Annotated in this window: 60 protein-coding genes (1 of these 60 running past the window's edge); 28 read left to right on the top strand and 32 right to left on the bottom strand. The window is 61.4% G+C overall.

What is annotated here, in order from left to right:
- Positions 1–348 precede the first annotated feature (348 nt).
- The gene (locus tag C5J24_RS15565; RefSeq protein ID WP_046627116.1) at positions 349–789 is read right to left on the bottom strand and encodes a hypothetical protein; all 441 of its coding nucleotides are present in this window, start codon (positions 787–789) and stop codon (positions 349–351) included.
- Between the two features lie 175 nt (positions 790–964).
- Here C5J24_RS15565 and C5J24_RS15560 point away from each other — a divergent pair, with 175 nt between their 5' ends.
- Positions 965–1,156: a hypothetical protein gene (locus C5J24_RS15560; protein ID WP_172723987.1), complete on the top strand. Its 192-nt coding sequence runs from the start codon at positions 965–967 to the stop codon at positions 1,154–1,156.
- A 692-nt stretch (positions 1,157–1,848) separates the two neighbouring features.
- Here the strand turns inward: C5J24_RS15560 and C5J24_RS15550 are convergent.
- Positions 1,849–2,082 (bottom strand): hypothetical protein, encoded by a 234-nt coding sequence (locus C5J24_RS15550; RefSeq protein ID WP_105419045.1) that lies wholly within the window; start codon positions 2,080–2,082, stop codon positions 1,849–1,851.
- 717 nt (positions 2,083–2,799) lie between these two features.
- Here C5J24_RS15550 and msrB point away from each other — a divergent pair.
- Positions 2,800–3,210 carry a peptide-methionine (R)-S-oxide reductase MsrB gene (gene msrB / locus C5J24_RS15540; protein WP_105419041.1) on the top strand — a complete coding sequence of 137 codons (411 nt, stop codon included), beginning with the start codon at positions 2,800–2,802 and terminating at the stop codon, positions 3,208–3,210.
- A 105-nt stretch (positions 3,211–3,315) separates the two neighbouring features.
- On the opposite strand, the gene C5J24_RS15535 is transcribed toward msrB, so the two are convergent.
- From C5J24_RS15535 to C5J24_RS15515, 5 genes are all read right to left on the bottom strand, one after another.
- Positions 3,316–3,870, bottom strand: coding sequence for an ankyrin repeat domain-containing protein (locus C5J24_RS15535; protein ID WP_105419039.1), 555 nt, complete (start codon positions 3,868–3,870; stop codon positions 3,316–3,318).
- Between the two features lie 74 nt (positions 3,871–3,944).
- On the bottom strand, positions 3,945–4,331 hold the full coding sequence (locus C5J24_RS15530; RefSeq protein WP_105419037.1) for a VOC family protein: 387 nt from the start codon (positions 4,329–4,331) through the stop codon (positions 3,945–3,947).
- 38 nt (positions 4,332–4,369) lie between these two features.
- The gene (locus C5J24_RS15525; RefSeq protein ID WP_105419035.1) at positions 4,370–4,777 is read right to left on the bottom strand and encodes a GFA family protein; all 408 of its coding nucleotides are present in this window, start codon (positions 4,775–4,777) and stop codon (positions 4,370–4,372) included.
- Positions 4,778–4,794: 17 nt separating this feature from the next.
- On the bottom strand, positions 4,795–5,664 hold the full coding sequence (locus C5J24_RS15520; RefSeq protein ID WP_105419034.1) for an aldose 1-epimerase family protein: 870 nt from the start codon (positions 5,662–5,664) through the stop codon (positions 4,795–4,797).
- A gap of 91 nt (positions 5,665–5,755) precedes the next feature.
- On the bottom strand, positions 5,756–6,124 hold the full coding sequence (locus tag C5J24_RS15515) for a helix-turn-helix domain-containing protein (RefSeq protein WP_105419033.1): 369 nt from the start codon (positions 6,122–6,124) through the stop codon (positions 5,756–5,758).
- Positions 6,125–6,234: 110 nt separating this feature from the next.
- Between C5J24_RS15515 and C5J24_RS15510 the strand changes: the two genes are divergently transcribed.
- Complete coding sequence (locus C5J24_RS15510) at positions 6,235–7,113, top strand: NAD(P)-dependent oxidoreductase (RefSeq protein WP_105419120.1); 879 nt, start codon at positions 6,235–6,237, stop codon at positions 7,111–7,113.
- Positions 7,110–7,535 carry a GFA family protein gene (locus C5J24_RS15505; protein ID WP_105419032.1) on the top strand — a complete coding sequence of 142 codons (426 nt, stop codon included), beginning with the start codon at positions 7,110–7,112 and terminating at the stop codon, positions 7,533–7,535. The genes C5J24_RS15510 and C5J24_RS15505 overlap by 4 nt, the downstream gene beginning before the upstream one ends.
- A gap of 2 nt (positions 7,536–7,537) precedes the next feature.
- Here C5J24_RS15505 and C5J24_RS15500 read toward each other — a convergent pair whose 3' ends face one another.
- Positions 7,538–7,945, bottom strand: a complete 408-nt coding sequence (locus C5J24_RS15500) for a cupin domain-containing protein (RefSeq protein ID WP_046627329.1) — start codon at positions 7,943–7,945, stop codon at positions 7,538–7,540.
- A 431-nt stretch (positions 7,946–8,376) separates the two neighbouring features.
- On the opposite strand from C5J24_RS15500, the gene C5J24_RS15495 reads away from it, so the two are divergent.
- A complete protein-coding gene (locus C5J24_RS15495) occupies positions 8,377–9,003 on the top strand; it encodes a DUF1062 domain-containing protein (RefSeq protein WP_105419031.1) in 627 nt (208 codons plus the stop codon).
- On the opposite strand, the gene C5J24_RS15490 is transcribed toward C5J24_RS15495, so the two are convergent.
- Positions 9,004–9,930: an SDR family oxidoreductase gene (locus tag C5J24_RS15490; protein ID WP_105419030.1), complete on the bottom strand. Its 927-nt coding sequence runs from the start codon at positions 9,928–9,930 to the stop codon at positions 9,004–9,006.
- A gap of 96 nt (positions 9,931–10,026) precedes the next feature.
- On the opposite strand from C5J24_RS15490, the gene C5J24_RS15485 reads away from it, so the two are divergent.
- Positions 10,027–10,593, top strand: coding sequence for a TetR/AcrR family transcriptional regulator (locus tag C5J24_RS15485; RefSeq protein WP_105419029.1), 567 nt, complete (start codon positions 10,027–10,029; stop codon positions 10,591–10,593).
- Positions 10,594–10,635: 42 nt separating this feature from the next.
- On the opposite strand, the gene C5J24_RS15480 is transcribed toward C5J24_RS15485, so the two are convergent.
- The gene (locus tag C5J24_RS15480; RefSeq protein WP_105419028.1) at positions 10,636–11,598 is read right to left on the bottom strand and encodes a DMT family transporter; all 963 of its coding nucleotides are present in this window, start codon (positions 11,596–11,598) and stop codon (positions 10,636–10,638) included.
- Between the two features lie 92 nt (positions 11,599–11,690).
- Between C5J24_RS15480 and C5J24_RS15475 the strand changes: the two genes are divergently transcribed.
- The gene (locus C5J24_RS15475; protein ID WP_105419025.1) at positions 11,691–12,236 is read left to right on the top strand and encodes a MarR family winged helix-turn-helix transcriptional regulator; all 546 of its coding nucleotides are present in this window, start codon (positions 11,691–11,693) and stop codon (positions 12,234–12,236) included.
- An 11-nt stretch (positions 12,237–12,247) separates the two neighbouring features.
- Here the strand turns inward: C5J24_RS15475 and C5J24_RS15470 are convergent, their stop codons facing one another.
- Positions 12,248–13,150, bottom strand: coding sequence for a DMT family transporter (locus tag C5J24_RS15470; protein ID WP_105419023.1), 903 nt, complete (start codon positions 13,148–13,150; stop codon positions 12,248–12,250).
- Between the two features lie 177 nt (positions 13,151–13,327).
- On the opposite strand from C5J24_RS15470, the gene C5J24_RS15465 reads away from it, so the two are divergent.
- Positions 13,328–13,960 (top strand): LysE family translocator, encoded by a 633-nt coding sequence (locus C5J24_RS15465; RefSeq protein ID WP_105419021.1) that lies wholly within the window; start codon positions 13,328–13,330, stop codon positions 13,958–13,960.
- Positions 13,961–13,991: 31 nt separating this feature from the next.
- On the opposite strand, the gene C5J24_RS15460 is transcribed toward C5J24_RS15465, so the two are convergent.
- The 4 genes from C5J24_RS15460 to C5J24_RS15445 form a co-directional block, all read right to left on the bottom strand.
- Positions 13,992–14,495, bottom strand: a complete 504-nt coding sequence (locus tag C5J24_RS15460) for a GNAT family N-acetyltransferase (protein WP_105419019.1) — start codon at positions 14,493–14,495, stop codon at positions 13,992–13,994.
- Positions 14,496–14,706: 211 nt separating this feature from the next.
- The gene (locus C5J24_RS15455; RefSeq protein WP_105419017.1) at positions 14,707–15,372 is read right to left on the bottom strand and encodes a hemolysin III family protein; all 666 of its coding nucleotides are present in this window, start codon (positions 15,370–15,372) and stop codon (positions 14,707–14,709) included.
- Between the two features lie 85 nt (positions 15,373–15,457).
- Positions 15,458–15,790 (bottom strand): TraR/DksA family transcriptional regulator, encoded by a 333-nt coding sequence (locus C5J24_RS15450; RefSeq protein WP_105419016.1) that lies wholly within the window; start codon positions 15,788–15,790, stop codon positions 15,458–15,460.
- Positions 15,791–15,804: 14 nt separating this feature from the next.
- Positions 15,805–16,215, bottom strand: a complete 411-nt coding sequence (locus tag C5J24_RS15445) for a universal stress protein (RefSeq protein WP_105419014.1) — start codon at positions 16,213–16,215, stop codon at positions 15,805–15,807.
- Positions 16,216–16,413: 198 nt separating this feature from the next.
- On the opposite strand from C5J24_RS15445, the gene C5J24_RS15440 reads away from it, so the two are divergent.
- Positions 16,414–17,277 (top strand): VOC family protein, encoded by an 864-nt coding sequence (locus tag C5J24_RS15440; RefSeq protein WP_105419012.1) that lies wholly within the window; start codon positions 16,414–16,416, stop codon positions 17,275–17,277.
- A 141-nt stretch (positions 17,278–17,418) separates the two neighbouring features.
- Positions 17,419–18,525, top strand: a complete 1,107-nt coding sequence (locus C5J24_RS15435; RefSeq protein ID WP_371674398.1) for an AI-2E family transporter — start codon at positions 17,419–17,421, stop codon at positions 18,523–18,525.
- A 2-nt stretch (positions 18,526–18,527) separates the two neighbouring features.
- On the opposite strand, the gene C5J24_RS15430 is transcribed toward C5J24_RS15435, so the two are convergent.
- Positions 18,528–18,920, bottom strand: coding sequence for a DUF930 domain-containing protein (locus C5J24_RS15430; RefSeq protein ID WP_105419008.1), 393 nt, complete (start codon positions 18,918–18,920; stop codon positions 18,528–18,530).
- 116 nt (positions 18,921–19,036) lie between these two features.
- On the opposite strand from C5J24_RS15430, the gene C5J24_RS15425 reads away from it, so the two are divergent.
- The 5 genes from C5J24_RS15425 to C5J24_RS15405 all read left to right on the top strand — a co-directional run bounded on the left by C5J24_RS15425 (position 19,037) and on the right by C5J24_RS15405 (position 23,756).
- Positions 19,037–19,282 (top strand): hypothetical protein, encoded by a 246-nt coding sequence (locus C5J24_RS15425; RefSeq protein WP_105419006.1) that lies wholly within the window; start codon positions 19,037–19,039, stop codon positions 19,280–19,282.
- Between the two features lie 193 nt (positions 19,283–19,475).
- Positions 19,476–21,584, top strand: a complete 2,109-nt coding sequence (locus tag C5J24_RS15420) for a S9 family peptidase (RefSeq protein WP_105419004.1) — start codon at positions 19,476–19,478, stop codon at positions 21,582–21,584.
- A gap of 74 nt (positions 21,585–21,658) precedes the next feature.
- Positions 21,659–22,666, top strand: a complete 1,008-nt coding sequence (locus tag C5J24_RS15415) for a hypothetical protein (RefSeq protein ID WP_172723986.1) — start codon at positions 21,659–21,661, stop codon at positions 22,664–22,666.
- A 3-nt stretch (positions 22,667–22,669) separates the two neighbouring features.
- On the top strand, positions 22,670–23,185 hold the full coding sequence (locus C5J24_RS15410; protein ID WP_105419000.1) for a DUF1697 domain-containing protein: 516 nt from the start codon (positions 22,670–22,672) through the stop codon (positions 23,183–23,185).
- A gap of 295 nt (positions 23,186–23,480) precedes the next feature.
- Positions 23,481–23,756 (top strand): hypothetical protein, encoded by a 276-nt coding sequence (locus C5J24_RS15405; RefSeq protein WP_046631390.1) that lies wholly within the window; start codon positions 23,481–23,483, stop codon positions 23,754–23,756.
- A 9-nt stretch (positions 23,757–23,765) separates the two neighbouring features.
- On the opposite strand, the gene dmeF is transcribed toward C5J24_RS15405, so the two are convergent.
- Both dmeF and dmeR read right to left on the bottom strand, forming a co-directional pair.
- Positions 23,766–24,752: a CDF family Co(II)/Ni(II) efflux transporter DmeF gene (dmeF, locus tag C5J24_RS15400; protein WP_105418998.1), complete on the bottom strand. Its 987-nt coding sequence runs from the start codon at positions 24,750–24,752 to the stop codon at positions 23,766–23,768.
- A gap of 20 nt (positions 24,753–24,772) precedes the next feature.
- Positions 24,773–25,057 (bottom strand): Ni(II)/Co(II)-sensing transcriptional repressor DmeR, encoded by a 285-nt coding sequence (gene dmeR, locus C5J24_RS15395; protein ID WP_371674379.1) that lies wholly within the window; start codon positions 25,055–25,057, stop codon positions 24,773–24,775.
- 116 nt (positions 25,058–25,173) lie between these two features.
- Here dmeR and C5J24_RS15390 point away from each other — a divergent pair, with 116 nt between their 5' ends.
- Complete coding sequence (locus tag C5J24_RS15390) at positions 25,174–25,725, top strand: hypothetical protein (RefSeq protein ID WP_105418996.1); 552 nt, start codon at positions 25,174–25,176, stop codon at positions 25,723–25,725.
- A gap of 52 nt (positions 25,726–25,777) precedes the next feature.
- Here the strand turns inward: C5J24_RS15390 and C5J24_RS15385 are convergent, their stop codons facing one another.
- Positions 25,778–25,999: a hypothetical protein gene (locus C5J24_RS15385; protein WP_105418994.1), complete on the bottom strand. Its 222-nt coding sequence runs from the start codon at positions 25,997–25,999 to the stop codon at positions 25,778–25,780.
- 110 nt (positions 26,000–26,109) lie between these two features.
- On the opposite strand from C5J24_RS15385, the gene C5J24_RS15380 reads away from it, so the two are divergent.
- A complete protein-coding gene (locus C5J24_RS15380; protein WP_046607205.1) occupies positions 26,110–26,523 on the top strand; it encodes a helix-turn-helix domain-containing protein in 414 nt (137 codons plus the stop codon).
- Between the two features lie 19 nt (positions 26,524–26,542).
- Here C5J24_RS15380 and C5J24_RS15375 read toward each other — a convergent pair whose 3' ends face one another.
- On the bottom strand, positions 26,543–26,905 hold the full coding sequence (locus tag C5J24_RS15375; RefSeq protein WP_105418992.1) for a transcriptional regulator: 363 nt from the start codon (positions 26,903–26,905) through the stop codon (positions 26,543–26,545).
- Complete coding sequence (locus C5J24_RS15370; RefSeq protein ID WP_105418989.1) at positions 26,892–27,185, bottom strand: DUF6516 family protein; 294 nt, start codon at positions 27,183–27,185, stop codon at positions 26,892–26,894. Before C5J24_RS15370 ends, C5J24_RS15375 begins: the two co-directional genes overlap by 14 nt.
- A 121-nt stretch (positions 27,186–27,306) precedes the next feature.
- Here C5J24_RS15370 and C5J24_RS15365 point away from each other — a divergent pair, with 121 nt between their 5' ends.
- Both C5J24_RS15365 and C5J24_RS15360 read left to right on the top strand, forming a co-directional pair.
- The gene (locus tag C5J24_RS15365) at positions 27,307–27,459 is read left to right on the top strand and encodes a hypothetical protein (protein ID WP_205836944.1); all 153 of its coding nucleotides are present in this window, start codon (positions 27,307–27,309) and stop codon (positions 27,457–27,459) included.
- A gap of 176 nt (positions 27,460–27,635) precedes the next feature.
- Positions 27,636–28,124, top strand: a complete 489-nt coding sequence (locus C5J24_RS15360) for an N-acetyltransferase family protein (protein WP_371674375.1) — start codon at positions 27,636–27,638, stop codon at positions 28,122–28,124.
- A gap of 16 nt (positions 28,125–28,140) precedes the next feature.
- Here C5J24_RS15360 and C5J24_RS15355 read toward each other — a convergent pair whose 3' ends face one another.
- The 5 genes from C5J24_RS15355 to C5J24_RS15335 form a co-directional block, all read right to left on the bottom strand.
- Entirely contained in the window at positions 28,141–28,470 is a 330-nt protein-coding gene (locus C5J24_RS15355; RefSeq protein WP_105418984.1) for a type II toxin-antitoxin system HicB family antitoxin, read from the bottom strand.
- Positions 28,467–28,721: a type II toxin-antitoxin system HicA family toxin gene (locus tag C5J24_RS15350; protein WP_105418982.1), complete on the bottom strand. Its 255-nt coding sequence runs from the start codon at positions 28,719–28,721 to the stop codon at positions 28,467–28,469. Before C5J24_RS15350 ends, C5J24_RS15355 begins: the two co-directional genes overlap by 4 nt.
- A gap of 44 nt (positions 28,722–28,765) precedes the next feature.
- Positions 28,766–29,680 carry a cytochrome c gene (locus tag C5J24_RS15345; protein ID WP_105418980.1) on the bottom strand — a complete coding sequence of 305 codons (915 nt, stop codon included), beginning with the start codon at positions 29,678–29,680 and terminating at the stop codon, positions 28,766–28,768.
- An 81-nt stretch (positions 29,681–29,761) separates the two neighbouring features.
- On the bottom strand, positions 29,762–30,202 hold the full coding sequence (locus tag C5J24_RS15340) for a cytochrome c (RefSeq protein ID WP_105418979.1): 441 nt from the start codon (positions 30,200–30,202) through the stop codon (positions 29,762–29,764).
- A gap of 178 nt (positions 30,203–30,380) precedes the next feature.
- The gene (locus tag C5J24_RS15335; protein WP_105418977.1) at positions 30,381–31,013 is read right to left on the bottom strand and encodes a LysE family translocator; all 633 of its coding nucleotides are present in this window, start codon (positions 31,011–31,013) and stop codon (positions 30,381–30,383) included.
- Between the two features lie 135 nt (positions 31,014–31,148).
- On the opposite strand from C5J24_RS15335, the gene C5J24_RS15330 reads away from it, so the two are divergent.
- Together C5J24_RS15330 and C5J24_RS15325 are read left to right on the top strand one after the other, a co-directional pair.
- Positions 31,149–31,838 carry a YafY family protein gene (locus C5J24_RS15330; protein WP_105418975.1) on the top strand — a complete coding sequence of 230 codons (690 nt, stop codon included), beginning with the start codon at positions 31,149–31,151 and terminating at the stop codon, positions 31,836–31,838.
- 103 nt (positions 31,839–31,941) lie between these two features.
- Positions 31,942–32,586, top strand: coding sequence for a ThuA domain-containing protein (locus C5J24_RS15325; protein ID WP_105418973.1), 645 nt, complete (start codon positions 31,942–31,944; stop codon positions 32,584–32,586).
- A 2-nt stretch (positions 32,587–32,588) separates the two neighbouring features.
- Here C5J24_RS15325 and C5J24_RS15320 read toward each other — a convergent pair whose 3' ends face one another.
- The 3 genes from C5J24_RS15320 to C5J24_RS15310 form a co-directional block, all read right to left on the bottom strand.
- The gene (locus tag C5J24_RS15320; RefSeq protein ID WP_105418971.1) at positions 32,589–33,431 is read right to left on the bottom strand and encodes a metallophosphoesterase; all 843 of its coding nucleotides are present in this window, start codon (positions 33,429–33,431) and stop codon (positions 32,589–32,591) included.
- 114 nt (positions 33,432–33,545) lie between these two features.
- The gene (locus C5J24_RS15315) at positions 33,546–33,917 is read right to left on the bottom strand and encodes a DUF4440 domain-containing protein (protein ID WP_205836943.1); all 372 of its coding nucleotides are present in this window, start codon (positions 33,915–33,917) and stop codon (positions 33,546–33,548) included.
- 122 nt (positions 33,918–34,039) lie between these two features.
- Positions 34,040–34,642, bottom strand: a complete 603-nt coding sequence (locus tag C5J24_RS15310) for a superoxide dismutase (protein ID WP_046607192.1) — start codon at positions 34,640–34,642, stop codon at positions 34,040–34,042.
- A gap of 189 nt (positions 34,643–34,831) precedes the next feature.
- On the opposite strand from C5J24_RS15310, the gene C5J24_RS15305 reads away from it, so the two are divergent.
- The 4 genes from C5J24_RS15305 (at position 34,832) to C5J24_RS15290 (ending at position 36,850) form a co-directional block, all read left to right on the top strand.
- Positions 34,832–35,155, top strand: a complete 324-nt coding sequence (locus tag C5J24_RS15305) for a hypothetical protein (RefSeq protein ID WP_105418969.1) — start codon at positions 34,832–34,834, stop codon at positions 35,153–35,155.
- 236 nt (positions 35,156–35,391) lie between these two features.
- Positions 35,392–36,123 (top strand): sulfite exporter TauE/SafE family protein, encoded by a 732-nt coding sequence (locus tag C5J24_RS15300; protein ID WP_105419115.1) that lies wholly within the window; start codon positions 35,392–35,394, stop codon positions 36,121–36,123.
- 128 nt (positions 36,124–36,251) lie between these two features.
- Positions 36,252–36,536, top strand: a complete 285-nt coding sequence (locus C5J24_RS15295) for a type II toxin-antitoxin system ParD family antitoxin (RefSeq protein WP_105418967.1) — start codon at positions 36,252–36,254, stop codon at positions 36,534–36,536.
- Positions 36,533–36,850, top strand: coding sequence for a type II toxin-antitoxin system RelE/ParE family toxin (locus tag C5J24_RS15290; RefSeq protein ID WP_105418965.1), 318 nt, complete (start codon positions 36,533–36,535; stop codon positions 36,848–36,850). The genes C5J24_RS15295 and C5J24_RS15290 overlap by 4 nt, the downstream gene beginning before the upstream one ends.
- A gap of 36 nt (positions 36,851–36,886) precedes the next feature.
- Here C5J24_RS15290 and C5J24_RS15285 read toward each other — a convergent pair whose 3' ends face one another.
- Positions 36,887–37,771: a branched-chain amino acid aminotransferase gene (locus C5J24_RS15285; RefSeq protein WP_105405154.1), complete on the bottom strand. Its 885-nt coding sequence runs from the start codon at positions 37,769–37,771 to the stop codon at positions 36,887–36,889.
- A gap of 179 nt (positions 37,772–37,950) precedes the next feature.
- Between C5J24_RS15285 and tam the strand changes: the two genes are divergently transcribed.
- Positions 37,951–38,721, top strand: coding sequence for a trans-aconitate 2-methyltransferase (tam, locus tag C5J24_RS15280; protein ID WP_105418964.1), 771 nt, complete (start codon positions 37,951–37,953; stop codon positions 38,719–38,721).
- Positions 38,722–38,749: 28 nt separating this feature from the next.
- Here the strand turns inward: tam and C5J24_RS31890 are convergent, their stop codons facing one another.
- A complete protein-coding gene (locus C5J24_RS31890) occupies positions 38,750–38,896 on the bottom strand; it encodes a hypothetical protein (RefSeq protein ID WP_172717276.1) in 147 nt (48 codons plus the stop codon).
- Between the two features lie 19 nt (positions 38,897–38,915).
- Positions 38,916–39,803, bottom strand: coding sequence for an alpha/beta fold hydrolase (locus C5J24_RS15275; protein ID WP_105419113.1), 888 nt, complete (start codon positions 39,801–39,803; stop codon positions 38,916–38,918).
- 239 nt (positions 39,804–40,042) lie between these two features.
- Between C5J24_RS15275 and C5J24_RS15270 the strand changes: the two genes are divergently transcribed.
- Together C5J24_RS15270 and C5J24_RS15265 are read left to right on the top strand one after the other, a co-directional pair.
- Positions 40,043–40,768, top strand: coding sequence for a gamma-glutamylcyclotransferase (locus C5J24_RS15270; RefSeq protein WP_105418962.1), 726 nt, complete (start codon positions 40,043–40,045; stop codon positions 40,766–40,768).
- Positions 40,769–41,082: 314 nt separating this feature from the next.
- Positions 41,083–41,248 carry the beginning of a glutathione S-transferase family protein gene (locus C5J24_RS15265; RefSeq protein ID WP_105405137.1) on the top strand. The gene runs 494 nt beyond the window's last position, so only the first 166 of its 660 coding nucleotides appear in the window; its start codon is at positions 41,083–41,085; its stop codon lies beyond the right edge, outside the window.

Here is a 41,248-nt window from a genome sequence, read left to right as displayed (position 1 = left end):
GCTTCATGCTCCGTCACCATCCGAACGGCGCGGGCGCGGACTTCAGGAGAGAATTTGTTCGTCGTCTTGCTTGTCATAGACCCTACTTCTCACGAGTTGGGGTCTCCGGCCAAGCCGGGGCGGTTCACTGCGACGGCAAAGGCCTGCTCCACCCGCCGGAGCCACCGCGACTTCGCTGGCGCCCCGGAAAAAATCCCGCTTAGTAAATTCCCTAGGAAATCTAGAAACTCGCTCATCGTACCCCATCGGGACTATCGCAACGCGCCTATCATTGCGCTGGATCTCTTTTGACTGGCTTTCGATACATGCTCAGGCCAGTACCCTAAGGTGATGCGACCGTGAGTAGTCTCAGCGGTCTGCTCTCAGCCCATCCTGACTGAGCGTCTGGACCGTCTTCTCACTAAACATAGGAAATCTGTTCTGCAACAATTGGACAACCATCGACTCTCTCGTCGTGATTGGAACGTGTTTACCGACTCGATGAGTGATCTCTTCCACGCAGCGACCATAAGCCTGCTCTAAACGGATCGTGAGTTCAAAGCCTTCGACGATTTCACCATCTGTAGCGCCCGGATTTGCGATCTTCATCCAACAGAATAGCGGGCTCTCATGGAAGACGTACGGCCGAGGATCGGTCATGCCTGCCTTCCACTCGTGTCGCCCCAAGACGTTTCGTGATCGGAAGATCTGGTAGATTGAATCATTAAGCGGAAGAGCTGAAGCCCGCTTTAAAATTGCATCTATCTCCGGAATGCCTCGCAGGCCGGCTAGGTCATCAGGTGCAGTCATTCCTAGTCTCCAGGTTTCCCTTAGTGTCTCCTCCTGCTCCTGCCATGTTCGGTGGAGGATGTCGTTGCCAACCTTGGCACATCAGAACGGCTCCGTCGGTTCCCGCCTTGGCCACAGGATAGGGCATTCATTAACATCATCTAGTCACGATGTGGCGGTGCGGATGGGGAGCAACATGACGATCGGCCAGAAGGTAGCATTGCTTGCATTCGTGATGCTCGTTGCATTCGCGGGGATTATCTCGCGACACCTATTGTTCGGTAGCTTCAACATGGGGGACAGGACGGGCACGATCGGACTGATGGCGATAATGCTCGCGCTCATCCTTGGGACGGCAACAGCGGCGATTTTCCCCGAAGCCTTCTAAGCTCGGCCCCTCCGCCCCGGCCGAAATAGCGGGCAAGAGCTCGTTGTTTCGGTGCAGCTTGCCGGCTAGCTTCCGATGAATTGGAGGCAATATGTCCGTTCTAACCAGTGTAGCGATTTCCATCGCACTGATAGCGTCAGCTTCAGGTGCCGGTCTAAATGACTTCAGCATTTACGGCGGTGGGGATCGGACGACTTATCTCGGATGCATGAACTGCCTAAACAAAGAACCCGATTCTGTCGGCAACACGTCGGGGAAGTACGGGAGCGAAACATCGAGTACCTCAATCAACAATATTTATTCCGAGTACGCAGATGAAACGTCGGACACGAGCGTCTGCAATAAGTTTGCACTGAATCCCCCGATAGTGGTCGGTGCAAATGGGAAGGTCTACGGTGTATTCTCGATAAATGAGTTCGCCAAAAATCAGCATCCGACGTTTTTGCACATGGCGCGTAGCCACTGCACGCGCCTCTACGGGAGAAGGATGTTCTAGTTTTTGGACCTAGCTTTGTGATCCCACTGCGTCCGATCATCAAATGGTGGCGGCAACTTTGCACCATGAGCGGACATTGCTGGCGTCGCAAAACTGCTTATTCTGCGACCGGCCGAGCTATGTTGGGTTCGCGCTCCCGGCTGGTGCTTGGCCTATGCTTAAGCAACGGTTCGGCATCATACATCATAAGAAGGCGTCACTCAGCCGAGAATTTCACCGTCACGCCGCGCTGCCGAAAGTAGGCCTGCATCAGCTTCCTGCCAGAACGGTTGTTCTGCACGAGCTTGGCCGGGTCGAATACGGCCTCTTTCAAACCCGCTCGGGCCATGGCCGCCTTGAGAGCCGCGATATGCACGTCGATGTCGGCATTGTTCGCCAGGAGCGATTCATAAATGCGGCCTGTTGCATCTGCTACGGTCGGTTCAGTCACTGCCACTCTCCTGTTGTTATTCGCGGGGCGCTTATATTGTTATTAGGCTGGCGCTTACCACATTTTTTCGGCTTGACCTTATTGTGGTGAAAAATCCCCTCGTCAATGTGCGACGATAGATTGGAACATCGCCTCCGCTTTCGAAGATGTGAACCCGAAGCAGGCCAGCGGAAACCAGCATTGCGGTCCGGATGCTGGGCAACAACGCGCCAACACCGGACATTAACACTTTCCGGGAAGAGTGGGTGCAACTGGCACGACAATGTGCATTTCATCGGGGATGACGAGCGCCATGCCAGAAGGCAATGCAATGCAAAAATTGTCCGAGAAAGCCCCAGCTCTTGTAGTGACAGCCGTACTGCTAGGGATCATTCCGCATGCCCTGATGGTGTTAGGAATCAGAGGATTTGCAATTGGTTTGACCTTTTTCTTGCTCAATTTGGCGCTCTGCGCAGCGGGGCTTATGACACGGAGATTTCGTATATTCTGGTGGTGTTGGGGTGTTGCGTCGGTCGCTTTATTCCTTCTGTTCGGAATGGCGACGCCGGTCGGGATGCTCCTAGCTCTACCTCTGCTCGTGTCCAACTGGCTTTGATCCAACGGAGTGCTTCGTCCGCTAAGGCCCCGAAACAGCCACGCCGACATCCGCTCTCCAATCGCGGACTTTTCCTTCGCCGTCTCGATGCCTATCTATGGGGAAACGAAAGGAACCTTGCGATGTCCGATGTCATCACCCCGAAAATCCAGAAGACCGATGCGGAATGGCGCGAGATCTTGACGCCCGAACAGTACCGCATCCTGCGGCAGGCCGGCACCGAACGCGCCTTTACCGGGCCCTTCTGGAACAGCCATGAAAAGGGCCTCTACAGCTGCGCCGCCTGCCACGAGCCGCTGTTCGTCTCCGACACCAAGTTCGATTCCGGCTGCGGCTGGCCGAGCTATTTCGAGGCGGTGAATCCGGAAGCGATCACCGAAATCCGCGATTTATCGCACGGCATGGTGCGCACCGAAGTTCGCTGCAGTAATTGCGGCGGCCATCTCGGCCACGTCTTCCCCGACGGCCCGCCGCCGACCGGCCTGCGCTACTGCATCAACGGCCACGCGATGGACTTCGAGGCGATGAAGTAACAACGAAGGTACCGGATATCCCTGTCACAGAGGTCGGCCGCACGCTTGCAAATTTTGTGGGCGAACTCTGCAATAGTCGCTGTCCGGTTTCTTTCCCGCCGCCTTTCAGTCCCTCGCTCCACCCTCTTCCATGACTTTTATGAATTCCTCGTCGCGAGTTCCGCGCGCAAAGGAAAGAGCCGTCTCGCCTTTACTACCCTTGGCATTCGGGTTTGCGCCATTGGCCAGCAGTGCGGCGACAACATCGGGTCCATTGTCCTGATTGTTCGCCTGGCAGATAAGCGGGGTCCAACCTCGGACATCCCTCGCTTCAATATCGGCGCCTCGCTGCACGAGGAGGCTGACTGCGTCAGGGTCCGTAATGATGTGAAGAAGGGTGACGCCTTCATCGTTTCTGGCGTTTATATCGGCCCCGTTGGCGAGAAGGAGATCGAGAATTTTCTCGTCAAAGTACATGTCGATAAGATGGATAGGTGAAAATTTGTCTTCATCGACCGAGGTTGCCAATGCAGGGTCTGTAGCGAGCATCGCGTTTACCGTCTTAAGATCACCGACATGGACAGCGTCGTGAAATTTCTCGATCGTTGCCGCGTCCATAGCTGCAGCCGAACCAAGTGAAATACCGAGCATCACCGACAGGCGAAGGAATAAACGGAGCATTTTTCTCGTCTTATCTGACCTACTGTCGGTCAACCTATCATACTCGGAAAGACGCGGAACTCTGCTCTAGCGGCTCAATAATCGTCGCTGATCTCGAGCCAGTAGCCGTCCGGGTCCTGCAGGTAGATCGACCGAACGCCATCGGCACGGGTGTAGATCCTGCCCTCGTTTCTGGCCAGATCGCCGTATTTCGTGCCGGTTGCGGCGATGTGGGCGACCGTGGCGTCGAGGTCGGTCACGGCGATGCAGAGATGGGTCGACATGGTGACGTAGGTTTGGCCGAAATCGCCTTCGATCAGGTGGATCGACTGGCTGTCGCCGATGCCGAACCAGCGGATGTTGGGCTTGCGGGCCTTGCACTCGATTTCCGGCAGGCGCAGGATCCGCTGGTAGAAATCGGCGCTGCGGGTGAGGTCCCGGACCATGATGGACAGGTGGTTTATGCGAAGCGACGCGGCCATGGTCTCCCCCCAATCAGCTCTCGCGGGACCGCCTGACGTCAGGTCGGGTCCTTGTCGTAGACGATGATCCCGGGCGGCAGCTGCACCCAGGAATGCCGGCGGCAATCATAGACCGAATCCTGCGGCGCGGGGAAGCCCGGATCGGCGAAGGCGCCGACCGCGACCGCCACGAAATGCTGCTCGGCGCCCTCTTCCGTATGATAGAGATTGGTGCCGCAGACGGGGCAGAAGCGGAACCTGAAGCGGGCGCCCTGGTCTCCGGTGCGGACATATTCGGTGGCCTTGCCGGAGACCTTGAAATCCGGAGCGAAACCGGCAAGTGCCGCAAAGACACTGCCGGTGCGGCGCTGGCAGGCGAAACAATGACAGACGCCGACGCCGAGCGGCTCCCCTTGCAACTCGATCGACAACTGGCCGCAGGAACAGGTGGCTATGCGCGACGACATGGGAGCACCTCGGTTCGTTACGCCGGCAGTTCCACCGTGAAGGCGAAGCGGGCTTTTTCGCCCGGTGCAAGGACCACGCCGTAGGGACGTTTCGCAAGATCGTCCGAGCCGCCGAGTTCGGCGGCGGTGCCGTGCCAGGGTTCGATGCAGATGAAGGGGGCGCCGGGTTTCTGCCAGAGCGCCAGGTTCGGCAGGTTTTCGAAGGAAAATTTCAGCGCGGGACCGCCCTCGGCGGCATAGGTCAGCCCCTCGCCCGCCCCTTCCGGAAAGATCATCGCATCCGCCTCGAACATCGCGTGGTCGAGGGTCAGGCTGCCGGCCTTGAAGGGTGACGGCAGCTTTTCCGGCTTGACCAGCCCGCCCCCCAGCCGCGTCAAAGCCGGTTCGGCGCCGTTGTCGAGGGTGATTTTGTGGGCCTTGCCCGCCGCGCCGGGGATCGGCCAGACAAAGGCCGGGTGGAACCCAAGGCCGAAGGGCATCGGTTTTTGATCGCGGTTCTCGACTTCGGCCGCGACCGTCAGCGTCCGGCCCTCCAGCGAATGCTCGACCGCCAGCAGGAATTCGAACGGATAGACGGCGCGCGTCGCGTCGGAGGCGGCGAGTTCGTAGCGGCACATGGTCCCGCTCGACGAGGCGAGCGTAAATTCGCTGCGGCGGGCAAAACCGTGCTGGCCCATCTCGTAGGGCTTGCCGTCGACGCTGATCCGGTTTTCCGGCGCCTTGCCGACCATCGGGAAGAGAACCGGCGAGCGGCCGTTCCAGAAGGCGGCATCGCCATTCCAGAGAAACGAGCGGCCATCGGCGGCCGTCAGCGCCTGCATCTCGGAGCCGAGCGAGGAGATGTCGACGGTCAGGTACGGGTTGGAAATGCGGGTGACCTCTGACATGGCGGCTCCTTCAGGTTCCGGTTCGGAATCATGCCCTCATCTTTGCGCGCCGGACGTTTCGGTTCAATGACGCGCGAAACCTTTTCGAGCCTCAGGCCCGCATCGCCAGGACGGGTCGGCGCTCCTGTTCGGCCTTCTCCGCCATGCGGATTTCATAAGCCTTGCCCCACTCCGCCATCACCGTCACGGCATGATTGAGGCTGCGGCCGAAATCGGTGGCGGAATATTCCACCCGCTGCACCTTCTCCGCAAACACTTCGCGGCGAATGAGACCGTCCGCCTCCATCTCGCGAAGCTGCTGGGCGAGCACCTTTTCGCTGACGCCTGAGAGTATGCGCTTCAGCTCCCCGAAGCGGCGGGGCTCAATGTTGATCTCCCAAAGGATGTCGGTCTTCCACTTTCCACCGATCACGTTGAGCGCGCTCGCAAAACCGCAATCGTCGTCCGGCAGGCGTTTCATTCCCGTTCTCCCCTTACTGCAGAGTAACCGCTTACCCGAAGGTGCGTAATTTACCGCCTCCGGCCAGAGGCGTTATCAAAATGCCGTCTCACATATTGGAGTTCGATGCGATGACCACAATAGGGTTTCTCGGCGCCGGCCGAATGGGAACGGCACTTGTTCGTACGCTCGCGAAAAACGGCCACGAGGTGCATGTCTGGAACCGCACGGCGGAAAAGGCGCAGGCGCTCGGCGCTTTTGGGGCACGACCGGAACCGGCACCGGAACGGGCGGCGGCCGGAGCGGAGATCGTTTTCGTCAATCTGCTCGACTATCCCGCTTCCGATGCGCAGCTGAGGAAGCCGGATGTCACCGAGGCGCTGAAGGGCAAGCTGCTCGTGCAGCTCACCTCCGGTTCGCCGAAGACGGCGCGCGACACCGGCGCCTGGGCGGCCGAACACGGCATCGCCTATCTCGACGGGGCGATCATGGCCACGCCGAATTTCATCGGCGAACCGGAGACGCTGATCCTCTACAGCGGGTCGGGCGTCCATTATAGGCAGCACGAAAGGGTGTTTGCCGGGCTCGGCGGGAAATCCGCTTTCGTCAGCGAGGATTTCGGGGCGGCCTCCGCGCTCGACAGCGCCCTTCTCGGCCAGATGTGGGGTACGCTGTTCGGTACGCTCCAGGCGCTCGCCATCACCAAAGCCGAAAATATCGATCCCGAAATCTACGCGAACTATCTAAAGCTTTCCCAACCCGTCATCGATGGGGCGGAACGGGATCTGACGCAACGGGTGCTGGACGGGCGCGACCGGGGCGACGAGGAAACCCTCGCGACGATCGCAGTCCACAATGTGGCCTTCCAGCATCTCGTAGAGATTAACACGGAGCGCGGCATCAACCCGGTGATTGCGAACGCCTTCGGCAGCCTTTTCGAGGCGGCCATCCGGGCTGGCCACGCCGAGGACGACTTCGCGGCGCTGGCGCGCTTCATGGAGACCAAATGACCGAGGCGGAAAACCGGCAAGGAGAGGCCGTCCGCACCGCCGCCTGTTCCTGCGGCAACTTCCGGCTCGCCCTCGCGGGCGCGCCGGAGCGGGTCTATGCCTGCGCCTGCCTCGAATGCCAGAAAGCGACAGGATCGGCGTTTTCCTATCGGGCACGTTATCGCAAGCAGGCAATCGTCGCCGACGAAGGCGAGCGGCGGCGCTTCCGGCGGATCACCGACGAGGGCCGGTGGATGGACCAGGTCTTCTGCCCGAATTGCGGCACGCTGGTCTACATGGAGGCGGAGGTGCTGGAGAACGGGATCGTCGTTTCGGTCGGCTGTTTCGGCGAGCCGGATTTCGCGCCGCCGGCTGCGATCTTCTGGTCGCGCCGGCGCCATGGCTGGTACGAACCGGACGCGGAAATCCGGCTCGTCGAATAGGCTCAGTCTTTCGCGACCTCGCCCGCATATTCATCGTCCGTCACCGCGCCCAGCCATTCCGCCGTGCTGCCGTTCAGCGCTTCCTGGATGGCGATGTGGGTCATGGCGGTGGTCGGGGATGCGCCGTGCCAGTGTTTTTCGCCGGGCGGGAACCAGATCACGTCGCCGGGCCGGATGGCCCGGACCGGCTCGCCCCAGACCTGCGCCAGGCCAGCGCCGGCCGTGACGAGCAGCGTCTGGCCGAGCGGGTGGGTGTGCCAGTCGGTGCGGGCACCCGGTTCGAAGGTGACCGAAAGGGCGCGGACCCGGGCCGGCTCCGGCGCCTCGACGATCGGGTCGAGCCGGACGGTGCCGGTGAAATATTGGGGCGGTGCCTTCGAAGGCTGCGATCCGCTGCGCTTGATGTCCATGGTTCGATCCTCGCTGAACGACTGTTTCGCTTCATATAGGTCAGGACGGCATATAGGTCACAACGGGCGCGGCGCGACGTCCAAAAATTCTTGACTTCGATTTTCGCACGTTTATGCCTTTCAGTCGAAGAGCGTCGGCCTTTGAGGTTCAGTTTGCCTAAGTAATCCCCGGTCTCGACAGGTTCACCCTCCCATGTGTGGAAGAGCGATGACGCTTGCCCGCGTGGGAACACTGTTCATCGGGGTGGCGGCTTGAGACCGGTTTGGCATTGATCGTGCCAGTGCGGCCTCATGCTGCCCTGAACCGTCCGACTAAGACCTCCGACGCTTGCTTTCCACAGTCCGGACCTTCGCCACACCGTGCGCGCCCGAAAAGGGCTTCTTGAGTGCCGTTTCCCGCATGAACTTCCTGACCGGAAGATCAAAACGGCATGTGCGACATCCTCCATCTCGAATGGACTGCAACCCCTAAAACTCCACCCCGGCCGATCCTTGCCTGCAGCGGCTGCGGGCTATCGAGACCGTTCCACTCCAGCGGCCGCATCCGCCTCAACGCCAATGGCAAGCGGCTCGATGCCTGGCTCATCTACAGATGCATCGCCTGCGACGGCACCTGGAACCGGCCGATCTTCGAGCGGCAGACCATCCGGGCGATCGATCCCGTCATGCTCGACGCGATGCAGGCGAGCACGCCGGACTTCGTGGCCCGCATCGAATTCGACGCGCAGGCGCTGAAGGCCAAGGCCGGACGCATCGAGGAAAGCGACGACATCGAGATGCGCAAGGCGGTTCTGCGCCACGATGCGGATTGGCGGCGGATCGCGATCACGCTCGCCCTACCCTACCCGACCGGCCTGCGGCTCGACCGGCTGCTGGCGGCGGAACTTCAGCTGTCGCGCAGCCGGCTGCAGGCGCTTTTCGACAGGCAGGAGATTCGGATCGGGCCGGAGCGGAAGGACGCGCTGAAACGCGGTATCCGCGACGGCACCCTGATCACGCTCGACCTGCGCGACGAGGCCGAGCGAATGGCAGCGGGGAGAGCGGCGATGGGCGGCTGATCAGCGATAACCGGTGGCATCGGCCGGCTTGCCGGGCTCCTGAACCTCTTTCAGGTAGCGCCAGCAATCCGGCCGCGAGCCGTCGACATCGTCGAACTCATAGACCTTGGCAAGGCCGCCGCTCGACAGCGACTGGCCGTTCCAGCGGGCCCGGTCCGGATCGGCGGCAAGCGCTGCCACCGCCCGGCCGATGAAGCGCGGGGTTTCGGAAATGCAGAAATGCGGCTGGGCGACGAGCGCATCCCGCCAGTTCTCCTCAGTCACCCTGTAGATATCCAGCATCATCTCGGAGCGCAGCCAGCCCGGCGTGATCGACACGGAGGTGCTGCCGACCTTCTCGAGATCCTTGCCGTGCGCCCAGGCCATACGCGTCACCCCGGTTTTGGCGAGGTCGTAGAAGGGCGAGAGGCGATAATGTTCGGCATTGTATTCCGCCGTGCCATCGGTGACCTCGACCAGCAGGCCACCGGGCTTTTCGATCATCAGCTTCAGCGCATGATGGGCGGTGATCAGGTGGGTGTCGATCGCCAGCCGCAGCATGCGCAGGCCCTTTTCGAGGTCGTGCTCCCAGACCGGCTTATCCCATTCGAACAGATGTTCGCCGCCCCAGATGTCGTTGACGAGGATATCCAGCCGGCCCTGCTCCCGGCGGATGCGCTCGACGAGCGCTGCGACATCCTCAGGGACGAGGTGATCGAGCGGCACCGCAATCCCCGTGCCGCCGGCTTGCGTCACCAGTTCGGCGGTATCCTCGATCGTCTCCGGCCGCCGGTATTCCGACTGCTTCTGCCGCGTCGTCCGGCCGGTGACATAAACGGTGGCGCCGGCCGCTCCGAGCTCGACCGCGATACCCCGCCCGGCACCCCGCGTGGCGCCGGCCACCAGCGCGATTTTTCCCTCGAGCGGCTTTTTGTACACGTGCGACATGACGGCTCCTTCCCTTCCGGTTCCGTATGGTTAGAACTGGCGCTTCACACAAAGGCAATATATAAACATTTATTCGTTTATAATTCGAGAGGCAAGATGGCGCGACCGAAAACCATGCCGGATAGGGACGTACTGGCGGCGGCACTGAAGGTGATGCACGAAAAAGGCCCGGAGGCGCTGACCTTCGCCTCGCTCGCCACCGCGTGCGGCCTTTCCGGCTCGACGCTGGTGCAGCGCTTCAGGAACAAGGAGGAACTTGCCCGCGCCGCGCTGCTGTTTGCCTGGGACGATCTGGATACCAAGACGGAAGCGGCGATCGCCAGCGCGCCGAAGACGCCTCAAGGCGCCGTGGACATTCTCGTCGCGCTTTCCGGAGACTATGGCGGCATCGAAGCCTATGCCGAAGGCCTGCTGATGCTGCGGGAGGATTTTCGCGATCCGCGCCTGCGCGCCCGCGGCAGCGCCTGGGGCGAAGTTATCTCCACCGCGATCACCGCCTGTTTTGCGGCAACGCCGGGCGCGCCGGACAATATCGGCATGCTGATGGCCTCGCAGTGGCAGGGTTGTCTTCTCTGGTGGGGGTTCAATCCCGCGGGGCCGATCGACGCGCATGTGCGCCGGAGCCTGGAAGCGTTTGTCGCAGCGGTGCTGCCCGGACAATAGAAAAGGCCCGGGATCTTCCGGGCCTTTGGTCAACCTTCTGGCTCAGGCAACCTTGCCGATGCGCCGCGGGCGAAGAATGGCAGCCAGCCTGCGGCAGGCGATCAATAGCATTTCCGTCTTCAGCGACACAATCGCGACACCGGCAAGCACGATCGCGGTGGCGATGATCTCTCTCAGGCTGACGGGTTCGCCCAGCAGGACAAAACCGAGGATAATCGTCCAGGGCGGCAGGAAATAACCGTTCATCGAACCGACAGTCGGACCCGCCTTCTTGAGGATGTTCATGTAGAGAACGATCGGCAGGGCCGTTCCGAACACGCCGAGAACGAGAAGCAGCGGCAGGTTGTCGAGTGCCGGAGAGAAGGCCGAAAGACCGCCGAGATAGATCATCACCGCGAAGGTCGGCAGGCCGGAAAACAGCTGCTGTCCCAGCGCCAGCCGGACCGGCTGAGCACCGGGAATGCCGCGCACATAAAGATTGCCGAGCGCGTAGCTGACCGCGACGATGGCCACGGCGCCGACGCCGCGAAGGCTGACATTGTCGGCACCGAGCGCTGCCGGGCCGATCAGCAGGACCATGCCGCCGAAGCCGGTTGCAAGCCCGAGCGCCACTTTCGGCGTCAGCCGCTCGCTCGCAAACAGCGCCTGCGCCAGAACCGCGACGACGAGCGGCGTGGAGGCCTGGATCATCGATGTCAGGCCCGCCGAGATTTCCGTCAGCGCATAGGCCGTCAGGCTGTTCGGCACGACGCCCTGCAGGAAACCAAGGACGACCCAGTCGCGCATTTCCCGTCCACGCGGGAGAATGTTGTGGCCGGAGACGATCATCCAGATGGCGATCAGGCTGCCGCCCATCAGCCCCCTCACCGCCGTCAGGGCGAGCGGAGAGAGCGCGGTGCCGGCCAGCTTCAGGAGAATGAAAGCGCCTCCCCACAGGAAGGAACAGGCAAGCATCTGCACGATCAGCGGAATTTCAAAGGACTTCCTTGCGGCGATCGAAGGCATGGTCGGTTCCTCACCTATTTATCTTCAGGTGAAGATATTTGCTCCCAATTTATCTTCATGTCAAGATAGTTTTATCGAGACGGAGAATCGCAATGGCGCAGACGCAAAAAACGCAGGATCACATCGACCGGGCGCGGGCCCAGTGGGCCAAACAATTGCCGGATCTCGACACGGGTCCGATGGAGATTCTCGGCCGTATCTACCGCCTGTCGCGGCTGATCACGCCGTCGATCGAGGCGACGTTCGCGTCGTTTCAGCTGGACCGCGGGGAATTCGATGTCGTGGGCACGCTGCTGCGCTCCGGGCCGCCCCATCGGCTGACGCCGACGGAACTCTACCGGTCGCTGATGATCGCCTCTGGCAGCCTCACCCACCGGCTGGGCCGGCTGGAAAAGGCCGGCCTGATCAAGCGCGTCCCGTCCGACAGCGACGGCCGCAGCCTTTCCGTACAGTTGACCGACAAGGGCATCGGCAGAGCGGAAGCCGCGTTCCGGCAGGACATGGCGAGTGAGGCGGCGGCGATCGCGGGCTTCGATCCGGAAAAGAAGGCGCAGCTTGCAGACCTGCTGCGGGAGCTGAACCTTGCCGTCGAGGCTCATCTTTCACGACAGGGACCGTCGGAGCCGACGGAGGATTGACGAAGGCGGGCTCACACGGAAACGAGCTTTTGACGTGGCGGCAAGGTCATGGCGGCAACGCCTGCGACGACGCAGACGAGGCCAGCCCATGCGCCCGGATGCAGGCTTTCGCCGAGGAAAACGACGCCGATCGCCACCCCGACGGGCACCCGCAGATAGGCCTGCGACGTCGCGCCGACCGAGCCGAGCGTCTGCATCAGCCTGAAATAGATGACGAAGGCGAGCGCCGTCGAAAACACCGAGAGCGCCACCAGCGCGAGGATCGATTCCATAGAGGGCTCAAGCGTCCAGGGCCGGTCGACGATCAGGCTTGCCGGGACCAGCAGCGCGGCGCCGCAGACGAGCGAGCCCGCCGCCGGCATGATCGGGTCGAGACCCTTGAAGTTCTTGCCGAAGATCGCCGCGCCGGCATAACACACCGTCGCCAGCACGATCGCCAGCTGCGGCACCAGCCTCTCCCCGAGCCCCGACAGCACTTCGACGCCGATCACCATGCAGATGCCGACCAGCCCCGCGCCGACGCCGAACAGTTTTCGCACCGTCACCGGCTCGTGGCGGGTGATCAATGCCGTGATCAGGAAGGCGAAGATCGGCGTGGTGGAATTGAGGATCGCCGCAAGCCCGGCATCGGTCGACTGTTCCGCCCAGGCGATCAGCGTGAAGGGAATGGCGCTGTTCAGGCAGGCCTGGAACAGGAAGCGCGCCCAAGTGGCCCTGTCGCGCGGCAGCTTCAGGCCGCGCCAGCGGATGACGGCAAGCAGCACCGCTCCGGCGATCAGGGTCCGCAGCGCGATCAGCGTGACCGGCGGGATGGTTTCGACGCCGATCTTGATGAACGTATAGGAAGCGCCCCAGAGCGTGGAGAGCGCCAGAAGCAGCGCCAGTTCCCTGGTCATATTCGGTGTGTTCGGCATGATCTCGCCCGGCTTGTTCGCATTTCGATGCGGATGTTCTAGGTCAGGAAGGAGGGCGGATGCTTCGGTGCGGATCGAAGTGTTCTCAAGTTGCGGTGTTCAAGGGGCGTGCAGTGAGCGCACTTGCGGGCGGGCACCGCCTGTTGCAATGATGCGGGCTCACTCAAGGAACACGATATGCCCTCGACCGAGCTGTTTCTCGCCTTTCTCGCCACCACCGTGGTGTTCGCCTACATACCCGGACCGGCCATGATTTATGCCGCGGCCCAGACGCTGGCGCGCGGGCGGTGGTCGGGCCTGATGGCCTCGCTCGGCATCCATATCGGCGGTTACGCGCATGTGTTCGCCGCAGCCGCGGGGCTTTCTGTGCTATTCCACGCGGTGCCTATGCTCTACCTGGCGGTGAAGCTCGCCGGTGCCGCTTATCTCGTCTGGCTCGGGATCTCGCTGTTTCGCGCCAAGGCGGCCGGCGATCTCGAACTTCCGGAGATTGCCCAGAAATCCGGCCGGCGGGCGTTTTTCGAAAGCATCACGGTGGAAGTGCTGAACCCGAAGACGGCGATCTTCTTCCTCGCCTTCCTGCCGCAGTTCATCGACGCCTCGGCCGCCTTCCCCATCTGGCTGCAGTTCGTGATCCTCGGCACGATCGTCAACCTGATGTTCTCGTCCGCCGATATCGTCTGCGTGCTGCTGGCCGGCGCGGTGATCACCCGGCTGAAGCGATCGAGCGGCGCGCAACGGCTGATGCAGAGAGCCGGTGGGGCGCTGCTTGTCGGGCTCGGCGCACATCTGGCGCTGCAGCGAAGCTAGTCAGCTCATTAAAAAGCAGCCCTGCGCCATCTCACCCCGTGACCTTCAGCTCCATGCAGGTCAGATCCAGCCAGCGGCCGAACTTGGTGCCGACTTCGGAAAACGTGCCGGCGGTGCGGAAGCCGAGTTTTTCGTGCAGGCCGATCGAGGCGGTATTTCCGGCCTCGATGCAGGCGACCATGACGTGGATGCCGTTCTCGGAGGCGCGGGCGATCAGGTCCCGCATCAGCAGCCGGCCGATGCCGGCGCCGCGGAAATCACGGTGGACGTAGACGGAATGCTCGACCGTGTGGCGGAAGCCGTCGAAGGCGCGCCAGTCGCCGTAGGAAGCGTAACCGGCGACCTTGCCGTTCACGTCCGCCACCAGAACCGGGAAGCCTCGGGCCTTACGGGCGGCGAACCATTCCTTGCGGTTCTGGAGATCGACCAGGACTTCGTTCCAGATCGCCGTCGTGTTGGCGACGGCGTCGTTGTAGATTTCCATGACGGTCGGGAGATCGGCTTCGGTGGCGTCGCGTACAAGGGGTTCGGTCATCAGGTTTTGTCCATCATGATACTCGTTTGTCCATTATATCAGACGATCGAATGACGAGTCCAGATTTGCTGGTCTGCTCTTTGGATAACTTCATTGGAATCAATGCGGGAGGGGCAAGCGCGGTATCTGCTGATGGTCCTGGCTTGCCGACGGAATGCGGGAGTAGCGAGCCTGAAGCCGGTCGCCTACCCGCGATAAACCGAACCTCGGATCAGAAACCGCCGGAGAGGCTGAAGCAGGTCATCACCGCGCCGTAGTGGACGGCGGCGGCGGCGACGACGAACCCGTGCCAGATGGCGTTCTGGAACCGCAGCCGTTCCCAGACGTGGAAGATCACGCCAAGCGAATAGATGAAGCCGCCGATGACGATCAGCCAGACGGTGACGGCCGGCAGATATTGCGAGATCGGCCCCGCCACCATCACGCCGCTCCAGCCCATGGCGAGATAGAGCAGGATCGTCAGCTTGTCGAAACGGCCGGGAAACAGGCATTTCAGCGTGATGCCGAAAATGGCCGTCGCCCAGATCGCCAGAAGCATGGCGAATATCCAGGGGTCCTGCGCGCCGCGTTGCAGGAACGGCGTGTAGGTCGCGGCGATCAGGATGAAGATCGCCGAATGGTCGAGCCGCCGCAGCACCCATTTGGTTCGCGAGTGAGGCCAGATATTGTAGGTGAAAGAGATCGACAGGCAGATGATCAGCCCGAGGCCGTAGATCCAGGCGGCGGCGATTTCGCCATGGCTCGACCAGACGGTCGCGTAGAAGATCAGGGCGGTGGCGCCGACAAGCGCAAACACGATGCCGACGCCGTGGATGATGCCATCCGCGACGATCTCGTGAAAATCGTATTTCCGCCCGAAATTGAAAAACTCGTTCATCCGACCTTCCGCCTGCATGGATCTAAGAATGAGCATGACCAGGGAGGAAGGCAAGAGAGGGAGGATTCACATTCCATTTCCCGCGTTAAAGTTCGGCCGGCACCTCGGCGGCGCAGGTCTGGCAAAGGGGCGTGTGCGGCACGGCATCGAGGCGTTTCTCGGCGATCGGCTGGCCGCACCTGGCGCAGATGCCGAACGTGCCGGCGGCGATGCGGTGAAGTGCCGCATCGATGGCCGCAAGCTCCCGTTCGCCGGTTTCGCCGAGTTCTCGCAGCACCTCGTCATTGTTGCGTTCGACCGCGCGGTCGTCGTCGTCCGGGTTGCGGGGCGTGACGAAATCCGCTTCGATGCGGCTCAGGCGGCTTTCCAGCTCCGCCTTTCTCGCCCTCAGAACACTGCCATATCTTGTCGTATCCATGGGTCCGTTCCTTCTCAGCGGTCGACGAGGACCGAGCACGTGGCGTGGCGCACGACGCGGTCGGCGGTGGCACCGATCAGATAGTTCGAGAGGTCCGGGATATGCGAGGCGACGATGATCAGGTCGGCATCCTGATCCACCGAAGCGGCCAGGATTTCCCGCGCCGGCGCGCCCTGGCGGATCTCGATATCAGCTTCGATGCCGACTTTCTCGCGAAGCTCGACGAGCTGCCGTTCGGCATCCTGGCGGGCTGCGACAGTCAGATCGACGGTCAGCTCGGAGACGAGATAAGCGGGCATGTCCTCGACCACGTTGACGATCAGGATCGTGCCGTCCTTGTCGAGAAGGTTCGCCGCGGTAAGCAGGATGCGCTCGCCCTTTTCCAGAGCGGAGACGTCCACTGCGACGATGATCTTCTTGTACATGCGATCTCCTTCAGGTCTTTCGGCCTATCGTATCGTCGCCTGCCCAAAGCCGCCTTGATCAGGGTCAAACGCCTGGTGATCGTCTACAATTTGGAAACGATCAATCGCCGGTTTGCGCTCTTTCGTGAACGATGGGCATGGGCCATATAGGTTGCAACAGGGCGTTTCACCCGCCCGATGTCAGATGAGGATTTCGATATGTCCGATGTCACGCAGCCCTTTGCCCTGACCCGTCCCGCCCATGTCCGCGGCGCGCATCTGGTCGTCAGCGACCTGGCCCTGGTTTCCGGTTTCTACCAGAACATCATCGGTCTGAAGGTCATCGAGAAGAGCCCGAGCGGCGAAGTTCTGGGCGTCGGCGGCCAACCGCTCCTGACGCTTTCGACCGGCAAAAACGTCGCCCGCGCGCCGCGCAATGCCGCCGGCCTGTTCCACACCGCCTTCCTGGTGCCGAACCGGCAGGAGCTTGCCCACTGGCTGGCCCATTCCGCCCACAACAATATCCGGCTGGAGGGCGCTTCCGACCACCTCGTCAGCGAGGCGATCTATCTGTCCGACCCCGAGGGCAACGGTATCGAGATCTACCGGGACCGCACCCCGCAGGAATGGGCCTATCAGCCGGACGGCACGATCGCCATGGCGACGGAACGCCTGAACCTCCAGGAACTCTACAACAGCGCTCCAAAGCATGCCTTTGACGGCATGGCGGATGGCACCGCCGTCGGCCATATCCATCTGCAGGTCGGCGACATCCCGCAGGCAGATGCCTTCTACCGCGACGTGCTGGGCCTGAAGATCATGGCGCGGTATCCGGGCGCCAGCTTCTTTGCGACCGGCGACTACCACCACCATATCGCCGCCAATATCTGGAACAGCCGCGGCGCCCAGGCCCGCGAAGGCAATATGACCGGGCTCTCGGACTACACCGTCCGGTTCAACGACAAGGCGGCGCTCGACAGGGCGCTGACGGCGCTCGATGCCCAAGAGATCGCCGCGACCAAAACCGCCGAAGGCTGGTCGCTGAAGGACCCCTGGGGCATCGGCCTGACGCTCGCCGCCTGAGCGTTGCCACCCCGTTTTGCGCACAAGCGGCGTTCCGGAACCGGAGCGCCGCTTTCGCGTTGAGAGCGATCACGGGGACCTCTGGACATGACAATCATGAGTGCGCGCGGCAATGGCAAGCTGAAGAAACACCTGACGGACATGTCGGCGCAACGCAAGGAGGCGGTCCTACGTCCGGAAGATATCGAGGCCGCCGAGAACCTGCCGCTGGGGCGCGAGGCGCTCGACGTGGCGATGGCATGGGCGGTGATCGGCATTTTCGCGATCGTGTTCTTCTCGCTCGTCCATTACATGTCGCTGATCCTGATCCCCGTCACGCTCGCCATCGTCGTCGGTCTGATCCTCGGGCTGGTCGCAGATCGCCTCGGCAAGGCAGGCGTGCCCCGTTTCGGCATTGCCTTCATCCTATCGACGCTGGTCTTCGCGACCTTGTTCCTGATCATCAATTCGCTCGCCGAACCGGTCGCGACGCTGATCCAGGAGGGCCCCAATTTCATCGAGCGGACCATCAACCGCATCAAGCCGTTCCTCGAAAGCCAGCATTGGCTGAACGTATCGCCCGCGACATTCGAGACCGGACCGATGTCGATGCAGTCGCTGATCGAGAATTCCGGAAACATCCTCGGCATCGTCACCGCCAACCTGACCCCGGCAATCATCCAGGGGATGATCTTCTTTGCAGCCCTGCTACTCTTCCTCTACGGCCGGGTGCGGCTGCGGCGCACCATCATTCTCGCCTTCCCGACACGCCGCCAGCGGCTGATGGCGATCCGGGTGCTCAACTCGATCGACCAGGTGCTCGGTTATTATTTCGCGACCGCCAGCCTTCTCTATCTGGGACTTGGGGTCGTGATGGCGCTGATCGCCTATTTCGGCGGGCTTTCGATGCCGGTCCTGTGGGGCCTGTTCGCCTTCGTCTCGAGCTTCATCCCGTTCCTCGGCATCACCCTGATGACCGTTTCGGTTGCGATCGCCGGCATTCTTACCCACGACGCACTCTTCCTCGGCCTGATCCCGGCGATTATCTTCTTCACCATCCACCTTGCGATGGAGAACCTGCTCTTCCCGGCGATCATGGGCCGGCAATGGGAGATCAATCCCTTCATCGTCTTCATCGCCATCCTGTTCTGGACCTGGATGTGGGGCGCGGTCGGGGCGATGCTCGCCCTGCCGCTTTCCCTGATCATGATGACGGTGCTGAACGAACTTTTCCCCGACCGGAAAACCGTGCCGCACTTGCCGGGATGACCTCACTCGTAGAGGTAATATTTTTCCCACTCTTCGCGCGGGACCTTCGAGCCGATCTTGTAGTCGAAGGACATCACTTCCAGGCCCTTGTCGCCGGTCTCGCATTTGTATTTGAGCCGGTACCAGTCGCCGGCGCTGCGGAAAACGGCGCCCGGCGCACGGATGGCGTTGCCGGCCTCGATCGGATCGCCAAACGTGTAGGCAATCACCTTGTCCGGTTTGAACTCGCCCTTGTTGTCCTTTTTGATGCGATCCATCGCCTCGATATCGCAGCGCTGTTCGCGCCGCTCGTCCGGGGCGAGCGCATCAAGCTGTCGGACGATGCGGGCATCGAGGGCATGCGCCGGCAGGGCCGAAAGAAGGATGAGCGCGGTGAGTGGCCAGATTTTTATCATGTCATTTCCTATCCAATATGACTCGGACGGGCGGAAACTATGAGAGGGCTACGCGATTGACCACCTACCAGAACGGGAAATAGGATGATGTGATTGGGTGGGGGTAATGGGGCTGGATGACGGACGGTGCGCTTTCTGACGCGAAGAAGGAACAGATAAAACTGCGCGCAACATTCCTGAACAACATCGGGATCGGTGCCATTCTGATCGGCGTATTCACGCCGGTTACGCGCGTTACTCTCGAATTGCCGGTGGCCAAGCTCGATGTTCTCTGGATCTCGGTCTGGATGATGATTTGCTTTGCGATCGGGCTCGGCTTACATTCACTGGCGACACGATTGCTGAACGGGCTGGATAGATGACCGCAACTGATATCTTCCTCCTCTTCCTTCCTCTTGCCGGATTGCTGCTGATTGCGGCATTTGTCTGGTGGCAGAACGAGCGCGACGCTTCGCTGCCTCACAGGAAGAAATAACACTCGTTCCTTCCCCGCTTGCCTAGCGCCTAAGCGCCCCCTATCTCTGGCACTCCTCGCCTCACAACCGGAGTGCTTCCTTGGCCACCTCCCGCCTATCGCCTTTCGCCAATCTTCCCGCCGCTCCCGTTGCGCCCAAGAAGCCGGTCTCCGATACCCGCCACGGCATTACCCGCAGTGACGACTATGCCTGGTTCCGGGCCGATAACTGGCAGGCGATGTTCAAGGATCCGTCGCTCCTCGATCCGGAAATCCGCAAACATCTGGAGTCCGAGAACGCCTATATGGAAGCGGCCATGGGCGACACGGCCGAGCTGCAGAAAAAGCTGTTTGCCGAAATGCGCGGCCGCATCAAGGAAGACGACAGCTCCGTGCCGATGAAGGACGGGGCCTTTGCCTACGGAACGCTTTATGTCACCGGCGGCGAGCAGCCGCATTATTTTCGCACGCCGCGCGATGGCGGCGAAAAGCACCTCCTGCTCGACGGCGACAAGGAAGCGGTAGGCAAGGATTATTTCCGGCTTTCCGGCATCGACCACGCGAGCGACCATTCCCGCGGCATCTGGGGTTATGACGACAAGGGTTCGGAATATTTCACCCTGCGCATCCGCGACCTCGCGACGGGAGAGGATCTTGCCGACGTGGTCGAAAATACCGGCGGCGGCGGCATCTGGGCGCCTGACGGCAAGAGCTTCTTCTATACGCTGCAGGACGAGAACCACCGCCCCTCGAAAGTCTTCCACCACATTGTCGGCCAGCCGCAGTCGGAAGACCGCCTGGTCTACGAGGAGGAGGATCCGGGTTTCTTCATGGGCGTCGGCGGCTCGCTGCTCGACGATTTCATCTATATCGACATTCACGACCACGAGACGTCGGAATACCGGCTGCTCTCGACCAAGGACCTGACGGCGGAACCGGCGCTGGTCGCCGAACGCGAGGAAGGCATCGAATATTCGATGACCGAAGGCGGCGACGTCTTCTACATCCTCACCAATGACGGCGATGCCAAGGACTTCAAGATCTGCCAAACGCCCGTGACGGCGCCGGGCAAGCAGAACTGGACCGAGGTCGTGCCGCACGAGCCCGGCCGGCTGATCATCAGCCACATGGCATTCGCCCGTTATCTGCTGTGGCTGCAGCGCAAGGACGGTCTGCCGCAGATCATCATCCGCGACCGGACGACCGGCGAGGAACATGCGATCGCCTTTGCGGAAGAGGCATATTCGCTCGGCCTGCAGGGGGCTGCCGAATACGACAGCGACGTCATCCGCTTTTCCTATTCGTCGATGACGACGCCAAGCCAGCTCTACGACTACGACATGAGGACCCGCGAGCGGGTGCTCCTTAAGACCCAGGAAGTGCCGTCTGGCCACAATCCCGACGACTACGTCACCCGCCGGGTGATGGCGCCGGCGCATGACGGCGAACTGGTGCCGGTCTCGCTGCTCTACCGGAAAGATACGCCGCTCGATGGGTCGGCACCCTGCCTGCTCTATGGCTACGGCGCCTACGGCATTACCATTCCGGCCGGGTTCTCGACCAACAACCTGTCGCTCGCCGATCGCGGCTTCGTCTACGCCATCGCCCATGTCCGCGGCGGCAAGGACAAGGGGTTCGCCTGGTACGAAACCGGCAAGATGGAGTTCAAGGAAAACACGTTCAAGGACTTCATCGCCGCCGCCGACCATCTGGTGAGCCAAGGCTTCACCTCCTACGAAAACATCATCGCCGAGGGCGGATCGGCGGGCGGCATGCTGATGGGCGGCATCGCCAACATGGCGCCGGAAAAATTCGCCGGCATCATCGCCGCCGTACCCTTTGTCGACGTCTTGAACACCATGCTTGACGACACGCTGCCGCTCACCCCGCCGGAATGGCCGGAATGGGGCAACCCGATCGACAGCCTCGAAGAATACCAGTGGATCGCCGCCTACTCGCCCTACGACAATGTCGAGGCGAAACCCTATCCGCCGATCCTCGCCATTTCCGGCCTGACAGACCCGCGCGTCACCTACTGGGAACCGACCAAGTGGGTTGCGAAGGTCCGCGAACTCTCGACCGGTACCGCACCGATCCTCTTGAAGACCAACATGGCAGCCGGCCATGGCGGCAAATCGGGACGCTTCCAGCGGCTGGAAGAGATCGCATTCGAATATGCGTTTGCGATCAAGGTGGCGGGGAAGGTGTAGGAACTCGATTGAACCAAATATTGACTTCCCCTTAAAATTGCGCGCATAATACTATGCGCGCTGGGGATATTGTTGTGCTGAACAGAGTTCACAGATCTGTATTGAGACCCGGATTCGTAGCGATTTCAGCTATTCCTATCCTTATATTTTTTGCCATGGAATTTTTAGTGGGAATTGTTTTCGTTTCCGCCGATACTCGCGGTGTCGTTTACTCAGATAGCCCAACTTGCGCTGCTGAGCTATCATATAGACTTCAAATGATAGCAATGATGGCTATATACTTCATTGCCTCTGTTCTAGTTATAGCGTATTTTATTCGGGATATATATAACAATTTCTCAAGCGGCACAGTTCTGCTTGTATTGCTTTCTTATTCCTTGTGTATTGCATCGGCGGCCGTCATAATTGTCGCTGCATATTCGGGAGTAGTCGTTCCAACTACGCGCGAACTTTTGGGTTCTGCCATCTTCGATGAGGCGTTCAAGCGGCTCGCCACGTGCAGCGCCAATTCAAGATGGTCGCAAGCATCATTCGACAAAATAATATACTTTACAAATGTGTTGGCCATTTTAGGCGTGCCCGCCTTCGTTTCTGGCGGCGTTTCTTGTACAGCAAGAATACTTCGGATAAAGGATTCTGCAAATTGGCAATGGCAAGCACAGAGACTGAAGGCTTATATCTTTCTAAGCGCAGCACTACTCGTTATCGGCGTTCTATACATGCGCGCGTGGGTCATTTATCCAGCATTTGCGTTGGAAGAACTACACCGTAAAATTTACATATCCAACGTAAACGCATATATATCCTATTCGGGACTTGAGTTTGTTCTACTCATTGCCGGGTATGCCTTCCCGGTTTATTATGTCTTGCACCGTCGCTCGCAGTCTATTTCAAGTCGAATCTTGATGGACGAGAAGGGCATGACTCAAAGGCCCGATGAAAGGGAATACCTCAGGGAATTGACCGTGATTGCCGTTCGCGAAAAGATTAACATCAACGCCTCGGAGTTTGGCGCAATGCTTGCAGCCTTATCGTCTCCCTTAATTGCCGGAAGCCTGCCGAGCCTAGTCGGCCTTTTTTGAACCATGACAGTCTACATTGCCCTGCTTCGCGCGGTGAACGTCGCCGGCACGGCACTCCCAATGACCGAACTCAAGGCGATCTGCGAAACCCTCGACTTCACCGACGTGAAAACCTATATCCAGAGCGGCAACGTGCTGTTCCGGTCCGACGAGACGGAGGCCGAGGTCGCCGAGAAGCTTGACGAAGCGTTGGGCGGGAAATTGGGCAAAAAGCCCGGCGTGATGGCGCGCTCGACGCGGGAGATGGCGGCGATTGCCGAGAACGCGCCCTTCCCCGATGCCAAGCCGAACTTTCTGCTCGTGCATTTCCTGCCCGACAAGGCCCCGAACGATGCGCTCGAGAAGATGGTCGCGCCGGATGGCGAGGAGGCGGTCGCCGCCGGGCGCGAGATTTATGTCCACTACCCGGTCGGCTCGGGCAAATCGAAGCTGAAGCTTCCGGCCCTGAAACCGGGCACGTCGCGCAATCTCAACACGGTTCGCAAGCTCGCCGAAATGGCCCGCGCCATGGAAGGCTGACCGGCCGGGGGCGGGCATCGTCGTTCCGATCGTCCGCCATGCCCTTATCTTTCAGGTCCCAGGCGTGGCTCCGACTTCGCCCGCCAGAGCGACTTTACCCTGAGCGGCCGGGACCCCCAGGGCGATATCCGACAGGTTTATCAGCGACTAGAACGGATAAGGAACGCACCGAACAGCCGTTCATTGTCATTTTTTTGTCAAGCCCCTGCCGTCAATCGGCAATCCCGGACGCAAGCCTCGCGCAAGCTTCGTGCGTTAACTATTTGTTAACCATTCTGAACACGGGCGTTGCGCCATGAAGATCGATAGCGGCCTCAACGGCTATTATTATCCCAACCGGGCACAAGAGATGGACCGGAAAGTCGAGGAAGCGCCTCAGCGTGAGGCTGCGGCATTCCAGCGGTCCCCCAATGCCTTGACGGGAAGCGCCACGCTGCTGTCGTCTTCGCTTGCCAATGCGCTCTGGGTCATGGAAATCGACGACGCGGGCTCCGCAAACGTCGACACGCAGGGCCGATCCGTCGCCCAGGACTGGGTCGAAGATCGCTATCAGGAATTCGCGGAATTCTAAGACATCCCGCTACGCCGTTCCGGCGGGCGTGACTTCCACCGTGACATGCGACAAATCCCGGATGCCCCGGAGCTTATCCTTGTAGAAGGACGGCGCCTGGGGTTTTGGCGTGACCAGCGCGACAATCGCCGCATGGTGCCCCGGACCAAGCTGCCAGACATGCAGGTCCGAAATCCTGTCCTCCTCCGTCTCGACGCTCCGGCGAATCCTGCCGGCCAGTTCCGCGTCATCCGGTTGCGCGTCCAGCAATACCGTCGCGGTCACGCGGATCAGCCCCCAGGACCAGCGCGCGATCACCAGACCACCGACGACGCCCATGACCGGATCGAGCCAGGCCCAGCCATAGGACCGGCCGAGAATGAGCGCGACGATCGCCAGAACAGAGGTCAGCGCGTCGGCAAGGACATGCAGATAGGCGGCGCGCAGATTGTGGTCCTTGGCAGCCCCGTGCGCATGGGCGCCATGGTGACCGTGATGTCCATGATGGCCGCCATGATGATGACCGCCGTCATGCGCATGGCCGCCGTGATGAGACTGGCCATGATCCTCCCGCAGCAGCCAGGCGCTGAGCAGGTTGACCGCGAGCCCAGCCACAGCGACGAAGATCGCCTGGTCGAAATCGATCGCCACCGGATTGGCGAGGCGGACAAAACTTTCCCAGGCGATCAGCAGCGCGATCAGGGCGAGCACGATGGCGCTTGCGAAGCCGGCGAGATCGCCAAGCTTGCCGGTGCCGAACGTATAGCGCGGATTGCGGGCCTGGCGGCGGGCATAGAGATAGGCGAGCGCCGCAATCAGCATGGCGCCCGCATGGGTGGACATGTGCCAGCCGTCGGCGGTCAGCGCCATCGAGCCGAAGATCGAGCCGGCAACGATTTCCGCCACCATCATCGTCGCCGTCAGCGCGATTACCAGCCAGACCTTGCGCTCGTTGCGCTCATGGTCGGCGCCCAGAAACACGTGCTCATGCTTCAGCTCCTCGACGGGATCGGGCATGGTCTTCTCCTTCGTCTCAATCAGCGGATATAGGTGCGGAGCGCATCGGCGAGTTCGTCGACCGCCTGCGCCCTCTGTTTCTCGTCATCGGCATGCAGCACATGCTCGCGCAGATGATCCTCCATAACTTCACCGGTGAGCCCGGAAAGCGCGCCACGGATCGAGGCGAGCAATTGCAGCACCTCGCCGCAGGGCGCCTCGGCTTCCAGCGCCCGCTCGACCGCCTCCATTTGCCCCTTCAGCCGACGCACCCGCGCCAGAAGCTTTGCCTGTTCCCGAATGGTATGCGCCACGAACCTCTCCATGTAATATAGGGGGGTATCCTATATTCCTACGCACTGCCGATACAAGTCAAAATCCGAAAGCTCCGTGCAGGTTTCGGGACCTAAGCCGCTAGTGGTCTCACACGGGGAGAGTCGCGATGACGACAATTGGAAGCACCAATCCTTATTACGCATCTCTTTACGGTATCCTTGGCAAGAACGGCGGCGACAAGAATGCTTCGGGGAACGCCAACGACTACGCGGCGCCGCGGCAGTCGGTCTCGGGCGGCATAACCGGCAGCGATACGGTGTTCGGCGCAAAGCTGGCAGATAGCCTCTGGACGATGGAAAGCCAGGGCGCCGAGGTCGATCAGGACGCCGGCGACACCTGGCTCGGCGAGGCACCGTCGACGAGATACGAGGACGAGTTCATGGATCTAGCCAAGAAGACCCTGGCCGAGCGCATCCGCGAACAGTATCTCAAGGACAAGGATCTTACCGAAGACGATCTCAAGACCATGTCGGCGGAAGACCGCGAGGCGATCGAGGCGGATATCCGCAAGGCTATTCTCGAGGCCATGGGCGTCAACGGTCAGAAGCAGGAAACCGCGATGGACATGGGCGGCGACCCTGCGGCACTGGCACAGGACAACGCGCAGAAGCAGCAGTTGCAGGACGGCGCCAAGGACGACCCGCTGCTCTCCATGTAAGGTTACAAAGCTTTCGGCGGCTGCGGCCTTGTCAGTCAGGGCTGTAGCCGTTTTACGTTGGGCGATCGGTGCCATGCCCGTTGGCGATCATCGCGGATAGTTCCTCGTTTGCATGCTGTTCGTGCTCCCATTGCGGCCGCGACCGTCGCAACATCTCCATCGCCAGTATCAGCCACATGCCGGCCACCGTGGCGACGAGCGCCCAGAAAAGCCGGAGGATATTCCTCAAGAGCCCGTCGACCCTGGCGTGGCAATGGCTGCAGCATCCGTTCATGGCGTCACCCTTTTGTTTGCTCTCTGGTTGGCCCGGCCGGCTTGTCTTCGCACCGGTGACTGACTAGATAATTCCTCCAGTGACTAGAGCTTCAAGAGGAATTTTCAGCCATGCTGTCGATCGGCGATCTTTCGAAACGCACCGGCGTCAAGGTGCCGACCATCCGCTATTACGAGCAGATGGGTCTCATCGAAGCGGCCGAACGTTCTGAAGGCAACCAGCGGCGTTATGAGCGGCACGATCTCGAGCGGCTGGCCTTCATCCGCCACGCGCGCGACCTCGGCCTCGATATCCCGGCGATACGCGAACTGATCGCGCTCAGCCAACATCCCGACCAACCCTGCGTCAACGCCGACAGGATCGCCGCCGATCATCTGATCGCCGTTCGCGAAAAGATCGAAAAACTGAAGAAGCTGGAACACGAACTCGAACGGATCATCTCCCACTGCGACGGCCATTCGATCGAGGATTGTTATGTGATCCGGGCGCTATCGGATCACGGGCTGTGCGAGGGGGAGCATTGAGGGCGTCCGGCGGCTCGCCTCAGGCTGCGGCCTCGATATCGAATTCCAGGTGGATTCGATCATAGGGGAAGACGATGCCTCCGCCCTCGGCCTTGTCGATCACACCGCTGACAAGCAACATATCCACGTCGCTGTGCACACCCTTGAAATCCCGGCCGACCCTGCGGGCGACCTCCCGAATGCTCAAAGGCCCCTGGCCCGTCATCGCCTGCACGATTTCCAGCCGTTTCGGCGCCAGAACACGATGGAGCATCTCCCAGGAAGGGAAAGACAATACACTCGTCGCGGGCCTGCGCTCACCGACTTTGGACGCCTTGACGGCTTCAGAAACCGACACCATGGACTGTTCGAGCGTTTCGATCTTCACCTTAAGGGTTGTCACGCAGCCATCCTCTCACGTCGGCAGTGAAATCGGCCAGAAGCTGGTCGATATCTTTGAAAAAATAGGCTGTTTCCAGCGTACCGAAATGCCTGTGATCGCCTTTTCCAGCTTCGTTGTCATACCGCAACACGCACTCGCCTCCGGCCACCAGCGCCATGCTGTATTTGAATTCATGAGCGCTTCCGCGTAGCGAAGCCGGCACCTGCCAGACCACGACTTCAACGAACACGCCTTCCCGCAGATAGCTACGCGTCCTCTGAACCAGTGTCGCTTTTGCCATCGGCGGCCCCGTGATGTCTGATGTAATATACCCCATCACGAGCAATCGGCAAGGACGAAGGCGCCGGCCGGAACCGCGCACCGAACTGGCGGGCGGAAGACGCAAACAGGAAGGAATACAAATGACCGAAAAGACGCCAACCACGCCGCCTATCCTCTTCCCCGCCCTCGCCCCATACCAGACCGGCTTCCTCGACAGCCCCGACGGCAACCGGATATTCTTTGCCCTTTCCGGCAATCCGGCCGTTTCGAGGATGGTGCTTGACAAGATTTGAGATCGGGAGCATCTAGGCGCCATGATCAACGCGCGCACAACCATCGCCTGCTCGTATTTTTGGGCCTTCCTTTAAGGGGCGGCTCGACAGATCACCATGTCAACAAGCCGCCGTCAGGCGGCTTTGTTGTTTCAAACGGCACCTGACGGCGAGAAGACCGAAAAAGGATGCCGGAAATGACCGAAGATACCGATATTACCCTGCCCCGTCCGCCGGTCGTGACGATCCGCAATGCGAAATCGCGCGATCTGCCGGAACTCAACGAGATGATCGCGCTGCTCGCCGCGCATCACAACGACCCCGCCGGTATCACCCCTGAAAAGCTCGAGCGCGACCTGTTCGGCGCGATGCCGTGGATCAGCGCGCTTGTCGCCGATACCGGCTCGGAGCTGATCGGCTACGCTATCCTCGTGCCGCTCTACCGGGCGCAGGAAGGCACGCGCGGCATGGACCTGCACCATCTCTTCGTGCGCGACGGGCATCGCGGCCACGGCATCGGCCAGCACCTGGTCACGCGCGCCCGCGAGATCGCCAGGAGCGCCGGCTGCGACTATCTTTCGGTCAGCGCCGCCACCGGCAATTTCGCCGCCCACCGCTTCTACGAACACATGGATTTCAAGCCGCGCCCGGTCACCGGCATGCGCTACACGCAGGCGCTGGCGTGATATCCGCGGCCGAGGCCTATCCGGCGGCCTTGGCCAGGATTTCGCCTGCCCATTCGTTGAGGCTTTTTCCAGCCAGCTCCGCTGCTTTTGCGGCACGGGCGTGCACGTCGGGGTCGATGCGAAACATCACCCGGCCGGAATAGGGCTTGTGCGGAGATCTTCCAAGTCGTTCACAGGTTTCCAGATAATCGTCAACCGCCTCGTGGAAGGCGGTCTTGAGATCGACGACGGAATCGGCGTGAAAGCCGACGATATCGGCAATGCCGGCGATGTGCCCGACAAAAATTTCGTCTTCGGCATCGAATTCGATGCGGGCCGAGTATCCCTTATATTCCAAGACATTCATGGCTCTATTCCTAACTGAGACAGAAAAAGCCGCGCATCCTTGATCTGATATCGCTTCGCTTCCTTATCCGGGTGGGGTCGATGGAAGAACGCGACCAGTCCGTCTTTTTCAAAACGAACTCGCGAGCCATTGCCCTCCAGCAGACGGCATCCAATGGCGATCAAAAGATTTTCGACGTCGCTCCGATCGATGGACGGCGACACCGGATCCCGAAATATGGCGCCAAGCGTCTTGCGCTGCTTGCTGTTCATGCTAGCACTTTAATCCATGCTAGCAGATTTTGCAAGCAATCCCTCTACCGCGCCGGCACCGCCTTCAGATAGGCCGCAATCGCTTCCAGATCGGTTTTCGGCAGATGCGCGAGGTTCTGCTGCACTTCAACCATGGAGCCGCCGACCGTGTCGAAATCCGGGGTGAAACCGGTTTCGAGGTATCCGGCGATGTCGCCCTCGCTCCATGAGGCGATATCCTTCGAGCCCGGCGTGATGTTGGGGATGGTTCCCTTCCCTTCCGGGTTCGGGCCGCCGGCGAGCCAGCGGTCGGGGAGAAAACCGCCCGTCGCGTCGCGCGGCGTATGACATTCGCCGCAATGGCCGGGACCTTCGACCAGGAACTGGCCGCGCTTGACCTTGTCGTCGGCAGAGGCAAGCTGCACCCGCGGCTGGTCGTTGAAATAGAGGAATTTCCAGCCACCGACCGCCAGCCGGATATTGTAGGGGAACGGCAGCTCGTGCGGCGGCGCGACATTGGTGCTAGCCGGCAGGGTCTTCAGGTAACCGAAGAGATCGTTGATGTCCTTGGCCGAGAGCCTCGAATAGGAGCCGTAGGGGAAGGACGGGAAGAGGTGTTCGCCGTCCGGCCCGACCCCGCGGTTCGTGGCATTGCCGAACTGCGCCAAGGTCCAGTTGCCGATGCCGGCGTTCGGATCAGGCGAGATGTTGGGAATATGGAATGTCCCGAACGGGCTCGGCAGCGCCCTGCCGCCGGACAGGATCTTCAGGGCATCGCCGGTGGCGCCGGTCGCGGCATGACAGCTCGAGCAGCCGCCGGCCCAGAAGAGCTGTTCCCCCTTGGCGAGATCCGGCGCGCCGAGGCCCGCCCAATGGGAATCCGGATAGGGATCGGGCTTGGTCAGCGCCCACGCCGTGGCAGCACCCGCCGCGACCACCACGACGCCCGCCGCCAGGATTTTGGACCATATCGATGCCATCGCCTTCCTCCAGCGTAACGTGATCATACTAGGACGGCCGCAGAAGGCTGCGGCCGTCCCGATGCTAAGACAGGGCAGCGATCACTTCAGGCGGAAGTTCTGATGGCAGGTATTGCAGCTGCCGCCGAGCGTCTGCAGCGCCTTGCCGACGGCGGCCTGATCTGCCGGCATGGAAGCCAGAAGCGCCTCCGCGTCGGAGCCGAGCTTCTGGGCGCCTGCCCGGAATTCGGCGTTCTTTTCCCAGATGGCCGGTGCGGCCTTGGTCTTGTCGCCGGTCTCGGAGCCTGCCGGGAACTGGTCCGGGAAGGCCTTGATATTGGTGCTGATCGTGGTCAGCGCCGTGCGCACGGCAGCCTGATCGTACGGCTTTTCGCCCTTGGCGATCCCGCCCAGAGCGCCGGCTGCACCGCCGATACCCTTCATCAGCGCCTGGCGCTTGGTAATCGGCGTTTCCTGCGCGGTCACGGCCGTAAAGCCAAGACAGAGTACGGCCGCGGCGGTGGCAATCAATTTAAACTTCATCCATTCCTCTCCTCATCGAGCCGGTCATGCCGGCGCATTTTAGCGACCTCATGATTGCCGGCTTATGCGTTTGAAAAAAGTAACTTTTCTGTCATGAGGCCGCGAGCGTTCCGCCTGTTGCCAGGCAGGCACGGAATGTGAAGGGGATATGTCTCGCCGAGACTGCTCAAGCCGTCCTTCAGGCCGTCACTCCTTCCCAGAGCGTCAGCATGGAAACCGCAAGCAACAGGAGGCCGGCGATCCGCCCGACCCAGATCGTCGCGCTGCCGTTGCCGACCAGGAATTGCCGTGCGTGGCCGGCGGCAACCGCGAGGCCGCCATAGATCGCGAGCTGTGTCGCAGCCGTCATCGCCGCCATGATTGTCGCCTGCGGGGCGAGCGGCCCGAAATCCGGCCGCAGGAACTGCGGATAGACGGCGAGCATGAACAGATAGGCCTTGGGATTGATGAGGCAGGTCACCGCGCCGCGCCGGAACGCCTCCAAGTTCGACCTCGTGTCCGCCGGGCCGACATGATCGACGGTGATCGAACTGCGGATCAGGCTGACGCCGATCCAGGCCATGTAGAGCGCGCCGGCAATCAGCAGCGGCTTGAACAGCACCGGCATCAGGCTTGCGAGCAGGCCGACGCCGACCGCGCCATAAAGCGAGTGCACCAGCCCGCCGGCGATGATGCCGGCGGTGGCGGCAAGCCCGGCCGTGCGGCCGCGGGTCAGCGAATTGGCGAGCACGAAGATCATGTCCATGCCCGGCACGACGATGATGCCGAACAGGAGGGTGAAAAAGAGCCAGAGGTTTTCGGTATAGGTCATGTCAGTTTCTTGAGCCTCGCAATGTCGGCTTCGAATGCCGAAGCCTTGTTTTTCAACCGGATATGCGGTCCTATACGGCAGCCCAACTGACAGCGTATTGTCAGTAGCGATCATCCGGCCACAAGGAAAACCGGAATGCGCAAGGCCTCGCGCCTGTTCGAGATCATCCAGATCCTCCGGCTCGCGAAAAAGCCGGTGACGGCGGCGGAAATCGCCGTGCAACTGGAAGTGACGGTGCGCTCGATCTATCGGGATATCGCGGCACTCCAGGCGATGCGGGTGCCGATCGAGGGCGGGCGCGGCATCGGCTATATCCTGCGCCCCGGCTTCACGCTGCCGCCGCTGATGTTGTCGATCGAGGAGACGGAGGCGATCGTGCTGGCGCTCGCGCTGCTTGAGCGCACCGGCGACACGGAGCTGCGGCAGGCGGCCAAACAGGTCAACCGCAAGATCGCCGCCGTGGTGCCGGCGCCGCTTGCCGGCACGTTTTCCGCCAATGCGCTGCATGCCTGGGGCTCGGTCGCGCCGGTGCCGGACGCGCTCGACCTTGCGATGGTGCGCCGGGCGATCCGCGACGAACAGAAGCTGGCGCTCGATTACCGCGACGAGTATGCCCGCGCCACGGAACGGACGATCCGGCCGGTGGCGCTGATCTACTACTCGCAGACGGCCAATATCGTCGCCTGGTGCGAACTGAGGCAGGCAATCCGCAATTTCCGCGCCGACCGGGTGGAGCATTGCGAACTGGCGGATGGTTTCTTCCGCGGCGAAGGCGAAAAACTGCGGTCGCTCTGGGTTCAGGGCTGGACCAGCCCGCCGATGTGACCGCCCCGTATCCAGTGACTTTCGCCCTCCCCTGACAGCCGGCGGCTTTGTCCTTATGGTGCGCCTGCTTCGTCAGGAAACAGCAGGGCATGGGAGACATCGAATGCGTAGGGCCATTATCGTCTGGGGCGGATTGAAGATCCATGAGCCGGAGGAATGCGCCGGCGTTGTCGGCGGAATCCTTCGGGAGGACGGTTTTGCGGTCGAGATCACCGGGGATCTCGGAATTTTCGGCTCTGCCGGTATCGCCAGCGCCGACCTGCTGGTGCCGATCATTACCGGCGAAAAGCTGGAAAAGGTGCATGCCAATGCGCTTGTCGAGGCGGTGCGCGGCGGGCTCGGGCTTGGCGGCCATCACGGGGCGCTTGCAACCTCCTTCAAGGAGAGTGCTGCCTTCCGTTATCTTGCCGGCGTCACCTGGGTGGCGCATCCCGGCAATATCATCGACTACCGCGTCAACGTCACTCGCCCCAACGACCCGGTGATGCAGGGCATTGCGGATTTCGACTACCGCTCGGAGCAGTATTACCTGCATTACGACCCATCGGTCGAAATCCTCGCGACGACGACCTTTTTCGGCGAATATGACGAGGCGGTGCGCAACGTGACGATGCCCGTCGTGTTCAAGCGCCATTTCGGCGAGGGACGGGTCTTCTATTCGGCGCTTGGTCATGTAGCGGCGGAATTCGAACATCCGCAGATGCGCAGCATCCTGCGGCGCGGCCTTTCCTGGGCGGCGCGCGGCTGAGCCTAGAGAGCGAGGGTACGGCTTTCCTCGCGGCCATGGCCGATGATCTCGATACGGTCGGCAAAGATCTCGATGACGGCAAAGGTGTTTTCCGTCTGCGTATCGACCATGCCCTTGAAGTTGACGTACCAGGTGTTTCCGGCGCGGCCGAGATTGCCGACGTGGTTATGGCCGTTCAGATAGGCGATCACGTTGCCGGAGCGGACGAAGAGATCGGTCAGCCGCTTGGCACCCCAGAGATTGTGCTCGTTTTCGGGGTAGAGCGGATAATGGCCCATGACCACGACCTTCTCGTCCGCAGCGCTTGCCCGCTCCAGCACCGCTTCCAGCCAGACGAACTGCTCGTCGCTGATGCCGCCGTTCCATTCCTTGGCGTTGATCGCACTTTCGGCCAGCAGTGTTTCCAGCCGATGCTGCGCAAGCGTGTGGCGCGGATGGCCTTCCGGGGTGGAAAACAGGCTGATCTCGTTGCCGTCGATCACCACGAAGCGAAAATTGCCGCGGGCGAAATCGTGCCAGGCGGCGGGCATGCCGAGCCGTTTGTGGACATCGCCGAGCTGCGCCGGCGCCACGACGAAATCGTGGTTGCCCGGCATCAGAAAACTCTCGTGGCGCAGGCCCTGATAGACGGCAAGCACTGGGTCGTAGCTCTCCCACCCCCGGTCGATGAGATCGCCGAGCGTCACCACGAAGGACAGATCCTCGCCGTTCAGCACGCCGATCGCCTGGCGCAGCTTGTCGAGGCTGCTCGCGTAATAACGGTCCATCTCCAGCCATGGCGGCAGGTCGGCATATTGCGGATCGGCGATCACACCGAAGCGGAGAAGAGGTTTTTCGTGGGGCATTTCGCGGAGTTAGCCGGTGGCTGTGACAGGCGTGTGACGCCCTGGCATTCGTATCTTTCTACCGAAAATCCAGGTGGAGTAGACCAAGCATCATCGCCATCCGAAAATCCACCGTCACGCAATCACCGTTCCCTGGTGAAAAACGATCTTCCAGCCGGTCGCCGTGCTCCTCCAGAACGTGGACCGCCGGCTGAGGCGGTCGGGTTCTTCCAGAACATAGGACAGATGGTAGAGGTCGTCGGCGAGGCGGCTGATGGTGAAATCCCGGCAGGGCCAGTTATGCTGTTCCTGTGTACGGTATCGCTCAAGAAGAGTCGCGATGACGAAATCCCGGCCGTAGACCCTGCCGCTCGCGCCGATTTCCCAGAACGTCTCTTCGGTCATCGCCTCCAGTGCTTCCCGACTGGTGCCGAATTTGCGGTCGTCGAAGATCGGCTCGCGGGCGGCGAGCTCTGCCAGGATCATCTCTATCGATTGCTCGTCCATAACCTGCTTCCCTCCTGCTTTCCGCCCCGATGGCCAAAGTTCAGAAACAAAAACACCCGGCGCCTTTGCGACACCGGGTGGAATCCTCGGGTTAAACCTGAGGATGACGGCGGTTGGCCGGATTACTTCGTGGCGGCTTCGTAGCGCTCGAGGACGTAGTCCCAGTTGATCAGGCTGTCGACGAAGGCTTCGAGGTATTTCGGGCGGGCGTTGCGGTAGTCGATGTAATAGGAATGTTCCCAGACGTCGACGCCGAGGATCGGCTCGGCACCGTGAACCAGCGGGTTCTCGCCGTTCGGGGTCTTGGAGATGACGAGCTTGCCGTCTTTCACCGAAACCCAGGCCCAGCCGGAGCCGAACTGGGTCGTGCCGGCGGCGATCAGGTCAGCCTTGAACTTGTCGTAGCCGCCGAGATCGGAGGCAACCGCCGCTTCGAGCTTGCCCGGCAGCTTGGTGCCGCCGCCGCCCTTCTTCATCCACTTCCAGAAATGGACGTGGTTGTAGTGCTGGGCAGCATTGTTGAAGAGGCCCTGGTTGGTGCCGAAGGACTTCTTGACGACTTCCTCGAGCGACAGATCGGCCATGCCGGCTTCGGCAGCAAGCTTGTTGCCGTTGTCGACATAAGCCTTGTGGTGCTTGTCGTGGTGGAATTCGAGCGTCTCTTTCGACATGAAGGGCGAAAGAGCTTCGTAGTCGTAGGGGAGTTCGGGAAGTTCGAAGGCCATTGGTCTACTCCTTGTTCGGCAGCTACCTGGGTTCGGCAGATACCTGGGCATAGCGTCGTGCGGGAACATAGGAGCGGAGGGGCCAAGAGGCAACGGTGAACTTGCCAAAAATCAAGCCGATTGGGTCAAGAACTTGCGGAAATTTCAAGATACAAGAAACGGGCCAGATCACGATTCGGAGCCCGTTCGATGAAGACCACTTCCGCTCTCGCAGCCGCCCTCCTCGCATCCAGCCTCACCGTCGCGCACGCCTCCTCGGACGACGCATGGTCCGGTTTCCAGGCCGAGGTCGCCAAGGCTTGCGTGACCGCTGCCAAGGGGCTGATCGAGAACGGCAAGGCTCTTGTCGATCCCTTCGGCAGCCAGAGCTACGGGCTGGCCGTCGTTTCCGGCAAGGCGGTCGGCGCCAAGGTGACGATCAGCGCCCTCTGCGCCTTCGACAAGAAAACCCGCAAGGCCGAGATCGGCGGCGAGATTTCCGCCGACAAGCTGGCGGTGAAGGCGGGGAAGTAGTTCGCGGCCATGTCCATCCGCCTCTCCGCCGGCATCAGGTGCAGGTCCAAAGACGATGCGACCCGTCGTCGGATGATGCGGCGTCGCATCCAACCGTCGGAGGTCGTTCCGTTTTTTCGAATGGCTGAGGGGAGACCCTCTGGTCTGCCCGGCGGCAAAACGGGAACCTTTCTTCGCGCCTGCGAATTGAAAGCGAACGCCCTTGGCAAAGAGGAGGCTGCATGTCGTTCGACTTCCTGACGTCCGATTTCCTGATCTTCGTCGCCATCGGCTTCTTCGCACAGATCGTCGACGGGGCGCTCGGCATGGCTTTCGGGGTGCTGACGACGACCAGCCTGCTTGCCATCGGCGTCGCGCCCGCGGCTGCAAGCGCCATGACCCACGTGACCGAGTGTTTCACCACAGCCGCCTCGGGACTGTCGCATCTTTATAACCGCAATGTCGATTGGCGGCTGGTGGCAAGGCTTGCACCGGCCGGCATGGTCGGCGGGGCGATCGGCGCCTATGTCCTGTCGAATATCGACGGCAAGGTGATCGAACCCTTCGTCTCCGCCTATCTGATCGCCGTCGGCCTGTTCATCCTCTACAAGGCCTTTCAACCGAAATTTCCGCGCGACGTGCGCGACTGGATCGTACCCTTTGTGGGCGGCGGGGGCGGGCTGCTCGATGCGATGGGCGGCGGCGGATGGGGGCCGATCGTGACAAGCTCGCTGCTTGGTCGCGGCCACGACCCTAAAAAGGTGATCGGCTCCACCAACCTCACCGAATTCGCCGTCACCACCGTGATTTCCGCGACTTTCATCGTGTCGCTCGGCTGGTCGGAACTCTCCTCCGCCCTCGGCCTCATCCTCGGCGGCATCCTGGCGGCGCCGATCGGCGCCTTCATCGTCCGCTATCTGCCGGTCAAACCCCTGATGATCGCCGTCTCGATGATCATCATCGGCACGGCCGCGGTCCGGCTTGTGTGAGGAGGCATGGCGGGACAGCAGACGCGGGATTGCCTGCAGCACTGTGCTTCCAACGGCAATAAAGCCGGCAGCGAAATAGCGCCCCTTGCCCGGTTGTGATAGGCTTGCCCGCGAACAGGAACCGACCGATGCGCCCGAACCGATCGATTACCATCTCCCTGCCGGAAGACATGGCCGAACTCGTCCAGAAGAAGGTCGCGTCCGGCGAATTTGCCGACGAGAGCGAGGTAGTCGCCGAAGGATTGCGGTATCTGGCGGATCATGATGCGGGAATAGAGAGCTGGCTGCGGGACGAGGTCGTGCCGACCGTCACGACGCATGATCCTTCCAAGGCAATTCCGATCAACGAAGTCCGGCGGCGCATCAACGCGCATATGGATGCGCGCGACAAAGACACCCGTCTTCCCGAATGAGATACCGGGTTGTTTTCGATCCGGCGGCGGATGCCGACCTTGCCGAACTCTATGACTATATTGCTCCGAAAGCCGGCCGCGCCATTGCCCGGCGATATGTCAACGAACTCCTCGGTCACTGCGCGGCCTTCGAAACCTTTCCCGCGCGCGGCACGAGGCATGACGAATTCGGCCCCGGTATCCGCGTCGTCGGCTTCAAACGGAAGGCCAGCATCGTCTTTCGCATCGATGCCGACCTCGTGACGATCATGCGCATTCTACATCGGGGCAAAAGCCTCCGCGGTGCGGACGACGTCGAGGACGACGAATTCTAATTTGTCCCCTGTGTCGCACGCCGCCGCCTGAAGATTTCAGGCCTCGTCGCCGGGAGAGCGGGCCCAGTCCATGTAGAGTTCCAGCGCCTTGCGGGCGACCGGGCCTTCCTGGAGCTGGCGTTCCTCGAAGCGGTTGACCGGGACGATCTTGGAATAGTTGCCGGAGGTGAAAATCTCGTCGGCATCCATGAAATCCGCGACCGTCAACGTCGTCTCGCGCACGTCGAAACCGCCGCGGCGCAGGAGGTTGATGACACGCGCGCGGGTGATGCCGGCAAGGAAGGTGCCGTTGGCGATCGGGGTCATGATCACCCCGTCCTTGACCATGAAGATGTTCGAGGAGGCAGTCTCGGCGACATTGCCGTTCATGTCGCGGGCCAGCGCATTGTCGAAGCCGCGGCCGCGGGCTTCCATGATCATGCGGCCGCTATTGGGATAAAGGCTGCCGGTCTTGGCGCCGGTCATCGCTACTTCCGGGTTCGGGCGGCGATAGGGCGAGACGGTGAGCGACGAGGGTTTGGCGGTCTGCATCGGCGCTTCGAACAGGCAGAGCGCGAAACGGGTCGATTCCGGATCGGCGGTGACGACGCTGTAGGGCATGCCGTGTTCCGACCAGTACATCGGCTTGATGTAGATCGCCGTCTTGCCGTCGAATTTCTTGATGCCTTCCCAGGCGAGCGCCTCGATCTCCTCGGGCTGCATCACCGGCTTCATGCCCATGTTCGTGGCCGACCGGTTGACGCGCTGGCAATGCAGGTCGATGTCCGGCGCAATGCCGTCGAACCAGCGGGCGCCGTCGAACACGGTGGAGCCGAGCCACATGGCATGCGAGGTGGGGCCGATCAGCTTCGGATTGCCCTCCAGCCATTCGCCATCCACGAACGTCCAGGTGGTGGTGCGGGGGGCGGTGTTGACGGACATGGTGATCTCCTCGGTCATTCTGGCGCTTCAAAATTGCGGGGTGAGTGAAGTCCGGCCCCGTCACCGAGGTCAAGCGATAATATGAAATGGATCATCACAAAAATTGATATTTTTGCCCATGGAGACCAGCGTGTCGGAGTGCCATGTTCCATCGAAACGAACACTCGAGGAAGACGCTCATGGCATGGTCGGCGGAGCAATATGTGAAATTCGAGGACGAGCGGACGCGGCCGGCGCGCGATCTTCTTGCGCAGGTACCGCTCGGCTCGGTTGCCCGTGCCTACGATCTCGGCTGCGGCCCGGGCAATTCGACGGAGCTGATCGCGGAGCGTTTCGGGGCAGCCAATGTCGCCGGTCTCGACAGCGACGACAACATGCTGGCGGCGGCCCGCAAGCGCCTGCCCGGCACGCAATTCACCAAGGCCGATCTGAATACCTGGGTGCCGGAGGAGCCGGCCGACCTGCTTTACGCCAACGCGGTCTTCCAGTGGGTGCCGGACCATATTTCGGTGCTCGCCCGGCTGATGGACCACCTGAGGCCCGGCGGCGTGCTCGCGGTGCAGATGCCGGACAATCTCTCCGAACCCAGCCATGTGCTGATGGAGGAAACCGGTGCTGCCGGCCGGTGGAAAGCGGCCTTCGAAGGCGGCAGGGTGCGCCGCGCGGTGCTGCCGCCGCCTGGGGCGTATTTCGACCGACTGATGCCGAAATCCGCCCGGATCGACGTCTGGCACACGGTCTATTCCCACCCGCTCGCCAATGCGCCCGCGATCGTCGAATGGGTCAGGGCGACCGGGCTGCGGCCCTATCTCGACGCCGCCGGCCCTGCCCATGCGGAAGCCTTTGCGGCCGACTACACCGCCCGCATCGCCAAGGCCTATCCGCCGATGGCCGACGGGCGGGTGCTGTTGCGCTTTCCGCGGTTCTTCATCCTCGCGGTCAAGGCCTAAGGGCGGCTTCACGGCGTGCCCGGCGGCTTCAAGGGGTGCCCGGAGGCGGGGCCAGCGGGTTCTGCTGCTGGGGCGGCGTCGCTTCTATCCGGCCATTACCGGGGTCATTCATCCAACCGATACTCAATACACAGCCGATGAGGATCAACAGCACCGCGATAAAAAGCCAACGCATCAAATTCCTCCGCCGGCCATCAACCGGAATGCACTCGACCAAGGAAATCGCGGATCAGCGGTGCGACTTCGTCGAGATTGGTTTCCAGCAGCCAATGACCACCATCGAGAAGATGAAGTTCCGCCCTGGGCAGGTCGCGCAGGAAGGCGCGGGCGGATTTTTCCGGCATGTACCCGTCCTGCGGACCCCAGACGATCAGGGTCGGCGGCTGGCGGTCGCGCAGATATTGCTGATAACGCGGAAACCAGGCGACATTCTCGCGCAGCCCGGCGATGACATCGACGGCGATCTGCCGCCGCCGTTCGTCCATCAGCGCCCAATGCAGCTTCCACAGGTCCGGCGAGATGCGCTCGGCGAGCTCCGGCCGGACTTCGTTGAGGAATTCTTCCCTGAAACCTTCTTCGCTGACAGCGCCCGCGATCGTGCGGCGGCCTTCCTCGGTCGGGTTGCGCCAGAACTCCTGCAGGCCGGCGTATTTGGGGCCGAGCGCGTCCTCGTAGATATCGCCGTTCTGGACGATCAGCGCGGCGATCTTCTCGGGGCGCCGGATCGCCAGGCGAAGACCGATCTGCGAACCGAAATCGTGGAGGTAGAGCGCGAACCGGTCGAGCCCGAGCGTCTGCGTGAACGTATCGAGGAAATCGGCAAAACCGTCGAAATCGTAGGCAAAGGCCGAGGGCGTGTCGGTATAGCCCGAACCCGGAAAATCCGGCGCGACCAGATGCCAGCGGTCAGCAAGCCGCGGCATCAACTCGCGGAATTCATAGGACGAGCACGGATAGCCGTGCGGCAGCAGAAGCACGGGCGCACCGGCCCTGCCCGCCTCCCGGTAAAACACCTTCATGCCTTTGATATCGAGCCACTTGTGTCTCGCCCGCATGCGATCTGGCGGGGCTTCGGTGGTCATGTCCATGATCATCGCTCCTTGAACTGTCAGCTCTTCAAGAATGGTTCATGCTGGAAATGTTCCGTGACCATTTCGTGGCGCCAGGCCGACTTTCGTCCCGCGGACGGTGCCGGAAGGTCGCCTGCGTTCGTGGCCCGGGCCTCGGCCGCAGTGCAGCAAGACGGTTGACTCAGGCCGGATCGGCTTGCACTCTCGGACCTTGCCGTTTTGTCGTCCTGCCCGAAAAGCCGTTCGAAGCCATGCCGAAACAATCCACATTGTCGCTGACGCAGGAACTGGTCGATCTCTGTTTCCGCGTGGAAACGGACCCTGGCCCACCCGCCAGCTGGGAGCCGCTGACCGACGACGACTACATTCAGATCGCCGATCGCCTGGCGGCGGAAATCGGCGAGGATCCGCTCTGGGTCTTCGCCTATGGCTCGCTGATCTGGAAGCCGGGCTTCGACAGCATCGCCTGCCAGCGGGCAGCGGCGTTCGGCTGGCATCGCTCCTTTTCGCTGAGGATCGAGCGCGGCCGGGGGTCGCCGACACAGCCGGGGCTGATGATGATGCTGTCGCGCGGCGGCCGCTGCGACGGGGTGATCTACCGCGTGGCCGATGACGACAAGCGCGTCCAGATCGAAAAAGCCCTGCGCCGCGAGGTCAGCCATCGCGACAGCCTCACCTCGTTCCGCTGGCTGCCGGTCCGGACCCAGGCCGGCGAGACCGTGCGGGCGCTGACCTTCTGGGTCGGCGGCACCAGCAAGCGCATCATCCGGCCGCTGCTGCCGCTCGACGAGGTCGCAAAGGTTCTGGCGCGCGCCTGTGGGCATCGGGGATCGTGTGCCGAATATCTCTACAATACCGTCGTGCATCTCGCCGAATTCGGCATCAACGACCGCAATCTCTGGCGGCTGCAGGAAATGGTGGCGGAGGAGATCCAGGGGATGCACGTGCGGGAGAAGGTGGAAGCGGTCGGGGCGTGAGGCGGGAAACGGGAGAGGTCGTGCCGTGTCAGCCCCCCTCTGCCCTGCCGGGCATCTCCCCCACAGGTGGGGAGATTGGCTGGGAGCGCCGGCGTCTCCCAAGAAAGAGACGCTACTATTCCGCGCAGGGTCAATATTGGGCGAAGGTCGAGCCGCATGTGATCTCCCCACCCGTGGGGGAGATGGCCGGCAGGCCAGAGGGGGGGCGATCTTGCTCGGCAGGAAATCATGCCAACATAAACCGATTGCAAAAAGCAATCGGCTGAGTTATCCATAAACCAGTTTCACTTCGCAATCGGTTATGGGAGGCCGTCATGCGTCCGGTTCTGTATTCGCATCCATTTTCGTCCTACTGCCAGAAGGTGCTCACCGCGCTCTATGAGAACGGCACCGAGTTCGACACCCGCATGCTCGGGCCGGAGGATCCTTCGGCCTATGAAGACCTCTGCAGCATGTGGCCGGTGAAGCGCTTCCCGGTCC

The sequence above is a fragment of the Neorhizobium sp. T25_27 genome, from assembly GCF_002968565.1.
GTDB classification, from domain to species: domain Bacteria; phylum Pseudomonadota; class Alphaproteobacteria; order Rhizobiales; family Rhizobiaceae; genus Neorhizobium; species Neorhizobium tomejilense.
This window is presented reverse-complemented; position numbering and strand designations above follow the sequence as displayed.

Bases quoted from the DNA above. Each gene is read 5' to 3' on its own strand.
- C5J24_RS15565 (WP_046627116.1), bottom strand. From the start codon at position 789: ATGACTGCACCTGATGACCTAGCCGGCCTGCGAGGCATTCCGGAGATA.
- C5J24_RS15560 (WP_172723987.1), top strand. From the start codon at position 965: ATGACGATCGGCCAGAAGGTAGCATTGCTTGCATTCGTGATGCTCGTT.
- msrB (WP_105419041.1), top strand. From the start codon at position 2,800: ATGTCCGATGTCATCACCCCGAAAATCCAGAAGACCGATGCGGAATGG.
- C5J24_RS15535 (WP_105419039.1), bottom strand. From the start codon at position 3,870: ATGCTCCGTTTATTCCTTCGCCTGTCGGTGATGCTCGGTATTTCACTT.
- C5J24_RS15530 (WP_105419037.1), bottom strand. From the start codon at position 4,331: ATGGCCGCGTCGCTTCGCATAAACCACCTGTCCATCATGGTCCGGGAC.
- C5J24_RS15525 (WP_105419035.1), bottom strand. From the start codon at position 4,777: ATGTCGTCGCGCATAGCCACCTGTTCCTGCGGCCAGTTGTCGATCGAG.
- C5J24_RS15520 (WP_105419034.1), bottom strand. From the start codon at position 5,664: ATGTCAGAGGTCACCCGCATTTCCAACCCGTACCTGACCGTCGACATC.
- C5J24_RS15515 (WP_105419033.1), bottom strand. From the start codon at position 6,124: ATGAAACGCCTGCCGGACGACGATTGCGGTTTTGCGAGCGCGCTCAAC.
- C5J24_RS15510 (WP_105419120.1), top strand. From the start codon at position 6,235: ATGACCACAATAGGGTTTCTCGGCGCCGGCCGAATGGGAACGGCACTT.
- C5J24_RS15505 (WP_105419032.1), top strand. From the start codon at position 7,110: ATGACCGAGGCGGAAAACCGGCAAGGAGAGGCCGTCCGCACCGCCGCC.
- C5J24_RS15500 (WP_046627329.1), bottom strand. From the start codon at position 7,945: ATGGACATCAAGCGCAGCGGATCGCAGCCTTCGAAGGCACCGCCCCAA.
- C5J24_RS15495 (WP_105419031.1), top strand. From the start codon at position 8,377: ATGTGCGACATCCTCCATCTCGAATGGACTGCAACCCCTAAAACTCCA.
- C5J24_RS15490 (WP_105419030.1), bottom strand. From the start codon at position 9,930: ATGTCGCACGTGTACAAAAAGCCGCTCGAGGGAAAAATCGCGCTGGTG.
- C5J24_RS15485 (WP_105419029.1), top strand. From the start codon at position 10,027: ATGGCGCGACCGAAAACCATGCCGGATAGGGACGTACTGGCGGCGGCA.
- C5J24_RS15480 (WP_105419028.1), bottom strand. From the start codon at position 11,598: ATGCCTTCGATCGCCGCAAGGAAGTCCTTTGAAATTCCGCTGATCGTG.
- C5J24_RS15475 (WP_105419025.1), top strand. From the start codon at position 11,691: ATGGCGCAGACGCAAAAAACGCAGGATCACATCGACCGGGCGCGGGCC.
- C5J24_RS15470 (WP_105419023.1), bottom strand. From the start codon at position 13,150: ATGCCGAACACACCGAATATGACCAGGGAACTGGCGCTGCTTCTGGCG.
- C5J24_RS15465 (WP_105419021.1), top strand. From the start codon at position 13,328: ATGCCCTCGACCGAGCTGTTTCTCGCCTTTCTCGCCACCACCGTGGTG.
- C5J24_RS15460 (WP_105419019.1), bottom strand. From the start codon at position 14,495: ATGACCGAACCCCTTGTACGCGACGCCACCGAAGCCGATCTCCCGACC.
- C5J24_RS15455 (WP_105419017.1), bottom strand. From the start codon at position 15,372: ATGAACGAGTTTTTCAATTTCGGGCGGAAATACGATTTTCACGAGATC.
- C5J24_RS15450 (WP_105419016.1), bottom strand. From the start codon at position 15,790: ATGGATACGACAAGATATGGCAGTGTTCTGAGGGCGAGAAAGGCGGAG.
- C5J24_RS15445 (WP_105419014.1), bottom strand. From the start codon at position 16,215: ATGTACAAGAAGATCATCGTCGCAGTGGACGTCTCCGCTCTGGAAAAG.
- C5J24_RS15440 (WP_105419012.1), top strand. From the start codon at position 16,414: ATGTCCGATGTCACGCAGCCCTTTGCCCTGACCCGTCCCGCCCATGTC.
- C5J24_RS15435 (WP_371674398.1), top strand. From the start codon at position 17,419: ATGTCGGCGCAACGCAAGGAGGCGGTCCTACGTCCGGAAGATATCGAG.
- C5J24_RS15430 (WP_105419008.1), bottom strand. From the start codon at position 18,920: ATGATAAAAATCTGGCCACTCACCGCGCTCATCCTTCTTTCGGCCCTG.
- C5J24_RS15425 (WP_105419006.1), top strand. From the start codon at position 19,037: ATGACGGACGGTGCGCTTTCTGACGCGAAGAAGGAACAGATAAAACTG.
- C5J24_RS15410 (WP_105419000.1), top strand. From the start codon at position 22,670: ATGACAGTCTACATTGCCCTGCTTCGCGCGGTGAACGTCGCCGGCACG.
- C5J24_RS15405 (WP_046631390.1), top strand. From the start codon at position 23,481: ATGAAGATCGATAGCGGCCTCAACGGCTATTATTATCCCAACCGGGCA.
- dmeF (WP_105418998.1), bottom strand. From the start codon at position 24,752: ATGCCCGATCCCGTCGAGGAGCTGAAGCATGAGCACGTGTTTCTGGGC.
- dmeR (WP_371674379.1), bottom strand. From the start codon at position 25,057: ATGGAGAGGTTCGTGGCGCATACCATTCGGGAACAGGCAAAGCTTCTG.
- C5J24_RS15390 (WP_105418996.1), top strand. From the start codon at position 25,174: ATGACGACAATTGGAAGCACCAATCCTTATTACGCATCTCTTTACGGT.
- C5J24_RS15385 (WP_105418994.1), bottom strand. From the start codon at position 25,999: ATGAACGGATGCTGCAGCCATTGCCACGCCAGGGTCGACGGGCTCTTG.
- C5J24_RS15380 (WP_046607205.1), top strand. From the start codon at position 26,110: ATGCTGTCGATCGGCGATCTTTCGAAACGCACCGGCGTCAAGGTGCCG.
- C5J24_RS15370 (WP_105418989.1), bottom strand. From the start codon at position 27,185: ATGGCAAAAGCGACACTGGTTCAGAGGACGCGTAGCTATCTGCGGGAA.
- C5J24_RS15365 (WP_205836944.1), top strand. From the start codon at position 27,307: ATGACCGAAAAGACGCCAACCACGCCGCCTATCCTCTTCCCCGCCCTC.
- C5J24_RS15360 (WP_371674375.1), top strand. From the start codon at position 27,636: ATGACCGAAGATACCGATATTACCCTGCCCCGTCCGCCGGTCGTGACG.
- C5J24_RS15355 (WP_105418984.1), bottom strand. From the start codon at position 28,470: ATGAATGTCTTGGAATATAAGGGATACTCGGCCCGCATCGAATTCGAT.
- C5J24_RS15350 (WP_105418982.1), bottom strand. From the start codon at position 28,721: ATGAACAGCAAGCAGCGCAAGACGCTTGGCGCCATATTTCGGGATCCG.
- C5J24_RS15345 (WP_105418980.1), bottom strand. From the start codon at position 29,680: ATGGCATCGATATGGTCCAAAATCCTGGCGGCGGGCGTCGTGGTGGTC.
- C5J24_RS15340 (WP_105418979.1), bottom strand. From the start codon at position 30,202: ATGAAGTTTAAATTGATTGCCACCGCCGCGGCCGTACTCTGTCTTGGC.
- C5J24_RS15335 (WP_105418977.1), bottom strand. From the start codon at position 31,013: ATGACCTATACCGAAAACCTCTGGCTCTTTTTCACCCTCCTGTTCGGC.
- C5J24_RS15330 (WP_105418975.1), top strand. From the start codon at position 31,149: ATGCGCAAGGCCTCGCGCCTGTTCGAGATCATCCAGATCCTCCGGCTC.
- C5J24_RS15325 (WP_105418973.1), top strand. From the start codon at position 31,942: ATGCGTAGGGCCATTATCGTCTGGGGCGGATTGAAGATCCATGAGCCG.
- C5J24_RS15320 (WP_105418971.1), bottom strand. From the start codon at position 33,431: ATGCCCCACGAAAAACCTCTTCTCCGCTTCGGTGTGATCGCCGATCCG.
- C5J24_RS15315 (WP_205836943.1), bottom strand. From the start codon at position 33,917: ATGGACGAGCAATCGATAGAGATGATCCTGGCAGAGCTCGCCGCCCGC.
- C5J24_RS15310 (WP_046607192.1), bottom strand. From the start codon at position 34,642: ATGGCCTTCGAACTTCCCGAACTCCCCTACGACTACGAAGCTCTTTCG.
- C5J24_RS15305 (WP_105418969.1), top strand. From the start codon at position 34,832: ATGAAGACCACTTCCGCTCTCGCAGCCGCCCTCCTCGCATCCAGCCTC.
- C5J24_RS15295 (WP_105418967.1), top strand. From the start codon at position 36,252: ATGCGCCCGAACCGATCGATTACCATCTCCCTGCCGGAAGACATGGCC.
- C5J24_RS15290 (WP_105418965.1), top strand. From the start codon at position 36,533: ATGAGATACCGGGTTGTTTTCGATCCGGCGGCGGATGCCGACCTTGCC.
- C5J24_RS15285 (WP_105405154.1), bottom strand. From the start codon at position 37,771: ATGTCCGTCAACACCGCCCCCCGCACCACCACCTGGACGTTCGTGGAT.
- tam (WP_105418964.1), top strand. From the start codon at position 37,951: ATGGCATGGTCGGCGGAGCAATATGTGAAATTCGAGGACGAGCGGACG.
- C5J24_RS31890 (WP_172717276.1), bottom strand. From the start codon at position 38,896: ATGCGTTGGCTTTTTATCGCGGTGCTGTTGATCCTCATCGGCTGTGTA.
- C5J24_RS15275 (WP_105419113.1), bottom strand. From the start codon at position 39,803: ATGACCACCGAAGCCCCGCCAGATCGCATGCGGGCGAGACACAAGTGG.
- C5J24_RS15270 (WP_105418962.1), top strand. From the start codon at position 40,043: ATGCCGAAACAATCCACATTGTCGCTGACGCAGGAACTGGTCGATCTC.